At 65.7% G+C, this 48,258-nt stretch carries 37 protein-coding genes (1 of these 37 only partly in view); 17 read left to right on the plus strand and 20 right to left on the minus strand.

Annotated elements, in window-relative coordinates:
- Positions 1–296, plus strand: partial view of an OprD family porin gene (locus tag IB255_RS27235; protein WP_081517015.1) — the 3' portion only. It extends 1,045 nt beyond the left edge of the window; the window shows 296 of its 1,341 coding nt (coding positions 1,046–1,341); its start codon lies off the left edge, out of view; the stop codon is at positions 294–296.
- 52 nt (positions 297–348) lie between these two features.
- Here IB255_RS27235 and IB255_RS27240 read toward each other — a convergent pair whose 3' ends face one another.
- Positions 349–1,119, minus strand: a complete 771-nt coding sequence (locus IB255_RS27240) for an alpha/beta fold hydrolase (protein WP_081517016.1) — start codon at positions 1,117–1,119, stop codon at positions 349–351.
- Between the two features lie 351 nt (positions 1,120–1,470).
- Between IB255_RS27240 and IB255_RS27245 the strand changes: the two genes are divergently transcribed.
- Positions 1,471–2,118 carry an alpha/beta hydrolase gene (locus IB255_RS27245; RefSeq protein ID WP_081517017.1) on the plus strand — a complete coding sequence of 216 codons (648 nt, stop codon included), beginning with the start codon at positions 1,471–1,473 and terminating at the stop codon, positions 2,116–2,118.
- A gap of 1 nt (position 2,119) precedes the next feature.
- On the opposite strand, the gene IB255_RS27250 is transcribed toward IB255_RS27245, so the two are convergent.
- The 11 genes from IB255_RS27250 to IB255_RS27300 all read right to left on the minus strand — a co-directional run bounded on the left by IB255_RS27250 (position 2,120) and on the right by IB255_RS27300 (position 14,554).
- Complete coding sequence (locus IB255_RS27250; RefSeq protein WP_081517018.1) at positions 2,120–2,404, minus strand: gamma-butyrobetaine hydroxylase-like domain-containing protein; 285 nt, start codon at positions 2,402–2,404, stop codon at positions 2,120–2,122.
- On the minus strand, positions 2,401–3,384 hold the full coding sequence (locus tag IB255_RS27255) for a HEAT repeat domain-containing protein (protein ID WP_081517019.1): 984 nt from the start codon (positions 3,382–3,384) through the stop codon (positions 2,401–2,403). Before IB255_RS27255 ends, IB255_RS27250 begins: the two co-directional genes overlap by 4 nt.
- The gene (locus IB255_RS27260) at positions 3,381–4,229 is read right to left on the minus strand and encodes an ABC transporter ATP-binding protein (RefSeq protein ID WP_081517020.1); all 849 of its coding nucleotides are present in this window, start codon (positions 4,227–4,229) and stop codon (positions 3,381–3,383) included. Before IB255_RS27260 ends, IB255_RS27255 begins: the two co-directional genes overlap by 4 nt.
- The gene (locus tag IB255_RS27265; protein WP_081517021.1) at positions 4,226–5,014 is read right to left on the minus strand and encodes an ABC transporter permease; all 789 of its coding nucleotides are present in this window, start codon (positions 5,012–5,014) and stop codon (positions 4,226–4,228) included. Before IB255_RS27265 ends, IB255_RS27260 begins: the two co-directional genes overlap by 4 nt.
- 50 nt (positions 5,015–5,064) lie before the next feature.
- Positions 5,065–6,471, minus strand: coding sequence for an ABC transporter substrate-binding protein (locus IB255_RS27270; RefSeq protein ID WP_081517022.1), 1,407 nt, complete (start codon positions 6,469–6,471; stop codon positions 5,065–5,067).
- A 259-nt stretch (positions 6,472–6,730) separates the two neighbouring features.
- Complete coding sequence (locus tag IB255_RS27275; protein WP_081517023.1) at positions 6,731–6,976, minus strand: ferredoxin family protein; 246 nt, start codon at positions 6,974–6,976, stop codon at positions 6,731–6,733.
- A gap of 263 nt (positions 6,977–7,239) precedes the next feature.
- Positions 7,240–8,991 carry a fumarate reductase/succinate dehydrogenase flavoprotein subunit gene (locus tag IB255_RS27280; protein ID WP_081517024.1) on the minus strand — a complete coding sequence of 584 codons (1,752 nt, stop codon included), beginning with the start codon at positions 8,989–8,991 and terminating at the stop codon, positions 7,240–7,242.
- Complete coding sequence (locus IB255_RS27285) at positions 8,988–9,737, minus strand: GntR family transcriptional regulator (RefSeq protein WP_081517025.1); 750 nt, start codon at positions 9,735–9,737, stop codon at positions 8,988–8,990. The genes IB255_RS27280 and IB255_RS27285 overlap by 4 nt, the downstream gene beginning before the upstream one ends.
- Positions 9,738–10,132: 395 nt before the next feature.
- Positions 10,133–11,020 (minus strand): TauD/TfdA dioxygenase family protein, encoded by an 888-nt coding sequence (locus tag IB255_RS27290; RefSeq protein ID WP_081517026.1) that lies wholly within the window; start codon positions 11,018–11,020, stop codon positions 10,133–10,135.
- A 201-nt stretch (positions 11,021–11,221) separates the two neighbouring features.
- Positions 11,222–12,127, minus strand: a complete 906-nt coding sequence (locus IB255_RS27295; protein WP_081517027.1) for a TauD/TfdA dioxygenase family protein — start codon at positions 12,125–12,127, stop codon at positions 11,222–11,224.
- Between the two features lie 57 nt (positions 12,128–12,184).
- Positions 12,185–14,554, minus strand: coding sequence for a TonB-dependent receptor (locus IB255_RS27300; RefSeq protein ID WP_081517028.1), 2,370 nt, complete (start codon positions 14,552–14,554; stop codon positions 12,185–12,187).
- Between the two features lie 311 nt (positions 14,555–14,865).
- On the opposite strand from IB255_RS27300, the gene IB255_RS27305 reads away from it, so the two are divergent.
- From IB255_RS27305 to IB255_RS27315, 3 genes are all read left to right on the plus strand, one after another.
- Complete coding sequence (locus IB255_RS27305; protein WP_081517029.1) at positions 14,866–15,786, plus strand: LysR family transcriptional regulator; 921 nt, start codon at positions 14,866–14,868, stop codon at positions 15,784–15,786.
- Positions 15,787–15,994: 208 nt separating this feature from the next.
- Positions 15,995–16,447, plus strand: a complete 453-nt coding sequence (locus IB255_RS27310) for a DUF4124 domain-containing protein (protein ID WP_081517030.1) — start codon at positions 15,995–15,997, stop codon at positions 16,445–16,447.
- Between the two features lie 86 nt (positions 16,448–16,533).
- Positions 16,534–16,980: a GNAT family N-acetyltransferase gene (locus tag IB255_RS27315; RefSeq protein WP_081517031.1), complete on the plus strand. Its 447-nt coding sequence runs from the start codon at positions 16,534–16,536 to the stop codon at positions 16,978–16,980.
- Between the two features lie 4 nt (positions 16,981–16,984).
- On the opposite strand, the gene IB255_RS27320 is transcribed toward IB255_RS27315, so the two are convergent.
- Entirely contained in the window at positions 16,985–17,653 is a 669-nt protein-coding gene (locus IB255_RS27320; protein ID WP_081517032.1) for a TIGR04211 family SH3 domain-containing protein, read from the minus strand.
- A gap of 309 nt (positions 17,654–17,962) precedes the next feature.
- On the opposite strand from IB255_RS27320, the gene IB255_RS27325 reads away from it, so the two are divergent.
- Positions 17,963–18,298: a co-regulatory protein PtrA N-terminal domain-containing protein gene (locus IB255_RS27325; protein ID WP_081517033.1), complete on the plus strand. Its 336-nt coding sequence runs from the start codon at positions 17,963–17,965 to the stop codon at positions 18,296–18,298.
- 1 nt (position 18,299) lies between these two features.
- Here IB255_RS27325 and IB255_RS27330 read toward each other — a convergent pair whose 3' ends face one another.
- Positions 18,300–19,685 carry a heavy metal sensor histidine kinase gene (locus IB255_RS27330; protein ID WP_192211122.1) on the minus strand — a complete coding sequence of 462 codons (1,386 nt, stop codon included), beginning with the start codon at positions 19,683–19,685 and terminating at the stop codon, positions 18,300–18,302.
- Positions 19,682–20,356, minus strand: a complete 675-nt coding sequence (locus tag IB255_RS27335; protein WP_081517035.1) for a heavy metal response regulator transcription factor — start codon at positions 20,354–20,356, stop codon at positions 19,682–19,684. The genes IB255_RS27330 and IB255_RS27335 overlap by 4 nt, the downstream gene beginning before the upstream one ends.
- A 438-nt stretch (positions 20,357–20,794) precedes the next feature.
- Between IB255_RS27335 and IB255_RS27340 the strand changes: the two genes are divergently transcribed.
- From IB255_RS27340 to IB255_RS27350, 3 genes are all read left to right on the plus strand, one after another.
- Positions 20,795–22,006, plus strand: a complete 1,212-nt coding sequence (locus IB255_RS27340; protein ID WP_192211130.1) for a TolC family protein — start codon at positions 20,795–20,797, stop codon at positions 22,004–22,006.
- A gap of 171 nt (positions 22,007–22,177) precedes the next feature.
- Positions 22,178–23,440 carry an efflux RND transporter periplasmic adaptor subunit gene (locus IB255_RS27345; RefSeq protein WP_225595055.1) on the plus strand — a complete coding sequence of 421 codons (1,263 nt, stop codon included), beginning with the start codon at positions 22,178–22,180 and terminating at the stop codon, positions 23,438–23,440.
- Positions 23,441–23,452: 12 nt separating this feature from the next.
- Complete coding sequence (locus IB255_RS27350) at positions 23,453–26,593, plus strand: CusA/CzcA family heavy metal efflux RND transporter (RefSeq protein ID WP_081517037.1); 3,141 nt, start codon at positions 23,453–23,455, stop codon at positions 26,591–26,593.
- A gap of 781 nt (positions 26,594–27,374) precedes the next feature.
- Here IB255_RS27350 and IB255_RS27355 read toward each other — a convergent pair.
- Entirely contained in the window at positions 27,375–28,712 is a 1,338-nt protein-coding gene (locus tag IB255_RS27355) for an OprD family porin (RefSeq protein ID WP_192211123.1), read from the minus strand.
- Positions 28,713–28,965: 253 nt separating this feature from the next.
- Between IB255_RS27355 and IB255_RS27360 the strand changes: the two genes are divergently transcribed.
- The gene (locus IB255_RS27360; protein ID WP_081517039.1) at positions 28,966–29,310 is read left to right on the plus strand and encodes a cupin domain-containing protein; all 345 of its coding nucleotides are present in this window, start codon (positions 28,966–28,968) and stop codon (positions 29,308–29,310) included.
- A gap of 171 nt (positions 29,311–29,481) precedes the next feature.
- Positions 29,482–29,790, plus strand: a complete 309-nt coding sequence (locus tag IB255_RS27365; RefSeq protein ID WP_081517040.1) for an NIPSNAP family protein — start codon at positions 29,482–29,484, stop codon at positions 29,788–29,790.
- A 180-nt stretch (positions 29,791–29,970) separates the two neighbouring features.
- Here the strand turns inward: IB255_RS27365 and IB255_RS27370 are convergent, their stop codons facing one another.
- Positions 29,971–30,663 carry an MgtC/SapB family protein gene (locus tag IB255_RS27370; RefSeq protein ID WP_081517041.1) on the minus strand — a complete coding sequence of 231 codons (693 nt, stop codon included), beginning with the start codon at positions 30,661–30,663 and terminating at the stop codon, positions 29,971–29,973.
- 313 nt (positions 30,664–30,976) lie between these two features.
- Between IB255_RS27370 and IB255_RS27375 the strand changes: the two genes are divergently transcribed.
- The 5 genes from IB255_RS27375 to IB255_RS27395 all read left to right on the plus strand — a co-directional run bounded on the left by IB255_RS27375 (position 30,977) and on the right by IB255_RS27395 (position 41,385).
- A complete protein-coding gene (locus IB255_RS27375) occupies positions 30,977–31,909 on the plus strand; it encodes a hypothetical protein (protein WP_192211124.1) in 933 nt (310 codons plus the stop codon).
- Positions 31,910–32,705: 796 nt separating this feature from the next.
- Complete coding sequence (locus IB255_RS27380) at positions 32,706–37,721, plus strand: YadA-like family protein (protein WP_192211125.1); 5,016 nt, start codon at positions 32,706–32,708, stop codon at positions 37,719–37,721.
- Between the two features lie 63 nt (positions 37,722–37,784).
- On the plus strand, positions 37,785–38,597 hold the full coding sequence (locus IB255_RS27385; RefSeq protein WP_081517044.1) for an OmpA family protein: 813 nt from the start codon (positions 37,785–37,787) through the stop codon (positions 38,595–38,597).
- 283 nt (positions 38,598–38,880) lie between these two features.
- Positions 38,881–39,588, plus strand: a complete 708-nt coding sequence (locus IB255_RS27390) for a hypothetical protein (RefSeq protein WP_139791505.1) — start codon at positions 38,881–38,883, stop codon at positions 39,586–39,588.
- Positions 39,589–39,918: 330 nt separating this feature from the next.
- Positions 39,919–41,385, plus strand: coding sequence for a methyltransferase regulatory domain-containing protein (locus IB255_RS27395; protein WP_168190481.1), 1,467 nt, complete (start codon positions 39,919–39,921; stop codon positions 41,383–41,385).
- A 57-nt stretch (positions 41,386–41,442) separates the two neighbouring features.
- Here IB255_RS27395 and IB255_RS27400 read toward each other — a convergent pair whose 3' ends face one another.
- From IB255_RS27400 to IB255_RS27410, 3 genes are read right to left on the minus strand one after another with little or no spacing between them, the layout of a single operon-like run.
- Positions 41,443–42,864, minus strand: coding sequence for an efflux transporter outer membrane subunit (locus IB255_RS27400; protein WP_081517077.1), 1,422 nt, complete (start codon positions 42,862–42,864; stop codon positions 41,443–41,445).
- Between the two features lie 5 nt (positions 42,865–42,869).
- Positions 42,870–46,001, minus strand: a complete 3,132-nt coding sequence (locus tag IB255_RS27405) for an efflux RND transporter permease subunit (protein WP_081517047.1) — start codon at positions 45,999–46,001, stop codon at positions 42,870–42,872.
- Positions 46,002–46,027: 26 nt separating this feature from the next.
- Positions 46,028–47,188: a MexC family multidrug efflux RND transporter periplasmic adaptor subunit gene (locus IB255_RS27410; protein WP_192211126.1), complete on the minus strand. Its 1,161-nt coding sequence runs from the start codon at positions 47,186–47,188 to the stop codon at positions 46,028–46,030.
- 196 nt (positions 47,189–47,384) lie between these two features.
- Between IB255_RS27410 and IB255_RS27415 the strand changes: the two genes are divergently transcribed.
- The gene (locus IB255_RS27415) at positions 47,385–47,945 is read left to right on the plus strand and encodes a TetR/AcrR family transcriptional regulator (RefSeq protein ID WP_151186908.1); all 561 of its coding nucleotides are present in this window, start codon (positions 47,385–47,387) and stop codon (positions 47,943–47,945) included.
- The last annotated feature ends 313 nt before the right edge of the window (positions 47,946–48,258 follow it).

Consider the following 48,258-nt stretch of genomic DNA (forward strand, 5'->3'; position numbering starts at 1 on the left):
TGGCGATGGCCACCTACGGCATCCCCGGCCTGAGCTTCATGGCCCGCTACGTCAACGGCCATGGCATCGACGGCAGCAAGATGGCCGCCGACAGCCCGTATCGCGGCTATGGCTATGGTGAGGACGGCAAGCACCACGAGACCAACCTGGAAGCGAAGTACGTGGTGCAGTCCGGGCCGGCGAAGGACCTGTCCTTGCGCCTGCGCGAGGCGATCCATCGTGGCAACGCCGACCAGGCCGAGGGCGACGTCAACGAGTTCCGCCTGATCGTCGACTACCCGCTGTCGATCCTGTAATGGCTGGCACCGGCGCCTCGTTCCGGGGGCGCCGGTGCGGCACCTCGCGGGTCTAACAGGCGAGGTGGGAAATTGCCTGCGCCAGGCCATCCGGGTTGTCGTAGGCGATCATGTGCCCGCTATGGGCAACGATCTCAACCCGGCAGCCGGCCTGGTGATACAGACGGATGTCGTTGAGCGGTGTGTTGTCCGAGAGGATCACGGCCTTCCTGGGGGTACGCAGCATTTTCAGCGCCTCGATCCACGCGCCTGCGTCGTAGTCGGCGAGCGCCGCGCCGGCCCACTGGTAGATGGCCTGGGGTGAGCAGATCTGGAAAGGGCCGAGCCAGGCTTCGTTGTCGCCGTCTTCCCCGAGTCGTTCGAGCAGCTGTGAAAAGCCGATGGCGACAAACTCGCTCTCACTCATGGAGGTGATGGATTCGAGCAGGGCAATGCCATAGTCGCTGAGACCGGGTTGGCAGAGGATCAGCTTGTTGACCTTGTTTGGCAGGGCGGCTGCGAGCTTGAGAGCGATGAAGGCGCCGGCGCTGTGGCCGAACAGGCCGCAGCGGTTGACGCCGGTGCTGAGAATCCAGCTTTCCAGCGTCTGGGCCTGGGCGGTTGTGCCGTAGAGGGTGGCGTCGGGCTTGTCGCTGAAACCGGCGCCGGGCAGGTCCACCAGCCAGGAGCGGCGCCGGCAATAGGCGTCCGATGCGATGACCGCGGGGTAGTCACTGGTCGATGCGCAGCCCAGGCCGTGAATGTAGATCAGGGGTGACGCTCCGTAGCAGACGTCTTGCCAACGCAGCAGGTCCTTCTGCTCGTCAAAGGGGTAGGTATTCATGTCTCACACTCCCATTGGGATTGCAGAACCCGGAGGCTTGCGGAAGACGCACGAGACGGCATGACAGCTTCTTCGTGCGTACCGTCATGGGCATGGCGGTGAGCTGAGGTTAGGGGCGGTGACAGGCCTGCGGGATGGCAGTTCGGGCTAGGTTGAAACCGGTCAAGTTTGGGTCTGCTTTTCTTGTGGGAAGCGTCAGTTTGTTCGTCATTCGTTTGCCACTCCCGATGAAGGGGAGAACGACATCCGATCCGCTGTTGTCCTGGCGGACCCGCGGCGAGGCTTGCCTGCCATGACGCGCAGAAGCACCGGTCCTACAATGCGGGTTCCCTCCCGTCCCAAGGAAATCCCATGCCCGCCGAAGAACAGCGCAGCACACAACTGATCGATGGCCCGGTGGGCAAGCTGCAGTTGCTGATCGACCGGCCGGACTTGCCGGTGCAAGGCCTCGCGCTGATCAGCCATCCGCAGCCGCTGCTCGGCGGCAGCCCGAAACACCGCGTGCCGCTGACCCTTTCGCGCAAGCTCTGTGGCGCCGGCTGGATGACCGTGCGGCCGAGCTTCCGGGGTGTGGATGGCAGCGAGGGCGAGTACGCCGAAGGCATCGGCGAGGCGCAGGACATGCTCGCGGTGATCGCGCACCTGCGTAGCGAGTATCCGGAGCTGCCGCTGGCGCTGGTGGGCTTTTCCTTCGGAGCCTATGTGTTCGCCCGTCTTGCCGGCATGCTCTCAACGCCTGCGGCTGCCATCGTCCTGATGGGTTTGCCGGTGGGCACCGTGCCCGGTGGCCGCGACTACGAAGCACCGGACCTGCCCGCCGATTGCCTGCTGCTGCATGGCGAGGCGGACGAGATGGCGCCGCTGGCGAACCTGCTCGACTGGGCGCGCCCGACGCAGCGCGAGGTGGTGCTCTACGCCGGCGCGGACCACTTCTTCAAGGGTTGCCTGGAGCGCGCGGTGGAGCGTGTGCTGGAGCACCTGTCCCGCGCGATCACCTGAGTTATCTCCGTCCCAGTTCGCGCAGGTAGGACCAGGGGTAGATACCCCGGTCGTGGCCATCGTCGAACACCAGCTGCACGCCATAACCCTGCAGGTTCAGTTCCTGCAGGACGACTCCGGCGCAGACCAGCTCGATGCGCCCCTGAAGGCGCGCCGCCCGGCACTGCGAGCAGGGGCAGGCGCCGCGCAGGCGGGTGAAGGCGATGCACTGCTCGACGCCGTCGTCCCAGCGGATGCGCAATTCCCTGTCGGCGCTGGAGCGGTGCAGTGCGACGGGTGTGTTCACGCTGACTGCCCCAGTTGGGTGAGGGCGATACGCACGGCCTTGCGGACTTCCGGGTCGCCGTCGTTTTCGGCGTTGCGCAGTGCCTCGATGGCGTCGCCGCTGCCGAGTTCGCCCAGGGCCAGCGCCGCCTCCTTGCGCAGGTTGCTGATGCCGTGGCCGAGCACGCTCTTCAGGCCTTCCAGCGCCGGCAGGTAACGCAGCTTGCCGAGCGAGCGGGCGGCGCGCAGGCGTACCTGCCAGAAGTCGTCTTCCAGTGCCTGCACCAGCGCATCACCGGCTTCCGGCAGGGCCAGCTTGCCGAGGGTGCCGGCGGCTTCCTCGCGCACCTGCCAGGCCGGGTCGAGCAGCGCCGCCCGCAAGGCCGGCAGCACGCTGGCGTCGATGGCCAGGCCGAGGGCGCCGGCAGCCGCGCGGCGGACTTCGGCGTCCGGATCGTCGCGGGTCAGGCGTGCCAGGTGCGGCAGCGCGTCGGTGCGCTTGAGCCAGCCGAGGATGCCCACGGCTTCGCGGCGCACGCCGGCGTCGCTGTCGTCCAGCGCTGCCAGGGCCGGTTCGGCGGCCACTTCCAGACGCAGTTCGCGCAGGGCGCGCAAGGCGCTGCGGCGGACGAAGAGGTCGGCATGGGTCGCCCAGGGCAGCAGGCGCACGCCGGCCTCGGCGGTCTTCAGTTCGCTCAGGCTCTGGGCGGCGGCTTCGCGCACTTCATTGTCGCTGTCGGCCAGGGCTTGGCAGAGGGCGTCCACCACCTCGGGTTCTTCCCAGGCTTCCAGCAGGCGCGCGGCCTCGGCGCGGACGCTGGCGGCGGCGTCATGGTTCAGCGCGTGGGCGAGCCAGGGCAGGCCATCGGGTTCTTCCAGGTCGGCCAGTTCGATCAGGGCGATGCGCCGTACGCCGGCGTCGGCGTCCTGCAGGCGTGGCTGGAGGTCGAGGATGTCGGGATTGTCGGTGCTGATGCTGGATGAGGGATTGAAGTCGGTCATATGGCGAATCGCGGTATCCGTTGTGGAGTGGGCAGGCCCAGTGGCGTCAGGCGCGGCAGCTGGCGGCCGTCTTCGTGGCGCAGCAGTTCCAGGCAGTGGCGCTTGAGCCGGGAGAATTCCGGGCTGGTGAGCAAATCGGCGTGGCGCGGGCGCGGGAAGTCGAGGCGGATGTCTTCGAGGATGCGTCCGGGTCGGGGGCTCATCACCAGGATGCGGTCGGCGAGGAACAGCGCCTCGTCGATGTCGTGGGTGATGAACAGCACGCTGGTGCGCAGGCGCGTCCAGATGTCCAGCAGCAGCTCCTGCATCATCATCCGCGTCTGCGCATCGAGGGCGCCGAAGGGTTCGTCCATCAGCAGCAGGCGCGGCTGGTTGATCAGCACGCGGGCGATCTCCACGCGTTGCTGCATGCCGCCGGAGAGCTGCGATGGCCAGCGCTCTGCAAAACCGTTCAGGCCCACCAGCTGGAGCATCTCGTCCGCCTGGCGATGGCGCTCGGCGCGGGGCACGCCGCGCATCTTCAGGCCGAAGGCGACGTTGTCGCGCACCCGCCGCCAGGGCAGCAGGGTGTGGTGCTGGAACACCATGCCGCGCTCGGGCGACGGCCCGGCGACGCTCTGGCCGTCCACTTCCAGCTGGCCGGCGCTGGGCCTCAGGTGCCCGGCCAGGGCGCCGAGCAGGGTGGACTTGCCGCAGCCGGAGGGGCCGAGCACGCAGACGAACTCGCCGGGCTCGATGGAAAAACTCAGCGACTGCACGGCCTCGAAGGCGTCACGGCCGCTGCCCAGGAGGATCGACAGACCGTCGACGCGTACGCGCCCCGGTGCGCTGGCGGGCAGGGTCATGGCTTGCCTCCGGCCTGGCGCTGCCAGGGCGTGACCAGGGCGCCGAGCTGGCGTACCAGCAGGCTGCTGGCCATGCCGAGCACGCCGATCAGCAGCATGCCGACGACAATGTCGGGGTAGTTCTGCAAGGTGTAGGACTCCCAGGTGTAGTAGCCGATGCCCCATTGCCCGGAGATCATCTCGGCGGTCACCAGGCAGAACCACGAGGTGCCCATGCCGATGGCCAGGCCGGTGACGATGCTCGGTGCGGCGCCGGGCAGCACCACTTCGCGCAGCAGCGCCAGGCGCCCGGCGCCGAGGCTGCGGGCGGAGGCGAGCAGGCGCGGGTCGACCGCTTCGACGCCGTGGATGGTGTTGAGCAGGATGGGGAACAGCGCGCCGGTGAAGGTGATGAAGATCATCGACAGCTCGGAGCTGGGGAACATCAGGATCGCCAGCGGAATCCAGGCCACCGCCGGGATCGGCCGCAGCATTTCCAGCGGTGGCAGCAGGCTGTCGCGCGCCCAGCGCCCACGGCCGATGACCAGTCCGAGGAGGATGCCGGCAAAAGCCGCGAGCAGGTAACCGGCGAGCACCCGCAGCAGGCTGCTGCTCAGGTGGCGGCCGAGCTTGCTCGATTGCGCGAGGTTCCAGGCGGCGTCGAGCACGTCGCGCGGGCCGGGCACGTTGGCGAAGGTGACCACGCCGAGGTTGACGTGGCGCGCGCTGAGCACCTGCCAGAGTACGAGGCAGACCAGCAGCGAGGCCAGGCGCAGGCTCCAGCGGGTGAGGGGGGTGGTGTTCATCTGCGGTCTCCACCAGCCCCGGCGCGCGGGCGCCGGGGCTGGTTGTCGATTCAGCGGCTGGCCACGGCTTGCTGGCTGGCGGCGGCGAAGTCGGCGACTTCACCACCGTGCTGACGGGCGAAGGCATCGGCCTGTTCGCGCAGCAGGAAGGCATCCAGTGCGCCGTCCTTGCCACGCACGAACCAGGCCTGCCCGGCGAGCAGCTTGATGCCGCTGTCGCTGGCCTGGGCGTACACCGCGCGGATGTCCTTGCCCTGTTGCTTGAGTTCGGCCAGCTGACCCAACGCCTCCTTGGCGGTCGCGTAGCTACGCACTTTCGGCTCACCGCGCACCCAGATCTGCGCGACCTTGCGGGTATCGCTGATCGGCTGGTCGGTCAGCGCGTCATTGCCCAGCAGCGGCTGTTGCGCGTAGTTCTTCAGCGCGGCGTCGTAGTCGGCACCGGAGGCCTTGAAGGCGGCGCGGAGGTAGCGGTCGTCGACGAACTGGTCGACGTTCAGCCCGCGGTCGGCTTTCTTCAGCAGCTTCAGGGTATCGATGGCGGTGGCTACGGCCTGGCGGTATTCGGGTTTCCAGGTCAGGTCCCGCGTCTGCAGGCCGAGCGGGCCGTGGAACAGGTAGTTCACCTCGGCCGGAATGCCGGCGACCTTCTCGATCAGCTCGCTGTACTTCTCCGGGTCTTGCGCCAGCAACTGGTTGGCTTCGTAGGTGGCGCGCAGGTAAGCCTCGACGATTTCCGGGTACTTCTGCGCGTAGTCGGCTTCCACCAGCGCGCCGTGGAAGGTCGGCGCCTTGGCCTGGGAGCCGTCGTAGATCTTGCGGGCGATGCCACGGCTTTCGAACAGCTCGGCGAAGGGCACGAAGTCGGCGTGGGCGGCGATCTTGTTGGCCTGCAGGGCGGAGCCGGCGACTTCCGGCGGCTGCGCGATGATGGTGACGTCCTTCTCCGGGTCCCAGCCTTGTGCCGCGATGGCGCGCAGCAGCAGGCCGTGGGCGGTGGAGGCGAAGGGCACGGAGATGGTCTGGCCCTTGAGTTCGGCCAGCGACTGCACCTTGGAGGCGGCGGGCACGACAATGCCATTGCCGCTGCCGTCGATGCTGCCCGAGAGCACGCTGATGAACAGGCTGCGCTTGCCGGCGGCCTCGTGGGCGACGCCGTTGAGCGAGCCGGGGAAGTCGGCCATGGCGCCAAAGTCGAGCTTGCCGGCGACCATCTCGTTGGTCAGCGGCGCGCCGCTGGTGAAGTTCTTCCACTGCACGTCGTACTGCGCGTCCTTGTACGCGCCGTCGTGGGGAAGGTATTTGTCGAGCAGGCCGAGTTCGCGGATCAATAGGCCGCCAGCGGCGCAGTTGATGGTGGTGTCCTGGGTGCCGATGGCGACGCGGATCGTTTCCGAATGGGCGGAAAGACTGGCAATGGCGAGCGCAAGGCCGGCCAGGGTGGTGCGCAAGGTCATGGGTGTTCCCCTCGAATCATCAGTGTTGGAATCGTCTCCGCCGCAGGCCTTGCGGTGGGAAACGAGGGGCGGTGCATCAGGCGTCCGGCGGTGGGGCCGGATGGCGTTTCTGGTTATCGGTGTCGTCCTGCGTTCACCTGCAGGAGCCGCGTCGTAGCACCGTAGGGCGGATAACCTGGAACAGGTTATCCGCCGATGGATCCATGGCGGATAACGCTGGCGCGTTATGCGCCCTACGGAGCTGCACGGGACGGCGGTCTCAGCGCAGGAGGTAGGGAATCTCGACCTTCACCGCGCCGGTCGGGCAGTCCTTCTCGCAGGGCATGCAGTACCAGCATTCGTCGAAGGCCATGTAGGCCTTCTGGGTGGCGGGGTTGATCGCCAGCAGGTCCATCGGGCAGACCTCGACGCAGACGGTGCAGCCCTTGTCGGCGATGCACTTGTCCTCGTCCACCGTCACCGGGGCGCTGGAGCGGAAGAAGATTTCCTGGGGTTGGTAGGCCATTGCACGCGGTCCTCATGGTGTTGCTTGCCGGCCGTCGTAGCGGTCGGCTGATTCTGTTCGGTGTTCCTGGGTGGTTCTGGTGCTCGGGGTCTTCCCTCACCCTAACCCTGGCTGCGCGCCCCGCTCCAGAGGGAGAGGGGACTGTCCTGAGCGGTGAAGAAATCGGCGCTCGCCGGCTGACGACATTGTCGCCCTTCGCGCCGAACGACCCCCTCTCCCTCTGGGAGAGGGCTGGGGTGAGGGGCTCCTCGGCGAACGACCCACTATGCCGCCTCGCTCTTCACCCGCAGCTTCTCGTAAGCCTGTTGCTCATCCTCATCCAGCGCGATCACGTACGGCTCGATCGGCTTCTTGAAACTCGTCATCGCGCCGTCTTCGCCCTTCTTCAGGTGCGCATGGCAGAACCACTCGGCATCGTTGCGCAGCGGGTAGTCGACGCGGTGGTGGTACAGGCCCCAGCGGCTCTCGGTACGGAAGAGCGAGGCGCGCGCGGCCATCTCGGCGCAGTCGCGGATCACGCTGACTTCCATGGCGCGCATCAGCTCGTGGGGATTGTTCGCCTTGAGCTGCTCGAGGTCGTGGGCGATTTCGGCGAAGCGCTGCAGGCCGATCTCCATCTTCTTCGTCACCTTGGGCGGCTGCAGGTAGTCGTTGACCATGCGCCGCAGCTTGTACTCGACCTGCGCCGGCGGCAGGCCGTGCTCGCGCTTGAGCGGGGCGAAGACGCGTTCGCGTTCGCGCTCGACCTGGGCGGCATCGACTTCGCTGAACTCGCGCCCGGCCACGTACTGTGCGGCGTTGGCCCCGGCGAACCAGCCGTAGGTGAAGGCCCCGAGCATGTAGTTGTGCGGCACGGCGGCCATGTCTCCGGCCGAATACAGGCCCCTGACGCTGGTCTCGGCCTTCTCGTTGACCCAAACGCCCGAGGCCGAATGGCCGGAGCAGAAACCGATCTCCGAGATGTGCATTTCCACCATCTGCTGGCGGTAGTCAGTACCGCGCCCGGCATGGAATTGGCCACGGCTGGGGCGTTCGTTGCTGTGGAGGATGTCCTCGATGGTCTGGATGGTTTCCTCGGCCAGGTGGTCGAGCTTGAGGAACACCGGACCGTTGCCGCCTTCGAGTTCCTGGTGGAACTCCCACATCATCTGGCCGCTCCAGTAGTCGCACTCGATGAAGCGCTCGCCCTTGCTGTTGGCGGTGTAGCCGCCCAGCGGGCCGGTGACGTAGGCGCAGGCCGGGCCGTTGTAGTCCTTGATCAGCGGGTTGATCTGGAAGCACTCCAGGTTCGAAAGTTCCGCCCCCGCGTGGTAGGCCATGGCATAGCCGTCGCCGGCATTGGTGGGGTTCTCGTAGGTGCCCATCAGGTAGCCGGACGAGGGCAGGCCCAGGCGGCCGGCGGCGCCGCAGGCGAGCACCACGGCCTTGGCGCGGATCACCTGGAACTGTGCAGTGCGGCAGTCGAAGCCGAGCAGGCCGTTGACCGCGCCGTCTGCATCGGTCAGCAGGCGGGTGACCACCAGGCGGTTGGTGATCTCGATGCGTGCACGCTTGAGCTGGCGGTACAGCACCTTCTTGATGTCGTGGCCCTCGGGCATGGGCAGCACGTAGGCACCCATGTGGTGGACCTTCTTCACCGCGTAATCGCCGACTTCGTCCTTCTCGAATTTCACGCCCCAGCGGTCCAGCTGCTGGAGGGTCTCGAAGCTGTGGGTGGCATAGGCGTAGACCGCCGCCTGGTTGACGATGCCGTCGTTGGCGACGGTGATTTCCTTGGTGTACTGCTCGGGCGTGGCGTGGCCGGGAATGATCGCGTTGTTCAGCCCATCCATGCCCATGCTGATGGCGCCGCTGCGCTTGACGTTGGCCTTGTCCACCAGCAGCACGCGCAGCTCGCGGTTGGCTTCCTTGGCCTTGATCGCCGCCATCGGGCCGGCGGTGCCGCCGCCGATCACCACGATGTCGTAGGCGAGTTCCTTGTCCGCGGGTACCTGGGAGAGGTCGAACTGGCTCATTGGTGCTGTCCCTTGTGGCGGTCGATGCGCAGGCGGTACTGGAAGGCATCGCCGCGGTAGTAGAGGTGTTCGTAGTCCAGTGGCGCGCCGTCGGCGGTGTGGGTCAGGCGCTCGATGCGCATCACCGGCGAGCCTTCCTGCACCTCCAGCGCACGGGCCAGTTCGGCGTCGGCGAGGATGGCGTCGATGGCCAGGTCGGCATGGCCCAGGGGCAGGGCGCAGTCGTTCTCGAGGATCAGGAAGATGTCGCGGCTGACCAGGTCGGCCTTCTCCAGGCGCTTGCCGACGTGCTCGGGCAGCCAGGTGATCTCCAGCGACACCAGCTCGCGGTTGACCAGGCGGGCCCGCTTGATCTGCACCACGTTCTCGCCCTCGGCCACCTGCAGGCGGGCGGCGACCTGGGCGTTGGCCGGCACGGTCTTGAAGCTGCGCAGGCGGTTGATCACCTCGTAGCCGCGCTGGGTCATGGATTCGCCCAGGCCCTGCAGCGTGCTGACGTTCTGGAATGCCTTGGGCTTGGCGACGAAGGTGCCCTTGCCGTGGATCTTGAAGATCAGCCCTTCCTTCTGCAGGTCGCCCAGCGCCTGGCGCACGGTGATCCGACTGACTTCGAAGGCCTTGCCCAGCTCGGCCTCGGAGGGCATGCGGCTGAGCGGCGGATAGGTGCCGTCGAGGATGCGCGTACGCAGGACTTCCTTGAGCTGGCTGTAGAGGGGAACGGGGGAGAGGGGGAGTAGTTCGGCCATAGTTCATAACTTGTTATGACGAGTTGCCGAAACTATAAAAGGAATAATTGATTCAGGACAAGAAACGATTTGGCATAAGCATAGAGAGCGTTGTCTCCAGGGCTTTTCGGGGGATTGCGGCGGATATCGCTGGCGCGTATTCACCCTACGGGGCTGGAGGTTCCTACAAAATCAAAGGCCCCTCACCCTCACCCTCTCCCGCAAGCGGGAGAGGGGACTGTCCTGAGCGGTTCTGAAATCGGCGCTCGCCGGGTGACTTCATTTTCGCCAATCGCACCGAACGGCCCCCTCTCCCTTTGGGAGAGGGCTGGGGTGAGGGCAAGTCTCGCCGCGGATACTCCGGTTCGTAGGGCGCATAACGCGCCAGCGTTATCCGCCGCAGGTGGGACGGTGCCTCAGAACGGCCGGCTGCCGGAGAGACTGATGCGCTTCAGACGGCGCTTCTCGCTCGCCGGGAACGCATTGCGGCCATGCAGCACGGCCTGGTTGTCCCACCAGACGATGTCGCCGACCGACCACTTGTGGCTGTAGATCAGCTCGGGCTGCTGCAGGTGTTCGCGCAGTTTCTCCACCAGCGCGGCGCCCTGCTGCGGGTCGGCGCCGGGGATTTCCACTTCGGTGTGCACGGAGAGAAACAGCACGCGCTTGCCGTTCTCCGGGTGGGTGCGCACCAGCGGGTGTTCGGTGCCCTGGATCGGCTCGATGTCCGGGGTGCGGTAGCGCACGAAGGTGCCGTTGTAACCGCCACTCTTCAGGCGGATGAATGGGTTGTAGTTGATCAGGCGCAGCGGGTCGATCTCGGCGCGGGTTGCTTCATCCAGCGTCTCGTAGGCGCGGGCGAGGTTGGTGAACTGGGTTTCGCCGCCGGTCCTGGGCACCTCCAGCGCGTAGAGGAAGGAGCCGGAGGAGGGCACCGGGGTCCACTGGTGGTCGACGTGGGCGGGCAGCGCGAAATTGCCCAGCTCGCCGTCTTCGGTGTTGGCCACCTTGACGATGTCCGGGGCCTTGCCGTCGGCGCCGGAGGACAGCACCGGCACGTCGGCGGGCGGCTGGAACACAGCCCCGAACAGGGTGGCGAAGCGCAGGTACTGCTGGTCGTCGAGCTGCTGGTCCTTGAATATCAGGATGTGGTGCTCGCGGTGGGCCTGCTTGATCGCCAGGATCTGTTCCGGCGTCAGCGGCTCGCGGGCGTCCAGCCCGCGCACTTCGGCGCCCAGCGGGGCGTCGAGGGGGACGATGGCGAAGGGTTCGGGGGTGGATTGCTGGAGGGCGGATTGGGTCATCTTGCAGTGCTCCGTTCAGGCATGGGCGGCCCTCTCCCTAACCCTCTCCCTGAAGGGAGAGGGGACTGGATCGGTGCCAGGCGAAACCACGAGCCAGTCCTGCGCCGAAGTGGCAGGACTGCACGGGAGATACGCTTCAATCGGATACTCCCTCTCCCTTCAGGGAGAGGGCTGGGGAGAGGGTTCGTCGGCAGAGGACCTTCAAATCTTCTTGATCGTCCGGCTGCGCTGTCCGTCGACGCCCACCGGCACATCCCCGTCGAGGGTCACGCGGCGCACGATGCGCGGCTGGGTGCCGTAGTCGTCCACGGCGTAGTGCTGGGTCGCGCGGTTGTCCCAGATGGCCACGTCGCCCGGCTGCCAGCGCCAGCGCACGGTGTTCTCCAGGCGCGTGACATGGCTCTGCAGCACGGCGAACAGGTGCGCCGAGTCATGCTGCGAGAGGCCTTTCAGACGCTTGACGAAGTGCCCCAGCAGCAGTGTTTTCTCCCCGCTGACTGGATGCACGCGCACCACCGGGTGCTCGGTCTCGTAGACGGTGGAGGTGAACACCTTGCGGTACTCCTCCAGGCGCGCCGGGTCGAAGTTCGGGCGGATGCCGGCGTAGTCGTACTCGTTGCTGTGCACCGCCCAGAGCGAATCGGCCAGGGCCTTGAGCTCCGGCGTCAGGTCGTCGTAGGCGCTGGCGGTGTTGGCCCAGACGGTGTCGCCACCGGCCTCGGGCGCCACCACGTTGCGCAGGATCGAGGCCTTGGGATAGGCGTCGACGAAGGTCACATCGGTGTGCCAGGAGTTGGCGCGGCGGCCCTGGGCGCCGTCCAGTTCCAGCAGGTAGTGGGTGCCTTCCTGCACCGGCACGGTGGGGTGGGCCACCGGGTTGCCGAGCAGCTGGGCGAAGGCCTCCTGGCCCTGGTCGTCGAGGTGCGTCTGGCCGCGGAAGAAGATCACCTTGTGCTTCACCAGCGCCGCCTGGATGGCGTCGGTGGTGGCGGCGTCCAGCTCGCCGGACAGCTTCACGCCGCGAATCTCGGCGCCGATGCGGCCGGCAACCGGGTGGATGTCGAGGCTTACTGCGTGCTGCTGGATAGCTTGTGCTGCGTTGCTCATCTCATCGTCCTCTTGCTGTGGCAATAGAGCCGCGCGCCGGGGCGCGGCGGATGGGGATCAGAAGTCGTAGCGAACCGAGGCGCCCAGGGTGCGCGGCTGCCCCACCGAGGCGGTATAGGAGCCGTTGATGCTGGCGAAGGCGGCCAGGTAGTAGTCCTTGTCGAAGGCGTTCTTCAGCCAGACCGAAGCATCCAGTTGGCCGTCGCCGAGGTCCTTGCGCAGGCCGACGGAGAAGTTCGCCAGGCCGTAGCCGTCGATCTTCGAGAGCTCGGAGTTGTCCAGCGTGCCTTCGGCCTCGGAGCGGTAGGAGTAGCTGCCGGTCACGTAGGGGCGGATGCCGTCATCGAGGTTCCAGGCGTATTCGCCGTTGAGGTTGGCGATCCACTTCGAGGCGCCGACCACGCGGTCCCCGGTGAGGTCGCAGGTGGCCGGGGCATTGGGTTGAGTGGAGATTTCCGCCGGGCACGGGGCGTCCTTGAACGACAGGTAGGTGACGTCGTTGTAGGAGCCGTTGAAGTTCAGCGTCAGGCCGCGAACGGGCAGGGCGGTGGCCTCGAACTCCAGGCCGCGCGAGCGCACGCTGCCGGCGTTGGAGAGCACCGAGACCAGCTGGGTCGAGCCCGGCGGCTGGTACAGGGTGGTCGCCTGGTAGCCGTGGATGCCCGTCCAGAAGAGGTTGGTGTTGAGCTGCAGGTGGTTGTCGAACAGGGTCGTCTTGATCCCCAGTTCGGCGTCGTTGGCGCGTTCCGGGCCGACCAGCAGCGAATCCGCGCCCGCCGTCGGGGCGCTGGCCACGGCCAGGTTCACACCACCGGATTTCTCGCCATGGGACAGTGAGGCATAGCCGAGGAAGTCATCGGTGAACTGGTAGCTCAGGCTCAGCAGCGCCGAGGGCGCGAAGCTGTAGAGGCTGAGGTCGCCCGAGTCATACGCGCCCAGCTGGTTGCGCCGTACCACGGCGCCGACGCCAGCTACCGGTGCGCCGCCGACCGGGTCGAAGCGCTCGACTTTGGCGTCCTTCTCCTCGTAGGTGCCGCGCAGGCCGGCGGTGAAATCCAGCTTGTCGGTGAGGTGCCAGGTGCCCTGGGCGAACAGGGCGAAGCTGTCGGTCTCGATCTTGCCGTTGGCTTTCGAGTAGGTGTTGTTCAGCGCATTCAGGTCGGTGCCCAGCAGGTAGCGGTCGGCCAGCGGGCCGTAGCTGGTGAAGGTCTTGTTGCCCAGGTTCTGATTGAACGCATAGGCGCCCAGCACGTAGTCGAAGAAGCCGCCGGTGGGCGAGGCCAGGCGGATTTCCTGGGAGAACTGGCGGTCGTGGACTTCCACGCCGGTGTTGTTGATCGCCGAGACGTCGAGCTGCTCGTCGTTGGCCGGGGTGAAGTGCCAGTAGCGGTAGGCGCTGATGGAGGTCAGCTTGTAGCCGCCATTGAGGTTCCAGTTGGCCTCCACCGAGCTGCCGCCCTGGTGCACGCTGACATGCTGGCGAGCGTTGATGTTGACCTTGTGCCGGTCCGGATCGCGCACCGGCGAGGCACCCACCGAGGCGGCACGCTGCCAGAAACGGTCGGCGGCGCCGTACACCACCATGCTGCCGTTGCTGGAGTCCTCCTCGTTGTAGTCGTTGATCCAGCGCAGGTCGAAATCCTCGTTGGGCTTGAACAGCAGCTGCCCGCGGATGCCCTGGCGCTCGCCGCCATTGAGGGTGTTGTCGTCGTGGATGTTCTTGATGTAGCCGTCATCGCGGGTGCGGTAGGCCGAGACGCGCCCGGCCAGGGTGTCGGTCAGGGCGCCGGAGACGCTGCCCTTGCCCTGGAAGTAGCCGTCCTGGCCACCGGAGACCTCGACGCTGCGCTCGGGGGTGAAGGTCGGCGCGCGGGTGCTGATGTTCAGCACGCCGGCCGTGGTGTTCTTGCCGAACAGCGTGCCCTGTGGGCCGCGCAGCAGCTCAAGCTGCTCGATGTCCAGCAGGTCGAACACCGCCATGCCGGGGCGCCCGAGGTAGACGTTGTCCAGGTAGACCCCGGCGCTGCCTTCCAGCCCGTCGCTGGCCGGGTTGTTGCCGATGCCGCGCACGGCAATGCTCGACTGCCGCGCGTGAATGAAGGCCACGTTCACGCTGGGCAGGATCTGCTGCAGGTCCTGCACCTTGTAGACGCGCTGGGTCTCCAGGGTCTCGCCGCCGACCACGGTGATCGGCGTGGGCACCTTCTGCGAGTCTTCCTCGCGGCGGCGAGCGGTGACGGTGACCTTGCCCAGGGTGGCGTCGGCCTTGGCGGGCGCTGCGCTCACGGGCTTGGCAGTATCACTGGTAGTGCTGCCGTCCTCGGCTTCCTCGGCGAATACCGGCAGGGCACCGCCCAGGGCCAGCAGGAAAATGGCCTGGCGCAGCCGGTGGGGCTTAAAGGGGAAGGGCGAATGTCTCGAAGTCATGCTGTGTCCTTGTCTCTGCACGCTGTTCGCGGGCAAAACGGGGCCGCGCCAGGCAAAAGTGGCGAACGACGTTTTTTCGTTGTGGGTGGGTGCGGCTTTGGCTGTCAGCGACAGCGGGACAGGCACATTCGCGAGGAAAGGAGGTGCAGGGCTGGCATCGGGCGACTCCTGGTCTGAGCTATATTCTTAGTTCATAAAAGAATATATGTTTGCTTTATTCTTCGTTGACGGAATAAGAGCTTGCATTTAAAACCAGCGCATACCCAGCGGCAAATGCCTTTGCCCACTATTTTCAATGCCGGAAATGCATCATGGATCTGCGCCAACTCCGCTACTTCATCGCCCTCAACGAACACCGCAGCTTCGTTCGCGCCGCCGACGCCATGGGCATCACCCAGCCGGCGTTCAGCCGCAGTATCCAGGGCTTGGAGCAGGAGCTGGGCTGCCGTCTGGTGGACCGTGGCAGCAAGGACCTGCGTCCGACCCCCGAAGGCCAGGTGGTGCTGCAGCACGCGCTGAGCCTGGTGCAGGGCGCCAATAACCTGAGCCACGCGGTGGCCCGTCTGAACAAGCTGGACTCCGGCGAGCTGCGCTTCGGCAGCGGGCCGGCGCCGGCGCAGAAGCTGGTGTCCGATGCAGTGTCACGCTTCGTCCAGCGCTACCCGCGCATCCACATCCAGTTCGGCGTGGACAACTGGGAGCGCCTGGCGCGCAGCCTGAGCCGCGAGGAGATCGAGTTCTTCGTCGCCGACATCCGCCATTTCGAAGCCGACCCGAACTTCCAGACCCGCGCGCTGAAGCCGCGCAGTGGGCTGTTCTTCTGCCGCGAGGGGCACCCGCTGCTGGCCAAGGAGAGCCTCTCCACCAACGACATGTTCGCCTATCCGCTGGCGGCCACGCTGATCCCGCCCAGCGCGCGGAAGATGCTCGCCAACCTCAGCGGCAAGATCGACATCAGCACCAACGTGCAGTGCGAAGACATGGCCTCGCTGGTGCGCATCGTCAGCCAGACCGACGCCATCGGCATCGCAGTGGAAGAGGCGCTGAGCGAACCGATGGCGCGTGGCGAACTGGTGCGCCTGCACTTTCGCAACCTGCCGCAGAACGTCGACATCCTCCAGGCGCGCTGCGGGATCGTCACCCGCAGCGGCGACCGCCTCTCGGCGGCGGCGCGGGCGATGATCGAGCTGCTGGCGAACCTGGATGCGGGCGTGGAAAGCGAGGTGGCGTGAGGCAGCGGCAGAGTGCCTGACGCCGGCCCTGCCGGTGGATCGCGGGCGTGGCGCGCTGCCGCGACTTGAGCCAAGACCGTGCCGGAAGGATTTACCGAACCTTTACAGAGCCCCCAAGAACTCGCTCGGACAGTGCATGTCAATCTGATAGCAATCCCAAGGGTCCTGTTTACAGGCATACCAATGGAGTGGTCAGGAGCATTGCATCATGCGCTTCCCATTCGTCGTGGTCCTTCTGGCCGCGCTGGGTTTCAACACCGCGCAAGCCGAGATCTACAAGTGCACTGTCGAAGGTCGAACGACTTTTTCCCAACATCCCTGCTCCGCCGATGCAATCCTCGTCAAACCCGCTATTTCTCCCCAGCCGACCGACGAAGAGCTCACGCAGCAGGAGGCCGCCAACCAGTCTGTTCGCGTCGCAGCAATGGGGCGCTGGAAATTCCACAAGGTGACGTTCCTGCGCAAGAGACTCAGCAGCCTCGATGGCCGCATTGCCGCATTATTAAAGGAGCGGGGCGCGCGCCTGGATAATCTGCAGCAGGATGCGCTGGCTGAAATTGACGTCGTGAATCTGCAATACAGCGTGGACCTGCAGCGCTTGATGGAGGAGCGAGCGGACGTCAAATCACGCCTGGAAGGTATGCTGAGTGCGCCGAGATGAGATTCGGTCGATTCTGCCAGTTGCCACCGGGACCTGACGGATGCGATGGTCAGGTCGTACTGCTTGTTCCTGCCATGGAAACTGCAATGAGCCTCTCGCTCCGCCCCGCCCGCATCACCGATGTCCCCTTCGTCCAGCGTGGCGAAGAGGCCTATATCCGCCAGTGGGAGCCTGCCCATGAGGAGCGCTGGCGAGAAGACTTCGACCGCCACCTGGCGCGCTGGCTGGAGCACTTCGAGCGGCTGACCATCGCCGAGTTCGATGGCGAGAGCGTCGGCTACAGCCTCTGGTTGCCCGAAGCGGGCAGCGCGGAGCTCTGCACCCTGGGCGTCAGCGAGGCTTGGCGGGGAAAGGGCGTCGGTGCAGCGCTGTTGCAACGTTACATCGCCGATGCCCGGCAGGAGGGCTACCTGCGGCTGAAGCTCAGCGTGCGCCCCGACAACCCGGCGCGGCGTCTGTACGAACGCGCCGGATTCGAACCGCAGGGCAGCGACGCCCTGGGTTACCGGCAATACGAATTGCGCATCGACTGAAGCGTCAGACCCACTCGGTGCTACGTTTGCGGCGCACGCGCAGCATGGTCGGCAGGATCAGCCCGGCGAGCAGGCCGGCGCCGGCGATGCTGCCGCCATAAGCCATGTAGCGCATCAGCACCTGCTTGTTCTCGTCGCCCAGTTGCGCCTGGGTATCGCGCAGCTGCGAGCGCGCCTGGTTCAGCTCGGCGTCCAGCGCGCTGCGCGCGGCCTGCAGCTCATCGATGAGCTTCTTGCGCGCGTCCAGGGTTTCCTGCATGCCCTGCACACGGTTCTTCCAGGAGTCGTCGATGGTCTGCAACTGGGTGGTCAGCTCGGTGACCTTCTGTTCCAGCGAGGGCAGGCGTTCTGCCTGACCGGGCTTCTCCTGCAGGTCCTTGCTGGCGATCCACACGGTGCTGCCGCTGTCGCTGCGCACCTGGCTGTAGTCGCCGGAGGTGCTGACCAGCTGGACCTTCTGCCCGGAGGTCAGGGTGCCGACGATGCGGTAGCCGTCGGTGGGGCCGCTGCGCACGTAGGTACTCAGACTGTCGTTCACCCAGCGCGCGTTGCTGGCGGGCTCCTCGGCCTGGGCCGGAGCGCCGGCGGCCAGCAGGCTGGCGAACAGGCAGGCACCGAGGGCGCGGGTCTGGAGGGGAGAAACTCGTGCGGGGAAGCGACGCGATAGGGACATGGGCAATCTTCACATGACTTGGAACGAAACCCGCCTTGCGGGAGCGAAAACGTCGGCCGGGCAACTTATTGAGAACTGACCGGGTGGCCAATGGCCAGGAAATCCACCCGGGGGGCCGACAGCACACAGACAGTTGTCGGACGCCGAGAGTTCACCGTTGGGAAAATGCACGGATGAGTGGTGGGAAATTGCCTGCTTTGCCGCAGTGGCTCGTGCGCCGGATAACCGAATCGTCATCCTTGCCTCAGCTTCCCGTTAGCGGCGGCCTCTTAAGGTGGAGCCACTTTCAACCACCACGAGGTGACTGCCATGAAACTCTCCCGCATCTTCCTGACCGCCGCCCTGCTGGGCGCTTCCTCCCTGGCCCTGGCTGACGGTGGCGGCGACATCACCTTCGCGCGCATGGAGCAGGCCCGCCAGCAGGTCATGCAGGCCCGCCAGGGTGCACCTTCACCGACGCAGATCGCCGAGGCCAAGCAGTACACCTACGGGATGAACCTGGACATCGCCGAAGTCGTGGCGGTGACGCCGATGAGCAGCGACTGCGGCGTGGTGCCGGTGCAGCTGCGCTACAAGGACTCCTTCGGTGACGAACAGGCCATCGAGTACCGCACCGAGCGCGTTGCCTGCCGCGCCACCCGCTGACTCAGTCAGGTGAAGCGGGGAATCTCAGGAGGAAGCGCGTCGGCCCTTCCTCCGAGCTCTGCGCGCTGGCCGAGCCCAGGTGCAGCTCCATGATCGAGCGCACGATGGCCAGCCCCAGGCCGGTGCCGCCCTGTGCCCGCGAACGGCCCTTGTCGACCCGATAGAAGCGCTCGAACAGGTGCGGCAGGTGTTCGGCGGCTATGCCCGCGCCGGGGTTCTGCACCTGCAGCGTCACGGCTTCGCCATCGTCCCGCACCTGCACGCTGATGCGCTCGCCCCCGGGCGTGTGGCGGATGGCGTTGGACAGCAGGTTGGACATGGCGCGCTGGATCATCAGCCGGTCACCCACCACCCGCCCGTGACCTTCGATGACGATGGAGAGCGACTTCTCCTCGGCACTGAAATCGAACAGCTCGGCGACCTTCGCTGCTTCTTCCTCCAGCTGCACTGGCTCCTGCGGCAGCAGCGCGCGCGGATGACTGACCTGGGCGAGGAACAACATGTCGCTGACGATCCGCCCGACCCGTTCCAGTTCCTCGGTACTCGCCGCCAGCACCGCCTCGTACTCTTCCTTTTCCCGTGGCCGCGACAGCGTCACCTGAGCCTTGCCCAGCAGGTTGCCGATGGGTGAGCGCAGCTCGTGGGCGATATCGTCGGAGAACTGCGTGAGCTGCTGCACGCCGCCATCCAATCGGTGCAGCATCAGGTTCAGTGCCCGCGCCGCCTTGCCCAGCTCCCGTGGCAGGTCCTGCAGCGGAATGCGGTGGCTGAGGTCCTGGGTGGTGACCAGCGAGGCCACCTGGCCGAACTGGCGCAACGGTAGCAGGCCGCGCTTGGCCACCAGGCGCGCACCAAGGGCGATCAGCAGCAGCAACGGCGGCACCGCCAGCCAGGCCGAACGCAGGAAGGCGCCAAGCAGGGCGTCGTCGTCGCGCCGATCCAGGGTCAGGAACACCCGCAGGCTGTTGCCGTCGCGCAGACGGACAAGGCTGCGTTCGGTGAGCAGGCGGCGACCGTCCGCCGTGGTCCAGCCAAAGGCGCGGCCGTTGCCGGCGAACTCGTCGAGTTTCGGCAGGTCGGTAGTCGGCCCGCTGCTGAATTGCGCCGGCCGTCCGCGTTGCTCATCGAGCAGCGCGGCGCTGAGGTTGTCGTGGCCCATCAACTGGTCCTGCAGGGCATGGCCGCGCAGGGGCAGGGCGGCGAGGCCGGGGTCGGCCTCCAGCGCGTGGCGCAGTTGTCCGAGCTTGTCCTCCAGCTCGCGGTGGGCGCGCTGGTCCAGCTGATGGTCGAGGGCGAGGTAGGCGAGGGTGAGCAGCAGGACCATCAGCACCGACCCCAGCACGCCGACCCACAGGCCGATGCGCAGCGACAGGCTGGCCGCCTTCATGCGCGGGACTCCAGCACGTAGCCGACCCCGCGCAGGGTGTGGATCAGCTTGTCGGCAAAGGGATCGTCGACCTTCGCGCGCAGGCGGCGGATGGTGACTTCCACCACGTTGGTGTCGCAGTCGAAGTTCATGTCCCAGACCAGCGAGATGATCTGCGTGCGCGAGAGCACTTCGCCGCTGCGGCTCATCAGCAGGTGCAGCAGGGCGAACTCCTTGCTGGTCAGGTCGATGCGCTGGCTGTCGCGGTAGGCGCGATGGCGGCCGGGGTCCAGCTCCAGCCCGCCGATCTGCAGCACTTGCGGCTGGTCGATGCGTTCGCTGCGGCGCATCAGCGAGCGTACGCGGGCCAGCAGTTCGGGGAATTCGAAGGGCTTGAGCAGGTAGTCGTCGGCGCCCAGGTCGAAGCCTTTCACCCGCTCGGTGAGACGGCCGCGGGCGGTGAGCATCATCACGCGGATGTCGCTGTGCTGGCGCAGGCTGGCGAGCACATCCCAACCGTCCATCTGCGGCAGGTTCACATCGAGGATGACCAGGTCGTAGGCGCACTGCCGGGCCAGGTGCAGGCCGTCGACGCCGTTGTCGGCGCGGTCGACGACATAGCCGCTTTCGCTCAGTCCCTGTTGCAGATAATCGGCCGTCTTGTGGTCGTCCTCGATGAGCAGGATTTTCATGGATAGTTACCCGGTAATTACGTGAAGAGTGGTGCCGCAGGTGCAGGGAAGTTCATGCCGCCAACGAGAAAGGCGCGCAGTCTAGAAGCTGTAGCGACTTCAGGGTCAACCGTGGTGATGTCGCACTTCTGGCTGGGGGCGGAGTACTGAAAGTTCTGTAGGTCGCTGGTCTGTAAGGGATTTCAGAAGGGCTTCAGTTTGTCCGGAGTGCCGCGAATTGTTTCCTGAAGTTACCTGGAAGAGGCGCGGGGCCTTTTTAAATACATACAACGGGAAGTCGGCAGATGGCCAATTACATGTTTGTAATTATCCAGTCACCTTGTCGCTAGAGAGGCACTTCTAGATTCGCCGGTGGAAATGACGGGATGCCGTCGAAGTTGACTCCACCGTGCGAGGTTCGCCGTGTTTTCAAGACGTACTGGATTTGCCGTGCCGGCAATGCTGCTGGCGTTGCTGCTCTGGCAGTTGCCAAGCGGGGCGCAGGCCCGCGAGATCGGCATCGAGGATGCCCTGCAGGCCGCCGCCAGCGGCAACCCCGAGCTGGCCGCCAGCGGCCGGGAAATCGGCATCGCCCAGGGATTGCGCGAACAGGCCGGCCTGCTGCGCAACCCGACGCTGTCCTGGGACCAGGAAGGCACGGATTCGCGCAATCGCACCACCACGATCGGTATCAGCCAGCCGCTGGAGCTGGGCGGCAAGCGCGGCGCGCGGGTGGAGCTGGCCGAGCGCGGCCAGGATGTTGCCGCACTGAGCCTGCAGGCGCGGCGCAACCAGCTGCGTGGCGAAGTGATCGCGGCTTTCTACACGTCCTTGCGTGCCCAGGAGCGGGAGCGCCTGGCACAGCAGTCGGTGGAACTGGCGCAGCGTGGTGTGACTGCGGCTGAGGGGCGCGTGCGTGCTGGCAAGGCTCCACCGCTGGAGGCCAACCGCGCGCAGGTGCAACTCGCCGAAGTACGCCTGGAACAGTCCCGCGCCCGCCGCGAACGAGCCGACGCCAACCAGGCACTGGCCGCGCTGATGGGCTTGGCACTGCCGGATTTCAGCGGCGTGCGCAGCGACAGCGTCGAACCCTTGCCCGGCCTGCCCAGCAGCAATCAGCTGCTCGACCGCCTGGGCGACAGCGCGGAGATGCGTCTGGCACAGTCCCGCATCGATCAGGGCGAGGCCGCTGTGCGGCTGGCGAAGACCCAGCGCATTCCCGACCTCGACGTCAGCGTCGGCACCCAGGAGGCCATCGACGCCGGCAACCGCGACCGCATCGCGGTGATCGGCTTCAGCCTGCCGCTGCCGCTGTTCGACCGCAACCAGGGCAACATCCTCGCCGAATCCCGCCGCGCCGATCAGGCCCGTGACCTGCGCAACGCCACCGAACTGCGCCTGCGCCAGGAAACCCAGCAGGCGCTGCAGCAGTGGAGCACCGCCCAGGGCGAGGTGAATGCCTTCCGCCAGACCATCCTGCCCAGCGCCCAGACCGCCGTGGAGAGCGCCACGCGCGGCTTCGAGATGGGCAAGTTCGGCTTCCTCGAAGTGCTCGACGCCCAGCGCACCCTGATCACCGCCCGCGACCAGTACCTGCGTGCGCTGGCCCAGGTCAGCGATGCCTGGGGACGGATCGAAAGGGTCTACGGCGATGTCGGCGCGGCCCGCTAAGCGCCGCTGCGCCTGGTTCGGTCTGCTGCTCGTGAGCCTGACACCGTCTGCCGCCGCGCCGACCGTGAGCCTGCCCGTGCACTGGTGCGTCCACGACCTCTTCAGCACCCTCCATCACCCTGCGGTGCCTGCGCTACGGCGCGGCGCCGGCGGAAATTTCCCGGAGCTTCCATGATCAAGAAAACCCCTCTCGCCGCCGCCGTTCTGCTGGCCTCCGCGCTGGGCGTCAGCGCCTACGCCTGGATGGGCAGCGAACAGGCCGGTGGCAGCCACCTCGACGACGCGACCCATGCTGACGGCGAGCACCACGGCAACGCCGCGCCGACGCGCCATGCCGAAGCGCCAAGCCATGCTGATGCTGAACATCACGCTGCGCCACCGGTCAACGCCTCCAGCGAAGCCGAGGAGGAGGGCCTGCACCTGAGCCCCGCACAGATCGAGGCCGCCGGTATCCAGCTCGCCACGGCAGGGCCGAAGGCGCTGGACGAGGCGTTCAGCCTGCCCGGCGAGATCGGCTTCGACCAGGACCGCACCGCCCACGTCGTGCCGCGCACGCCCGGCGTAGTGGAATCGGTGGCGGTGGACCTCGGGCAGAGCGTGAAGAAGGGCCAACTGCTGGCGGTGATCGCCAGCCAGCAGGTCTCCGAATTGCGCAGCGAGCTGGCCGCCGCCCAGCGCCGGGCGAGCCTGGCGAGCAAGACCTTCGAGCGCGAACGGGAGTTGTGGCAGGAGAAGATTTCCGCCGAGCAGGACTACCTGCAGGCCCGCCAGGACCTGGAAGAGGCGCGCATCGCGCTGGCCAACGCACAGCAGAAAACCAATGCGCTGAGCGGCGTGTCGGTCAGTGCCGGGGGCAATCGCTATGAGCTGCGCGCGCCATTCGACGGCGTGGTGGTGGAGAAGCACCTGGTGCCCGGCGAGGTGGTCAGCGAGACCACGGCGGCTTTCACGCTGTCCGACCTGTCGCGGGTCTGGGCCAGCTTCAGCGTGGCGCCGCAGGACCTGGCGCGGGTGCAGGTGGGCAAGCCGGCGCGGGTGGAGGCGGCGGACCTCGGCATGCAGGTCGACGGCCGCGTCAGCTATGTCGGCAACCTGCTCGGTGAGCAGACCCGCAGCGCGGTGGCCCGCGTCACCCTGGCCAACCCTGATGGCGCCTGGCGCCCTGGCCTGTTCGTCAATGTGCGGGTGAGCAGCAATGCGCGTCAGGTGCCGGTCGCGGTGCCGGAGCAGGCGATCCAGGAGGTGGAAGGCAAGCCCAGCGTGTTCGTGCGCAGTGCCGAGGGCTTCGACACGCGGCCGGTCGATCTCGGCGTTCGCAGCGCAGGTCTCGTCGAGGTGCTGGCCGGGCTTGTCGCCGGCGACCAGGTGGCGACCGAAGGCAGCTTCATTCTCAAGTCGGAGCTGGGCAAGAGCTCGGCGTCCCACGCGCACTGACGGGGCGAGAACATGTTCGAACGCATCATTCGTTTCGCCATCGAGCAGCGCTATCTCGTGCTGCTCGCCGTCCTCGGCATGGCCGGCCTGGGTATCGCCAGCTACCAGAAGCTGCCCATCGACGCGGTGCCCGACATCACCAACGTGCAGGTGCAGGTCAACACCTCGGCGCCGGGCTTCACCCCGCTGGAGACCGAGCAGCGCGTCACCTACCCGGTGGAGACCGCCATGGCGGGCCTGCCGGGCCTGCAGCAGACGCGCTCGATCTCGCGCTCGGGGTTGTCGCAGGTGACGGTGATCTTCAAGGACGGCACCGACCTGTTCTTCGCCCGCCAGTTGGTCAACGAACGCCTGCAGCAGGCGCGCGAGCAACTGCCCGAGGGCGTCGAGTCGGCCATGGGGCCGATCTCCACCGGCCTCGGGGAAATCTTCCTGTGGACCATCGAGGCCGAGCCGGGCGCGCGCAAGGAGGACGGCAGCGAGTACACGCCGACCGACCTGCGGGTGATCCAGGACTGGGTGATCAAGCCGCAGCTGCGCAACGTGCCGGGCGTCGCCGAGGTGAACACCATCGGCGGCTTCGCCAAGCAGTTCCAGGTTGCCCCCGACACCCGCCGGCTGGCGGCCTACCGGTTGACCCTGGCGGATGTGATCGCCGCGCTGGAGCGCAACAACGCCAACGTCGGCGCCGGCTACATCGAGCGCAACGGCGAGCAGTTGCTGGTGCGCGCACCGGGGCAGGTGGGCAGCCTGGAAGACATCGCCAATATCGTGGTGGCCAATGTCGACGGCACGCCCATACGCCTGCGCAACATTGCCGAGGTCGATCTCGGCCGCGAGCTGCGGACCGGCGCCGCCACCGAGGATGGCCGCGAAGTGGTGCTCGGCACGGTGTTCATGCTGATCGGCGAGAACAGCCGCACCGTCGCCAAGGCCTCCGCGGCGAAGCTGGAGGAGATCAACCGCACGCTGCCGGCCGGGGTCAAGGCGGTGACGGTCTACGACCGCACGCAACTGGTCGACAAGGCCATCGCCACGGTCAAGCGCAACCTTACCGAGGGCGCGATCCTGGTGATTGCCGTGCTCTTCCTGTTCCTCGGCAACATCCGTGCGGCGCTGATCACCGCCATGGTGATCCCGCTGGCCATGTTGTTCACCTTCACCGGCATGTTCAGCAACCGCATCAGCGCCAACTTGATGAGTCTCGGCGCGCTGGACTTCGGCATCATCGTCGACGGCGCCGTGGTGATAGTCGAGAACGCCATCCGCCGCCTGGCCCACGCGCAGCAGCACCACGGCCGCATGCTGACCCGCAGCGAGCGCCTGCATGAGGTCTTCGCCGCCTCGAAGGAGGCGCGCCGCGCGCTGATCTACGGCCAGTTGATCATCATGGTGGTGTACCTGCCGATCTTCGCCCTCACCGGTGTCGAGGGGAAAATGTTCCACCCCATGGCCTTCACCGTGGTGCTGGCGCTGCTGGGCGCGATGATCCTCTCGGTGACCTTTGTGCCGGCGGCCATCGCGCTGTTCATCACCGGCAAGGTCAAGGAAGAGGAGAACCTGCTGATGCGCGGTGCGCGCCGCGCCTACGAACCGGTGTTGGACTGGGTGATGGCGCGTCGTGCGCTGGTGTTCGCCGTGGCCGCCGTGCTGGTGGTGCTCTCGGGCGTGATTGCCAGGGGCATGGGCAGCGAGTTCGTGCCCAGCCTGGGCGAGGGCGACTTCGCCCTGCAATCGCTGCGCACGCCAGGCACCAGCCTGTCGCAATCGGTGGCCATGCAGGAAAAGCTCGAGCGCCAGGTGCTCGACAAGGTGCCCGAGGTGCAGCGCATGTTCAGCCGCACCGGCACCGCGGAGATCGCCTCCGACCCGATGCCGCCGAACATCTCCGACGCCTACGTGATGCTCAAGCCCAAGGACCAGTGGCCCGACCCGAAGAAGAGCCGCGCGCAGCTGGAGGCGGAGATCCAGGAAGCCGCCAACGGTGTGCCGGGCAGCGCCTACGAGCTGTCGCAGCCGATCCAGCTGCGTTTCAACGAACTGATCTCCGGTGTGCGCAGCGATGTGGCGGTGAAGGTCTTCGGCGATGACATGACGGTGCTGAACCAGACCGCCGAGCAGATCGCCGGCGTGCTGCGCCAGGTGCAGGGTTCGTCCGAGGTGAAGGTCGAGCAGACCAGCGGCCTGCCGGTGCTTACTGTCAACATCGACCGCCAGCGTGCGGCGCGCTATGGGCTGAATGTCGGCGACATCCAGGACAACGTCGCCGTGGCCATCGGTGGCCGCGAGGCGGGCACGCTGTTCGACGGCGACCGCCGCTTCGACCTGATCGTGCGCCTGCCGGAAAACCTGCGCAGCGATATCGACGCGCTGTCGCGCATGCTCATCCCGGTGCCGGCCCCGGCCAACGCCACGGACTCGCGCATCGGCTTCATCACCCTGGGCGAAGTGGCGCGCCTGGAACTGGTGCAGGGGCCGAACCAGGTCAGCCGCGAGAACGGCAAGCGCCTCGTCGTGGTCAGCGCAAACGTGCGCGGGCGGGACATCGGTTCGTTCGTCTCCGAGGCCAGCGCCAGCATCGGGCAGCAGGTGAAGCTGCAGGCCGGTTACTGGACCACCTGGGGCGGCCAGTTCGAGCAGCTGCAGTCGGCGGCGCAGCGCCTGCAGATCGTGGTGCCGGTGGCGCTGCTGCTGGTGTTCACCCTGTTGCTGATGATGTTCAACAACGTCCGTGACGGGCTGGTGGTGTTCACCGGGATTCCCTTCGCTCTTACTGGCGGCGTAGTCGCGCTGTGGCTGCGTGACATTCCTCTATCGATCTCCGCCGGCGTGGGCTTCATCGCGCTGTCGGGGGTGGCGGTGCTCAACGGTCTGGTGATGATCTCCTTCATCCGCAGCCTGCGGGAGGAAGGGCGCGGCCTCGACGCGGCGATCCGCGAGGGTGCTCTGACGCGTTTGCGTCCGGTGCTGATGACGGCGCTGGTGGCGTCCCTGGGCTTCGTGCCCATGGCCCTGGCGACTGGCACTGGCGCGGAAGTGCAGCGGCCGCTGGCGACGGTGGTGATCGGCGGCATCCTGTCCTCGACCACGCTGACGCTGCTGGTGCTGCCGGCGTTGTATCGGTGGATGCATCGGCGGGATGAGGAGGGGTAGGGCGCCTGACGTCTTGCTCGCTCTCTGGACGCGGGCCATGCACGCGATCGCGTCCATGGGACGCTCCTTGCAGGTCAGTATGCAGGGCGGATAACCCGGAACGGGTTATCCGCCGATGCCACGACGGCGGATAACGCTGGCGCGTTATGCGCACTACGGTCCTGCCTTGTGTGACGCAGAGATGCTCTGCGTAGGACCGAGGGGGACGCCTAGTCCTTGCTCGCAAACCGCCCAACGCCGACGATTCCTTGTAGGGGCAACTGTCTTTCCCTGGTAGTCCCGTGTTTGTGCTTTCCCCCTCACCCCAGCCCTCTCCCTCAGGGAGAGGGAGAAAATCGTGCCGGCTGACGCTGTGGTTTCATCCGGCACCGAACGGTCCCCTCTCCCCTTGGGAGAGGGTTAGGGTGAGGGCCGATCCGAGCACAGATCTATCCGGTAGGAGCGGTCCATGCCCGCGATCGCGCGCATGGCGCGCTTCTGCAGGTCAGCTCCGTCGTCATGGGTAACTTGGGAGCCAACAGATAGGTGCCGTGCAAACCACAGGCATGAGCCGCCCCCACAGGGAAGTTTCTTCAAGGCAAAAAAAGGCGCCCATTCGGGCGCCGAGAGTTCCTCTCCCCCCAAAGGGCACGTGGAGCGCCAGGGAGAGGAGCAGTGCTGCGGGGAAATCATCACCAGTAGCCTTGGGGGGCGGTGATGGCTTCCGTTATACGCAGGCGCGCCTAACGGGAGGCTGAGGCGCAGCTGACAATTCCGTCATCCTCCCGTCAGGCGCAGGCCGTCACAGAATCGCCAGCGGGTATTCGACGATCAGTCGCATTTCGTCCAGGTCCGACTCGAAGGCGGTGGCGCGGGTTGTCGCCTGGCGTACGCGCAGGGACAGGTCCTTGAGCTGGCCTTCCTGGAACACGTACTTGGCCTCGATGTCGCGCTCCCAGCGCTTCTGATCGGTGAGCGGGTCGCCGTTGTCATCCGTGCGCATGTACACGGCGTTGGCGTTGGAGTAATCGGCGTCGGTGCCGCGGGCATAGCGGGTCATGAAGCTCAGGCCCGGTACGCCGTAGGTGGCCATGTCGAGGTCGTAGCGGACCATCCACGAGCGCTCCTTCGGCGAGTTGAAGTCGCTGTACTGGATGGAGTTGTCCAGGTAGATCGAGTCGGCCTGGCGCAGGTAGTCGAAGTCGTTGTTGCCGTTGTTGCGCTGGTGGCTGACGGCGATGCGGTGGGCGCCGAAGTGCACGCCGGCGCTGGCGCTCCAGATGTTGGTGTTGAACTCGCCGAGCAGCTCGCGGCCTTCGTCCTGCGATTTGTAGTAGTTGAAGCCGCCGAACAGCTCCACGGCCTCGCTGAGCGGGAAGTTCAGCGCAGTGCCGAAGTAGTACTGGTTCCAGGCGTCATTCAGGCGGCTGCTGTAGAGGCTGACGCTGGCGTTGTCGTTGATGGCGTAGTCGCCGCCGCCGTAGGCGAGCCAGGCCGAATCCACCGGGCCGGCGTAGAAGGTGGCGAAACCGTCGTCCATCTGCCGCGACTGCGGCTGGCTCATGCCGTGCAGGCGGCCGCCTTGCAGCGTCAGGCCTTCGAGGCTGGTGTTCTGCAGGGTAAAACCACGGAAGGATTCGGGCAGCAGGCGCGAATCGCCGTAGTGCACCACGGGAGTTTCCGGGAACACGTCGCCGGCCTTCAGCACGGTGTCCCACAGGCGCACCTTGGCCGCGCCGCCGGCCTTGGCGTAGTCGCTCTCGGTGCGCCCGTCGTTGTCGGTGGGCAGCACGTCCACCGAGCTGCCGGCGCCGTTGCGCCCGTCACCGGTGTCGAGCTGGAAGCCGACCATGGCGAAGGCGTCGACGCCCACGCCGACCGTGCCCTGGGTGAAGCCGGATTCGAACTTGCCGATGATCCCCTGGGCCCAGACTTCCGAGTAGCCGTTGCCGCGCGGCGGCACTGACTGGCCGTGGCGGGCGTCGCGGTTGAAGTAGAGGTTGCGGTTGAGGATTTCCAGGCTGGCGCCTTCGAGGAAGCCTTCGGCTTTCTCTTTGCTTTCGGCCTCGGCGAAGACGGTCGGCGAAGCGACTCCCAGTGCCAGCAGCGAAGCCGCCAGCGGGAATTTGCGTCGGTACATGATTTGCTCCCAAGGGCAGGAATGGTCGGTGACCGCCTGCTGTTGTTGTTTTTGCCCAGGCGTGGCGAGGGCCACGGGCATCGTGTGGGAGCGCGGATAACGGCGAGATGAGCGGCGGATGACAAATCTGTCAGGGGGCGGGTCAGCGGAGGGCGGGCAGCGCTGGCAGACATACCGATGTCGAATCCAGGCAACTCCTGGCGGCGGATCGTGGCTAGGGTGGCGGACCTTCACCGCAACGACTGGAGCTGTCATGTCCGATTTCATCACCGTACTGCGCGACACCTGCCCGACGCCCGTGCTGGACGCCACCAAGTGGAAGCGCATCGGCGGCGACCCGCACACCGTCAACCTCAATGCCTACCTGTCGGCGGACGGCAGCAAGATCATGGGCACCTGGATCTGCACCCCCGGCAAGTTCGAGGTGAACTACGAGAAGTGGGAGTACTGCCATTTCCTCGACGGCTACTGCGTCATCACCCCCGAGGGCGAGCAGCCGGTGCACCTGCGTGCCGGCGACGTGTTCGTCATCGAGCCGGGCATGAAGGGCACCTGGGAAGTGGTGGAGACGGTGCGCAAGTACTTCGTCTTCGCCTGACGCCGGGCCTTCGGGGCGCGGACAAGGTCCCGCCACGAGCGCAGCACGGAGCAGCCCGGCGGTGTGCGACACGGGTCCTGCGGAGCGCTCCCGCAAGGTTGAATCCCTGTATCGATGCAGGGGTTTGCCCGCTAAAGTGGCCGTCCCTTTCACCGGAAGAGAATTGGCGAGATGGTCACCTGTTACCTGCGCTATGTGCTGGACCCCTACAAGCTCAAGGAATTCGAACACTACGGCCGGTTGTGGATGCCGCTGGTGGAGCGCTTCGGCGGTCAGCACCACGGTTACTTCCTGCCCTCCGAGGGTGCCAGCAACATTGCCCTGGCGATGTTCACCTTCCCCAGCCTGGCCGACTACGAACGCTACCGGCAGCAGTCCATGGACGATCCCGAGTGCCAGGCAGCGTTCCGCTACGCGGAAGAAACCCGTTGCATTCTCAGCTACGAGCGGAGCTTTTTCCGCCCGGTGTTCGGCGGCTGAGCAGCCGCTGCGCCATGGCTGTCCGTCATGCGCCGACCCCGCCGGCAGGCATCCCGCAGAAGCGGAGCAGGTGCGTGATCGCGCTCGTAGGGCGTTTCTGCTGAGGGCTTGGGTGCTTCGGCCTTCGCACGAACACGGAAAAAAGGGAGCCCATGGGCTCCCTTTTTTATCGTGCGATGCCTACTGCGGCCCGTCGCTGACCGACCAGCTGGCTGCCGAAACGTAGGGGGCCAGGGCCAGTTCGCCGACCAGCGACTCCAGCAGGCTGTCCTTGTCGCTCGGGGCCAGCACCAGGGCGGCCACTTCCACGTCCCCGCCGGTCTTGCGCGCGTGGCTTTCCAGGCTCTGCAGGGCCAGGCCGTTGGCGCTCAGACGGCGCAACAGGGTGGAGCGCACCAGCGCTTCCTGGTGGGCTTCGGTGACGGCCTGGACCGTGTAGTAGCGCTCGCTGCTCGGCTCTATAGGGGCGTGACGCTGGATCCAGCGGGTCACTGAGGGCAGGGTGAGGTTGCACAGCACGATCAGCAGGGTGGCGACCAGCGCCGCCGCGAGGAATCCGGCGCCTGCCAGCACACCCACCGCGCCGGTGCACCAGACGGTGGCGGCGGTGCTCAGGCCGCGCACGCTGAGGCCGTCGCGCATGATCACGCCGGCGCCGAGGAAGCCGATGCCGGTGACCACCTGGGCTGACATGCGCACCACCTGGTCTTCCGCGTTCATGAGGAAGGGCAAGGTGGCGAAGGTGGCTGCGCCGAGCGCGACCAGACCGTGGGTGGCGACGCCGGTGAAGCGCTGGCGCCATTGGCGCTCCATGCCTATCAGGGCGCCAAAGCAGAGCGCCGCGAAGAGGTCGAGGACGATTTCGAAGGACATGCCTTTGTTACTCCGCGCCGGCCTTGCGCCAGCGCCCGTGGAAAGGGGCATCGTGCCCCCGGTGAGGATGAAGGTGTGGCCAGTCTACCGGGCCGGAGAGTACGGCGGGCTGATATGTCGCAATCCAGTCGCCGGACCGCCTGGACTCGCCGTGGGTGCCGCGCTCCTGGGCAGTTGGATGGGAAGTTTCCCATGCCTTTCTCAGTCTGCGAGCGTCCGCATGACCAGGGGCGCACTCTAGAATTGCGCTCTTGCCGGCAGTTGCTCGTCAGCAGAATCCGACACCCGTTCAATTTGGCGCAAAGGCGTTTACATGAAGTTCAAGGAAGTCATTGCCTCTCTGTTCATTGGCACCATGCTGGTGGGTTGTGACCAGTCGGGCAAGACAACTGCCGACCCCGCCAACTGGCTCAGCGTTCCGACGTTGCCGATCATCCAGGATGCGATCCTGCCCCTGGCGCCGACCTTCGGTGGGCAGCGCGATGGCGTGCTGAGTCAGCAGATCTGCGCGCTGGCTACCGGAAAGGCCACACAGGGCCAGATCAACGAACAGCTCAGAAAACTGAACATCGAGCCCACCCGTTTGCCGTTGACCAGCAACGATGCGGTGGCTTTGCTGGTCAACGGCAATGTGGCGGCGCAGACCATCGCTTGCGCCGCGTATCAGGCCACCGAAGTATTGCGCCCGATCGATATGCGCGACGTCATCAAGCCGGCGAGCCAGGCGAGTGATCTGCAAGAGCAAGGCACGACGGTCGCCGAGGTTGGCAAGGAAAAGGGCAGAGAGAAAGAAGCGAGCAAGGCCACGGCTCCAGCGAAAGATGTCGATGCCGGCCGCGTTGCCCAGCTACTGCCGCTGCGAATTGCCCAGGCACGAGCCAACGCGGACATCTTTGCCCTGATTGCGGAACAGTTGCAGCGCACACCAGGCCTCAGTATTCAGGAGTATCGCGACAAGGCTCGGGATCTGTTCATCCGCCTGGCACCGATTTATCTGGAGCGAATCGCGCAGCAGATGCCGCCGAGCAACGCCGGCTACCAGGTCCAGCAACTGGATGCCCGGCGCTTCGTCTTCAGCAACAACGTCGGCGCGCGATTCGATTATTCCGTCGAGAATGGACTGTTGCTCAGTCAGAACGGAGTGATCTGGTATGGCAATGGACATTTACTGGGTTCTGTCTATCGGTTGAAAGCGGCTTACTTCCCAGCAGGTGTCAGTAAGCTGTTGGCAGCGAAGCAGCCGTGAAGAGGAGGGCTGTAGATGGCGTTTCGGCTTTCCCGAACGGAGTGTTAGCTCCCTGTCCTGCATCATGAAAATCCCGGCTACTGCCGGGATTTTGCTTTCTGGAGTCAGCACCAGAGCATCTGCCGGGAAGCCATTGTCGAAGCGGGCTGCGCACCATTTGTCCAAATGGGCGCATGCCTGAAGGCGCTCGACCAGGGCCTCGGTAAATTCCTACGACCCAATCAGTATTGGGTTCATATTCCAATTTCCCCCATCTCTCTAGCATGCCTTCCATCAGGATTATCTGGCGATAATTCATGTGATTAAAGGCAGAACCTAAAGTGATTTCTAGAAGTTTGAGCGAGCAGGCGTGCAGCCTTTCCATGGCCGCCAGCTGCAATTGGCGCGTCCGCCTCGCTCTTCGCCACGCTGGACTCCTCGCTGTAGGGCGCTCCTGCCTCGGCCAAATCGAAGTCGCCGTTAATTATCCATGCACCTCTTCTGTATCCGGACTTTCCGGCTCGCCCGCGGCGGATCTGGCCGTTGGGGCGAGTGCTGTCGCCGGCCCGGATGAGTTCGCCCCACGTCCTGTAAATCGCTGCATCCCAACGCAAGTTCCGCCAGGGGTGTCGGTGCGTTTTTCCTGAATCGAAATGGCGTTGCGGATCACCCGCCGGGAAGTTGCCGCTTCGGCGATCAGGCAATTTCCGGGGCGAGTGACTCCCGAGCATCGCGTCGTGCGTAGCCGCTACCTGCCGAACCAGCAGGCATCCGTAACGCCGAGCGCCATCGCGGTTTTGCTTCTTCTGGAGTAATGATGAACAAGGTGTATCGTCTGGTTTGGAATGCCGCCCTCAATGCCTGGGTGGTCGCTTGTGAATTCGCCACGGCCAAGGGCAAGGGCAAGCGTGGCTCGCGGCGCCAGAAAGCCCGTGGAGCAGGCCTGGCGGCGACTTCGCTGGCGTTGGCCATCGGGGCCTCGCAGGTCGCTTGGGCCGAAGAAGCGCAAAGCGTGAATTTCGCTGATGCCTCGAAGTCCATCAGCAGTTCTGCATCCGCTTCCCGTGATCCGGAGTCGTCCGCAGCCCTGGCATATTCCACGGCCCTGGGCGCCTTCAGGGCTGTAGCGGAGACTCCTGCTGCCGCGATAGGCAGCACCAGCTACGCGCTTGCTCCGGCGTCGGCCGCAGAAGCCACCAGCCCGAAAGCCGGATCGCTGGGTGCGGCTCTGATGAACTCCGCGGGCAGCACGGAGGCGCATTACGCCAGTGTCAACGACGGCAATGTCCAGGGCGCGAACTACACCAACGACGGCGCGAGCGGGACCAATTCGATGGCCGTCGGCGTCAGCGCGAAAGCTTCCGGTGCGCGAGCCACGGCGCTGGGCTACAGCACCAGCGCTGGCGCCATCGACAGCCTGGCACTTGGGTCGGGTTCGAAGACCACCGCGATTCGCAGCATGGCAATCGGCACCAATGCATCGGCGGCCGGAGTAGGGGCCATTGCCCAGGGTGATGGCGCCAGCGCGACTCCCAACGACTCCATTGCCATGGGCACGAATGCCCAGACGCTCGCCAATGACGCGAGTATCGCCATCGGCAAGGACTCGGTATCCCAATCCATCCTCGGCCCCGGTTCGGTGGCAGTCGGCAACGAAGCCCAGGCACTGACCAGCGGCAGCGTTGCCATCGGTTATCAGGCGCTGGCCGATGAGGTCAATCCGCCCAGCGCGTTTACCGGCAACGTCGCTATCGGCCGCATGGCCCATGCGACCAACAGCCTGACGGACCCCAGCGAGGCTTCGACGGCCGTCGGTAACGAATCCTTCGCCGACAAGGGTGGCGTAGCGATCGGTGAGCGCACCAATGCCGCGGGCAAACTCAGCACCGCTCTGGGTAACTCTGCCTCCGCGACCATGGATAATGCCGTGGCAGTGGGCCCGAAGGCCAAGGCAACGGCTATCGATGCGGTGGCCATTGGTAACGGCGCCTCGGCGCAACACGCGCGCTCGGTGGCCCTGGGCGTCAGCTCCACCACCAGTGCGACGGTTGCCACGAAGAACATCCAGATCGGCGACACCACCTATGATTTCGCCGGTGTGGCACCGACCAGCACCGTCAGCATCGGCAACGTTGGCAACGAACGTACGCTGACGAACGTTGCGGCGGGGCGAATCAGCCGGACCAGCACGGACGCCATCAACGGCTCCCAGCTCTTTGCGGTCACCGAGTCGATCGATGACGTGATCGCCACGCCGATCACCTTCGCCGGCAACACCGGCAGCACGGCCAAGCAACTGGGCGACACCCTGACTGTGCAAGGTGCAGCCACCACGGCTGGCACGTACAGTGGCGCAAACCTGAAGACCGAGGTCGATGCCAATGGGCAGCTCAATCTGCTGCTGGCCGACAACCCGGCCTTCACCAGCCTGACAGCCGGCGGAACGACGACGCTGGATGGGGCGGGCCTGACCATTGCCAATGGTCCTAGCGTGACCACTGCCGGGATCGATGCCGGCGGCGAGCAGATCAGGAACCTTGCCCAGGGCGTCGACGGTACCGACGCGGTCAACGTCGACCAGTTGAACGACACGATCAACCGCTCCGCCAAAACGCACTACTACAGTGTCAATGACAACGGCGAGCAAGGTGGCAACTACGACAACGACGGCGCCACTGGTGTCAACGCACTGGCAGCTGGCGTGGGCGCCAAGGCCGCGCAGGAAGGCGCAGTTGCCCTGGGCTCGGGTTCGGTAACCGATGCTGCCGTAGCCACCACTGGCACCACCGTTGCCGGCACGGATTACACCTTTGCCGGAACCGCGCCGACCAGCACGGTCAGCGTGGGCAGTGTTGGCAATGAGCGCACCATCACCAACGTTGCGGCGGGCCGCCTGAGCGAAACCAGCACGGATGCGGTCAACGGTTCTCAGCTGTTCGCCACCAACTCCGCCATCGACAACCTCGATGCGGGTTCGGTGAAGTACGACGTCAACCCAGACGGCTCCATCAACTACAACACCATCGCCCTGGGTGGTGATACCTACAACACGACCACCAGGACCGGCGGCACGCGAATCAAGAATCTCGCTGCGGGTGTGGACGGTGGCGATGCGGTCAACGTCGACCAGCTGAACGATACCGTCGACGGCGCGAAGACCCATTACTACAGCGTCAATGACAACGGTGTACTGGGCGACAACTACAACAACGACGGCGCCACCGGTGTGAACGCACTGGCCGCTGGCGTGGGCGCCAAAGCCGCACAGGACGGCGCAGTTGCGCTGGGCTCGGGTTCGGTAACCGACGCTGCCGTAGCCACCACTGGCACCACCGTTGCCGGCACGGATTACAACTTCGCCGGAACCGCGCCGACCAGCACGGTCAGCGTGGGCAGTGTTGGCAATGAGCGCACCATCACCAACGTTGCGGCTGGCCGCCTGAGCGAAACCAGCACCGATGCGGTCAACGGTTCTCAGCTGTTCGCCACCAACTCCGCCATCGACAACCTCGATGCGGGTTCGGTGAAGTACGACGTCAACCCCGACGGCAGCATCAACTACAACAGCGTGACCCTGGGGGGGGACATCTACAACAGCACCACCAGGACCGGTGGGACACGCATCACCAACGTCGCTCGCGGCGTGGGTGACAGCGATGCGGTGAACATGTCTCAGCTCAATGAGACCAACACCCAGGTTACCCAGAACACCACGGACATCGGTGGTCTGGACGGCCGTGTCACCAACATCTACGAGACGGGCACCAAGTACTTCCACGCCAACTCTACCGGTACGGATTCCGTGGCTTCCGGCCAGGATTCCGTGGCCATAGGCATGGGCGCCGTGTCCAGTCACGACGGTAGTGTGGCGCTGGGGGCGGGTTCCGTTGCGGACGGCAGTACGCTGGAGCACGAGGCTTATCTGGCGGGTGGAACTGCCAAGGGTGAGGTGAACATCGGTGATCGTCGCATCACCGGCGTGGCGGCTGGCGCAGAGGATACCGATGCGGTCAACGTAGCCCAGTTGAAGCTCGCGGCGAGCGAAGCATCGGCCGGTGCAGTCAAGTACGACGTCAATCCCGACGGCAGCATCAACTACGACAGCGTGACCCTGGGGGGCGACACCTACAACAGCACCACCAGGACTGGTGGGACACGCATCACCAACGTCGCTCGCGGCGTGGACGACAGCGACGCGGTCAACATGTCTCAGCTCAATGAGACCAACGCCCAGGTTACCCAGAACACCACGGACATCGGTGGTCTGGACGGCCGCGTCACCAACATCTACGAGACAGGCACCAAGTACTTCCACGCCAATTCCACCGGCACAGATTCCGTGGCTTCCGGGCAGGACTCCGTGGCCATTGGCATGGGCGCCGTTTCCAGCCATGACAGCAGCGTGGCATTGGGCGCGGGTTCGATCACGGACGAGGCTGTCGCCACCACCGGTACGACAATCCGAGGCACAAGTTACAGCTTCGCCGGCACCGCGCCGACCAGCACGGTCAGCGTGGGCAGTGTCGGCAATGAGCGCACCATCACCAACGTTGCTGCTGGCCGTCTGAGTGAAACCAGCACCGATGCCGTCAACGGTTCGCAACTGTTTGCGACCAACCAGGCCATCGAGAATATCGACGGCAGCCTCGGCACGCTGGACAAGGGCGCGGTCAAGTATGTGATCAACGAGGACGGCAGCGTCGACTACAACGCCGTTGCCCTGGGTGGTACGACTTACAACAAGTCCGGACGCTCCGGCGGTACGCGCATTACCAACCTCGCTGCGGGGGTCGACGGCGGCGACGCGGTCAACGTCGACCAGCTGAATATCGCGATGTCCAATGCCGAGACGCACTACTACAGCGTCAACGACGGTGGCGAGCAGGGTGGCAACTACGCCAATGATGGCGCGCAGGGCAAGAACTCGGTGGCAGCGGGTGTCAATGCCAGTGCTACCTCCGATGGTGGGGTGGCCCTGGGCAGCGATTCGGTGGCAGCTCGGGAAGCGGGCGCGACCGGGTATGTTCCTGATGGCGCTACCGATGAGCAGACGCAGGCGATTGCCGCGACCACCAGCAACAGGGGCGCAGTCAGCGTCGGTGACGCAAGCTCCGGTATCTATCGCCAGGTGACTGGCGTTGCTGCCGGCAGCGAGGACAGCGACGCAGTCAACGTGGCCCAGCTCAAGGGGGTGGTGAACAGTACCAACGCTGATATCACCAACATCGCCAACGGCAAGGACGGCATGTTCCAGGTGAACAACACCAGTAACCTGCCCAAGCCGAAAGTCACCGGAAAGGACGCCGTGGCTGGTGGTGCTGGCGCCGAGGCTTCCGGGGCCAACTCCGCAGCCATCGGTACCCGCGCCAAGGCGACCGCCAGCAACTCGGTCGCGCTGGGTAATGACTCGATCGCCGATCGCTCCAACTCGGTCTCGGTGGGCAGCGCCGGTTCGGAACGGCAGATCACCAACCTGGCCGCCGGCACCGCCGACACGGATGCAGTCAACCTGGCTCAGCTCAACAAGGCTACCGGGGACATCAACAACAACATCAACAACGTCTATAGCGACCTCAAGCATGACTTGAAGAAGCAGGACGACACCTTGAGTGCTGGTATCGCGGGAGCGCTTGCGGCCGCGACGCTGCCACAGCCGTATGTGCCGGGTGCAAGCATGGCGTCGGTGGGTATGGGCAACTACCGCGGGCAGAACGCCCTGGCAATTGGTGTTTCGCGCATCTCCGACAACGGCAAATGGGTAACCAAACTTTCAGGCAACACGGACTCCCAGGGCGAGTTCGGCGTGTCGGTTGGCGTTGGTTACCAGTGGTGATCCCTTCCTGAGGTCGAGGCCCGGCTCAGCCGGGCCATTCGCGGTTTTTTCGAGGTTTATCAGATGTTCGAGCAATTCAAACTGGGCGGCCTGAAGCTGGCCCTCGCGGCATCCGCGCTGACTGCGCTGGCTGCCTGCGGAACCGTCAGCGACGTCGACTCGGCAGGGCATACGCAGCAGCCGGTGTTCCCGGCGATGAACGATGCCAGCCTTCCCGAAGGCAGTTACGTCAACCTGGAAAACCTGGGCAAGATGCGTCCGGGCATGACCAAGCATCAGGTCCAGGACCTGCTGGGCCACCCTCAGTTCTCTGAGGGCATGTTCGGCGTGCGTGAGTGGGACTACATCTTCAAGTTCCGTCAGGCCGAAGGCCAACCTGACAAGGTCTGCCAGTACAAGGTGCTCTACGACAAGGACCACATTGCGCAGTCCTTCTACTTCCTCCCGGCAGATTGCCAGCAGGCGGCCCCGGCGCCGGTGCCGGCACCCTCGCCGGCGCCTCAACCCAGGGCGCGGACACTCAATCTGGAGGCAGATGCCTCGTTTGCCTTCGGTAGCGCAGTGCTGCGTCCGGAAGGCAAGGCGAAGCTGGATGAGCTGGCCGAAGGCCTGAAGAGCGCCGAAGTCACTTCAGTGGAAATCGTCGGCTACACCGACCGCATCGGTAGCGTGCAGAACAATATCCGTCTGTCCCAGGTGCGGGCCAATGCGGTGCGCTCCTACCTGATGCAACACGGTATCTCCGGAGCGCTGATCAGCGCCGAGGGGAGAGGGCCTGCTCAACCGCTGGTCAATTGTCCGGGAGCATCGACACCCGAGGTCATTGCCTGCCTGGCGCCTAACCGTCGCACGAGCGTGGCGGTTCAGGCGAACTGAGGCTGAGGCGCAGCAGCGGCCAGCTGTTGCGCCTTCCTTGCTTCTGGCACCCCTCTCTTTTTCTCTTCTCCAGCTCCTGCCTGCCATGATCCTTCGATACTGCGTCCTTGCTCTTGCCTTGAGCTCCCTGGCCTTGTCTGGCTGCGGGGAGCCGCACCCTGTTCAACCCTCGGGAAGCGCTGCCGTTCATCGCAACTGGTTGAGTCTGCCCGCCTTGCCGTTGGTGCAGGGTGCCGTGCTCGCGCTGGCGCCTCGGCTGGACAATGGCCTTACGGTGGAGTTGATGAACCAGATCTGCGGCCTGGCGCGCGGCGACCTGTCACAGGATCAGGTCAACCAGTTCCTGGCCGATCGAAGGCTGGACGCCGCGCCAGGGCAGGATCGCAACCCGGCTCTGGTGCCGCTGAAAAACGGTGACCGGGCGGGGCAGGCCACCCTTTGTGCCGCCTACCTGGCGGGCACCGTGTTCAGTACGGCCGATCTGCAGCCATTTCTGGAGGCGAGCGCAGGCACTACCCGCGCTGCCGATGGGAAAGTCGACCGGCCGGAGGCGACGGCGAGCCAGGACAGCGTGACGATGCTGCTGTCAGTACGGCTCGCCGTTGCCCGCGCCAATGCCGATGTCTTTGCATTGATCGCCAGCGAAATGCAGCGGCGACCCGGGCTGACGCCTCTGGAAGTTCGCGAGCAGGTGCAGCAGCTTTTCAGCCGCCTGGCGCCAACCTATCTGGCACGTATCCGTGCCCGCTTTCAGGCGCCTGGAACAGTGCTTCAACAGATTCGCCTGGACAAGGAGACGCTTGTTTTCAGCTCCTCCGATGGCGCCGATTTCGTGCTGGAAAAGGGGCAGCTCCGGCTTCGCCAGGACGGCGTGATGATCTATGGAGACGGTCGCCTGCATGGCCTGATTCGAGCATTGCAGGTGGCTTATTTCGACGCTCAGGCGGCGGCGTTGCTGACACCCTCTGACATGGCTGTGCCGGACAATTGATCGCCTGGAGCCCCGCCACGGTATAAACCGGATGACGCAACGGCTCTGCGCGTTTGCGGGCGGACGAATCAGAAGCCTCAGTACGGAAAGCCTGGGTGTGGACGAATGTCCTGTCAGAAATATCCTTAATCGACTTTGGGCGGCGGCTTCGCGGCGAGCAGAGCGGCAGAATGCGCGGCAGTCTTGTCGATGCGCTCGGCAAGCTTGTATTCCGACTCAATAGGCCATTCTTCCGTGTCCGTATCCGCCGCATCGCAGCCGTCTTCCTACGCCAGTTCCCTGCAGCCATCTTCGAATTGCCATCCGCATACCGCTCCCGAGCACCTGGCCGTGCTGGCCTGGCTGTTCGGCCTGGAGCCGCCGAGCGTGGGAACCGCACGGGTACTGGAGCTGGGCTGCGGGAGTGGCGCCAACCTGCTGCCTTTTGCGACCCGAAATCGCCGCGCAAAGGTGCTGGGAATCGACCGATCGGATGACGCCGTCGAGTCGGGCCTGCAAGCGGTGCGGCAGCTGGGCCTCAACAACGTGCGGCTACACGCTGCCGACTTGGGTGAGATCACCGGGGAGCTGGGCCAGTTCGACTACATCATCTGCCACGACCACTACAGCCATCTGTCTTCCCAGGATCGTCGCGCTGTAGCGCGTATCTGCAAGGAAAACCTCGCCGCCAACGGGATCGCCTACGTCAACTTCAATACCTATCCGGGGTGGAAATCCCGTGAAATGGTGCGCGATGCCATGCTGTTGCGCCTGAGTGGCCGCGTACCGGGTGTGCAGGAACTGGCCGAGGCGCAGGGCATGTACGACTTCCTGAAGCGCTGGGCGCATCTGGGGGGGAATGCGCTCAAAGGTGCGGTGGAGGAGTGCGAGTCGCTGCGCGGAGATCCTGCGCGTTTGTCCACCTTCCTCGAGCCGAGCAATACTCCGTTTTACCTGACTGACTTTGTACAGCGCTTCGAGCAGCACGGCCTGGCCTATCTGGCCGATACCCGCGCCGCCGGGATGTTCATCAACCATTTTCCCGAGGGCGTTCAGCAGGCGCTGCTCAGCGAGTGCGGGAACAGTCAGGTCGCCCTTGAGCAGTACTTCGACATCCTGACCAATCGCAGTTCCCGCCAGACACTGCTGGTCCACGCGGAGCAGGCGGGCGCAATTCGCTACCGGTTGGCCCCCGAGCGGTTGGCGAAGCTGCACGTCACGGCGCGCTTCGAGTGCGAAGGGGCGGTTCAGCTGGACGACAGCGAACAGTCTTTCCGGGTGGCTGACGGCCGTCGCGTCGGCCTGCGTGGCGCAGCGATGAAAGTCGCTGCATACCGCCTCAACGAGGTTTGGCCTCGGACGCAGAATCTGCCGGCTCTACTGGCGTACGTCGAGCAACAGCTGGGGAGTCTGCCGCCCAACGCCGACGCGCAGTTGTTGGATCTGTTCGAGCACATTGTGGTGTCCGACTTTGGGCGTTTCCGGCTCTCAGCCGTGGTCGGCGGGCCGGGGGCGGCAGGGATGCCACGGGTCGACCCGGAAGTCATTGCCTACGCACAGCTGTCGGGCTGTATCGAAGGAAGCGTCACGTTCAACCCCTGGCACGAATCGGTCACGCTGGATGCATTCTCGGCGTTGCTGCTGCCGCTGCTGGACGGATGTCATACCCAGGATGAATTGCTAGAGGTCATTGCTGACGCCGTTGCAGAGGGGCGTCTCGGGTTCCTGCGCGACGATCGGCCGATCACCGATCGGGCAGAGCTGGGCAGGGTCGGTGTTCTGCATCTGCATCGGGTGCTGGAGTCGCTGCTGGCCTGACGGGCAACCCATGGACCCGAGTGGCCAGGTCCATGGGCTGCTACAGCTGCAGGCCGATCAGCGGTGGGCAGCGAGTTCGTCCTTGCCCCAGCCGCCGCCGAGGGCGCGGAACAGGTCCACCAGGGCGATCTGCCGTTGGGTGCTGGTCTCGATGTAGGCCGACTCGTTGACGAAGTTGCTGCGCTGCGCGTCGAGGTAGCGCAGGTGGCTGTCGACGCCGCCTTCGTAACGCGCCTTGGCCAGTTTCAGGGTTTCGTTGGTGGTGTTGGCCAGAGCCCGCCGTGCGGCTTCCTCGCGGCGCAGGGTGTCGGTCGCTGCGAGGGCGTCGGCGACTTCGCGGAACGCCGTCTGGATGGTGCCTTCATAGGCGGCCACGGCGGAGTCCTTGCGCACCTTGGCCAGGTCGAGGTTGGCGCTGTTGCGGCCGGCATCGAAGATCGGCAGCGACAGGGTTGGCACGAAGCCCCACGAGCGCGAGCCGCCGTCGAACAGCCCGGACATCTCCGCGCTGGAGGTGCCGAAGCTGCCGGTCAGGCTGATGCGCGGGAAGAACGCCGCGCGGGCCGCGCCGATGTCGGCGTTGCGCGCCTTGAGCACATGCTCGGCGGCGAGGATGTCCGGGCGCCGCTCGATCAGCTCCGACGGAGTGCCGGGCGCGATGTCCTGGATCAGCATGGGCTTGTCCTGCGGCACCTGCGGGATACGCTTGGCCGCGTCGGATGTGCCGAGCAGCAGCACCAGGGCATTGAGCGCCTGCTGCTTCTGCCGCGCATTGCTTTCCAGCTCGGCGCGGGACTGTTCGACCAGCCCGAGCGCTTCCTGATAGTCCAGCGCCGTGGCCGCGCCTGCGGTGCGCCGCTGGCTGATCAGGCTCAGTGAATCCTCGCGGCTTGCCAGGGTCTGCTCGGTCAGCTGCAGGCGGCGCTGGGCGCCGTCGTAGGTGAGATAGGCCTGGCTGACCTCGGCGATCAGCGCGATGCGCGCACTGCGGGCGGCTTCCTCGGTGGAGAGGTACTGCTCCAGCGCGGAGTCGGTCAGGCTCTTCACCCGGCCGAACAGGTCCAGCTCGTATTCGGGTAGCGCCAGGCCGACCTGGTAGCTGCTGCTCACCGCCGAGCTACCGCTGTTGGACAGGTCAGCCGGCAGCCGCTGGCGGTTGCCGTTGGCGGCGCCGTTCAGGCCGGGCACGCGGTCGGCGCGCTGGATGCGGTACTGCGCGCGAGCCTGTTCGATGTCCAGAAGGGTCTGGCGCAGCGAGCGGTTGTTGTCCAGGGCGACGTTCACCAGTTCGCGCAGTTCGCTGTCGACGATGAAGCTCTGCCAGTCGAGGTTGCTGGCCGCGGCACCGGGCTGGGCGGCGGGGCCGCTCCAGCTCTGTGCCACCGGTGCTTCGGGGCGCTCGTAGGTGGGCGCCATGGAGCATCCGGCCAGGACCATCGCCAGCAGCAGGCTGCTGACGGTAAAGGCAGGTTTGCGCAGGGTGGTCATTGCGCGGCCTCCGTGGGTTGATGCGCAGGTTTGGGTTGGCGACGCAGTAGCGACAGCATCCAGACGAAGCAGATGGGCACGAAGATCACTCCCAGCAGCGTGGCGCTGAGCATCCCGCCGATCACCCCGGTGCCGATGGCGCGCTGGCTGGCGGCGCCGGCTCCGCTGGCGACCACCAGCGGCACCACGCCGAGGATGAAGGCCATGGAAGTCATGATGATCGGGCGGAAGCGCAGGCGCGCGGCCTGGATCGCGGCGTCGCGCAGGCTGTGGCCCTGTTCCCAGAGTTCCTTGGCGAATTCGACGATGAGGATCGCGTTCTTCGCCGCAAGACCAATGATGGTGATCAGGCCGACCTTGAAGTACACGTCGTTGGGCAGCCCGGTGACCGTCACCGCCAGCACCGCGCCGAGGGCGCCGATGGGCACGATGAGCATCACCGATAGCGGGATCGCCCAGCTCTCGTAGAGCGCCACCAGCAGCAGGAACACCACCAGGATCGCCAGGGCGAACAGTTGGGTGGCCTGGCCGCTGGCGACCTTCTCCTGGTAGGAGAGGCCGGTCCACTCGTAGCCGATGCCGGCCGGCAGCTCACTGACCAGACGCTGCATTTCCGCCATGGCTTCGCCGGTGCTCACGCCCGGGGCGGCGTCGCCGGAGATGCGGATCGACGGGTAGCCGTTATAGCGCGCCAGCTGCACCGGGCCTTCTTCCCAGCGGGTGCTGGCGAAGGCGGACAGCGGCACCAGCTCGCCGGCGCTGTTGGGCACGTAGAGCTTGAGCACGGCTTCCGGGGTCATCCGGTCGCCTTGTTCGGCCTGCACCACCACGCGCTGCTGGCGACCCGCGTTGGCGAAGTCGTTGATTACCGAGGAGCCGAACGCGGTGGACAGCGCGCTGCTGATGGACTCGAAGCTGACGCCCAGGGTGCGTGCCTTCTCGCGGTCGATCTCCAGGCGCAGCTGGGGAGCTTCGGCGAGGCCTTCCATCATGGCGTAGAGGATCTTCGGGTTGCCGTTGGCCTCGCCGAGCAATTGGTCGCGGGCCGCCAGCAGCGCTTCGCGGCCGAGGCCGGCGCGGTCCTGCAGGCGCAGCGAGAAGCCGCCGGAGTTGCCCAGACCGTCGATCGGCGGCGGGGTCACGGCCATGATCGCGCCGTCGCTGATGCCGGCGAAGCGTTCGTTGATCGCCGCGGTTTCCGCCTCGGCGGACTGCGATTTGTCACGCACGGACCAGTCCTTCAAGGTCGGGAAGGCCAGCGCGGCGTTCTCGCCCATGCCGGAGAAACTGAAGCCCATCACCAGGAAGGACGAGGCCACGGCCTCGCGGGACTTGAGGAACTGCTCCAGCTCCTGGCCGGTGACGTCGGCGCGCGCACGGGTGGCGCCCGGCGGCAGCTGGATGTCGACGATCATGTAGCCCTGGTCTTCCACCGGCACGAAGGATTCCGGCAGGCGCAGGTAGCTGTAGCCGAGCAGGGCGACGATGCCGGCGTAGATCAGCATGTAGCGCCCGGCACGTTTCACCAGCGCGGTGTTGAGCAGCGTGTAGCGCTCGGTCAGCCGGTTGAAGCCACGGTTGAAGGCGCCGAAGAAGCCGCGCTTCTCGTGGTGACCTTCGGGGATCGGCTTGAGCAGGGTCGCGCACAGCGCCGGGGTGAAGGTCAGGGCGAGGAAGCCGGAGAACAGGATCGACACCGCCAGCGACAGGGAGAACTGCTGGTAGATCACGCCTACGGAGCCAGCCATGAATGCCAGCGGCATGAACACCGCCGACAGCACCAGGGTGATGCCGATGATCGCGCCGGAGACCTGGCCCATCGCCTTGACCGTGGCGGCGGCCGGGGAGAGGCCTTCCTCGGCCATGATCCGCTCGACGTTCTCTACCACCACGATGGCGTCGTCCACCAGGATGCCGATGGCCAGCACCATGCCGAACATGGTCATCATGTTCACCGAGAAGCCCAGCAGGTACATCATCGTCAGCGTGCCGAGCAGGCACACCGGCACCACGATGGCCGGGATCAGGGTGTAGCGCACGTTCTGCAGGAACAGGAACATCACCAGGAACACCAGCACCATGGCTTCGATCAGGGTGTGGATCACCTTCTCGATGGCCACGTCGACGAAGCGCGAGGTGTCGTAGGGCACCGAGTACTCGACGTCGTCGGGGAAGTTCACCGACAGCTCGGCCAGGCGTTCCTTCACCAGCGCGGCGGTCTGCAGCGCGTTGGCGCCGGGGGAGAGCTGGATGGCGCCGGCCACGGTGGGCTTGCCGTCCAGGCGCGCGGTGAAGTTGTAGCTCTCGCTGCCCACTTCCAGGCGCGCTACGTCGGCCAGCTTGACGGTGGAACCGTCCGGATTGGCGCGCAGGACGATGCGCCCGAACTCCGCCGGGTCGTCCAGGGTGCCTTTCACGGCGAGAGTGGCGGTCAGCTCCTGCTCGGTGCTGCCGGGGGAGGCGCCGAAGCTGCCGGCTGGTACCTGCACGTTCTGCCCGCGAATGGCGTTGCCCACGTCATCGATGGACAGCCCGTAGCCGACCAGCTTCTGCGGGTCGATCCACACGCGCATGGCGGCTTCGGAGGAGAAGAACTGCAGCTTGCCGACGCCTTGTACGCGGCGCAGCTCGTTGTTGATGTTGCGCGCGGCGTAGTCGCCCAGGGCGGTGGTATCGGTGCGCGCGGAGCCTTCCTTGTAGTTGAGCGCGTAGATCAGCAGGAAACCGGCGCTGGTCTGCTCGACCTCCAGCCCCTGGGTGAGCACGGCCTGGGGCATGCGCGCCTCGGCCTTCTTCAGGCGGTTCTGCACGTCCACCTGGGCCAGCTCCGGGTTGGTGCCGGGCTGGAAGGTGACCACCACTTCGGCCATGCCGTTGGAGTTGCTGGTGGACTCGAAGTAGAGCAGACCCTTGGCGCCGTTGAGCTCCTCCTCGATCACGCTGGTGACCGAGTCCACCAGTACCTGCGCGGAGGCGCCGGGGTAGGTGGCGGTGACGGTGATCTGCGGCGGCGCCACGCTGGGGTACTGGGCCACCGGCAGCAGCGGGATGGCCAGCAGGCCGGCCAGGGAAATGAACAGCGCCACCACCCACGCGAAGTTGGGGCGCTTGATGAAGAACAGTGACATGGGAATTCCTCGCGGCGATCCTCGCCTTACTGACGCGACGCCTGCTGTTGCTGCTGTTGCTTCTGGGCTTGACGGGCTTCGACCTTGGCGCCCGGCTGCAGGCCGGTGAGGCCGCCGACGATGACCTGGTCGCCGCTGGCCAGGCCCTGGCTGATCTGCCAGCGCGAGCCTTGCATGGCGCCGGTCTGCACCTGGCGGGTCTCGACGCGGCTGCCTTCGCCGATCACCAGCACATGGGCGGTGCCATCGGTGGCGCGCTGCACGGCGCGTTGCGGCACCAGGATGGCCTTGGCGTCGGTGCCTTGCGGGGCGGTGACGCGCACGTACATGCCCGGCAGCAGCAGGCCGTCGGCGTTGTCGAACTTGCCGCGCAGCGAAACCTGGCCGGTGCCACGGTCCACCGAGATATCGGTGAACAGCAGTTCGCCCTGGCGCTCGTACTGGGTGCCTTCGACGCGCAGGCTCAGGGCCTGGCTCTGGCCGGCGGGGAGGTTGCCGCTCTTGAGCGCTTCACGCAGGCGCAGGGCATCGGCCACCGGCTGGGTGAAGTCGGCGTAGATCGGGTCCAGCTGCTGGATGCGCGCCATCAGCGTGGCATCGCCTTGGCCGACCAGAGCACCTTCGGTCACCAGCGCACGACCGATGCGCCCGGAAATCGGCGCCTTGACCGAGGCATAGCCCAGGTTCAGCCGTGCGGTTTCCAGGTCGGCCTGGGCCGAGCGCACCGAGGCCTGGGCGCTGCGCAGGTCGGCGGTGGCGGTGTCGAAGTCCTGCTGGCTGACCGCTTCGATCTTCACCAGTGGCTCGTAGCGCTTCACCCGTGCCTGGGCTTCCTGCTGCGCGGCCTGGGCCCGCGCCAATTCTCCTTCGGCGCGGGACACCGCGGCTTTCAACGGCGCCGGGTCGATCTGGAACAGCAGGTCACCGGCCTTCACGTCGGCGCCTTCCTCGAAGCGCTTCTGCACCACGATGCCCGCCACCCGCGCGCGCACTTCGGCGACGCGCATCGGCTCGATACGACCCGGCAACTCCGAGGTCAGGGTGAGAGGCTCGGTCGCTACCGCCACCACATCCACCGGGCGCGCCGCCTCGACAGCTGCCGGCGGCTCGCCGGATTGTCCGCAACCCGCCAGTGCCAGCGCTGTCACCAGCGCACTGATTGTCCCTACTGCACGCAACCTGCCCATGTTTCACCCGGGGTCTGTCTTTCTAAGAGGTTGCGTATGATCTTTCCGAAGCTAAAATGAGTCAATATTGACTCATGTGAAACAAGTGTGAGCAAAAGTGTCATTTCCTTTGGTAGGTTGGGACTTTTTCTGCACAATGCTCCCCATCCCACCTTTCCCTTGACCCTCTGACCGGTCACCGACCCGAGGCCCGCTGATGTCCCTGACTGCCCATGATGAACGACTCCTCAAGGCGCTTGCCGCCGCCATCGTCGACCGCCCGCGGGCGACGCTGAAGGAGCTCGCAGAGTCGGCAGGGGTGAGCAAGGCGACGCTGCACCGCTTCTGCGGCACGCGCGACAATCTGGTGGAGATGCTCATGAGTTACGGCGAGCGCGTGCTCAATCAGGTCGTCAGCAATTGCGAGCTGGAGAGCGCCGAGCCCCTGACGGCGTTGCGCAAGTTGATCCAGGAGCACCTGACGCACCGCGAGGTGCTGGTCTTCCTGATGTTCCAGTACAGCCCCGACAGCCTTGACCCGTGCATGGACGGTCGCTGGCAGTCCTACAGTGATGCGCTGGATGCCTTCTTCCTCCGCGGCCAGCAATCCGGCGTGCTGCGCATCGACGTCACCGCGGCGGTGTTCACCGAACTCTTCCTCTCGATGATCTACGGCATGGTCGATGCGGAGCGGCGCGGACGTGCGGCCAGCTCCAGTTCGGCGACTGTGCTGGAGCAGCTGTTCCTGAACGGCGCAGCGGCGCCTGCCAAGGCCTGACGCACTTCGATGCGGGATTAGCGGGTGGCTGGGCGGGGCGGAGACTTCTCTGAACCGTTCGACGAACAGGCTGGACGGGGGAATTCTGGCTTGGGCATGATCCGCGACCGGTCATACGGACTTCTCGGACGGGGCTGACTGACAAGGCCGCAGCCTAACTGGTGGGATCGACGCTCTCCCCGGAACGGACGCCCGCCATGCTCATCGATGCCGCCCACCGCTTCTTCGACCACAGCCGTCATACCTTCAGCGTCAGGGACGTCGATGCGCCTCTGGATGTCCTGGCCTTCAGCGGCGATGAAGCCCTCAGCCA

Source organism: Pseudomonas sp. PDM22 (assembly GCF_014851965.1).
Lineage (GTDB): Bacteria > Pseudomonadota > Gammaproteobacteria > Pseudomonadales > Pseudomonadaceae > Pseudomonas.

What these genes read in the sequence shown, in the direction of transcription:
- IB255_RS27240 (WP_081517016.1), bottom strand. Translation starts at nt 1,119, where the DNA reads ATGAATACCTACCCCTTTGACGAGCAGAAGGACCTGCTGCGTTGGCAA.
- IB255_RS27245 (WP_081517017.1), top strand. Translation starts at nt 1,471, where the DNA reads ATGCCCGCCGAAGAACAGCGCAGCACACAACTGATCGATGGCCCGGTG.
- IB255_RS27255 (WP_081517019.1), bottom strand. Translation starts at nt 3,384, where the DNA reads ATGACCGACTTCAATCCCTCATCCAGCATCAGCACCGACAATCCCGAC.
- IB255_RS27260 (WP_081517020.1), bottom strand. Translation starts at nt 4,229, where the DNA reads ATGACCCTGCCCGCCAGCGCACCGGGGCGCGTACGCGTCGACGGTCTG.
- IB255_RS27265 (WP_081517021.1), bottom strand. Translation starts at nt 5,014, where the DNA reads ATGAACACCACCCCCCTCACCCGCTGGAGCCTGCGCCTGGCCTCGCTG.
- IB255_RS27270 (WP_081517022.1), bottom strand. Translation starts at nt 6,471, where the DNA reads ATGACCTTGCGCACCACCCTGGCCGGCCTTGCGCTCGCCATTGCCAGT.
- IB255_RS27275 (WP_081517023.1), bottom strand. Translation starts at nt 6,976, where the DNA reads ATGGCCTACCAACCCCAGGAAATCTTCTTCCGCTCCAGCGCCCCGGTG.
- IB255_RS27280 (WP_081517024.1), bottom strand. Translation starts at nt 8,991, where the DNA reads ATGAGCCAGTTCGACCTCTCCCAGGTACCCGCGGACAAGGAACTCGCC.
- IB255_RS27285 (WP_081517025.1), bottom strand. Translation starts at nt 9,737, where the DNA reads ATGGCCGAACTACTCCCCCTCTCCCCCGTTCCCCTCTACAGCCAGCTC.
- IB255_RS27290 (WP_081517026.1), bottom strand. Translation starts at nt 11,020, where the DNA reads ATGACCCAATCCGCCCTCCAGCAATCCACCCCCGAACCCTTCGCCATC.
- IB255_RS27295 (WP_081517027.1), bottom strand. Translation starts at nt 12,127, where the DNA reads ATGAGCAACGCAGCACAAGCTATCCAGCAGCACGCAGTAAGCCTCGAC.
- IB255_RS27300 (WP_081517028.1), bottom strand. Translation starts at nt 14,554, where the DNA reads ATGACTTCGAGACATTCGCCCTTCCCCTTTAAGCCCCACCGGCTGCGC.
- IB255_RS27305 (WP_081517029.1), top strand. Translation starts at nt 14,866, where the DNA reads ATGGATCTGCGCCAACTCCGCTACTTCATCGCCCTCAACGAACACCGC.
- IB255_RS27310 (WP_081517030.1), top strand. Translation starts at nt 15,995, where the DNA reads ATGCGCTTCCCATTCGTCGTGGTCCTTCTGGCCGCGCTGGGTTTCAAC.
- IB255_RS27315 (WP_081517031.1), top strand. Translation starts at nt 16,534, where the DNA reads ATGAGCCTCTCGCTCCGCCCCGCCCGCATCACCGATGTCCCCTTCGTC.
- IB255_RS27320 (WP_081517032.1), bottom strand. Translation starts at nt 17,653, where the DNA reads ATGTCCCTATCGCGTCGCTTCCCCGCACGAGTTTCTCCCCTCCAGACC.
- IB255_RS27325 (WP_081517033.1), top strand. Translation starts at nt 17,963, where the DNA reads ATGAAACTCTCCCGCATCTTCCTGACCGCCGCCCTGCTGGGCGCTTCC.
- IB255_RS27330 (WP_192211122.1), bottom strand. Translation starts at nt 19,685, where the DNA reads ATGAAGGCGGCCAGCCTGTCGCTGCGCATCGGCCTGTGGGTCGGCGTG.
- IB255_RS27335 (WP_081517035.1), bottom strand. Translation starts at nt 20,356, where the DNA reads ATGAAAATCCTGCTCATCGAGGACGACCACAAGACGGCCGATTATCTG.
- IB255_RS27340 (WP_192211130.1), top strand. Translation starts at nt 20,795, where the DNA reads ATGCTGCTGGCGTTGCTGCTCTGGCAGTTGCCAAGCGGGGCGCAGGCC.
- IB255_RS27345 (WP_225595055.1), top strand. Translation starts at nt 22,178, where the DNA reads ATGATCAAGAAAACCCCTCTCGCCGCCGCCGTTCTGCTGGCCTCCGCG.
- IB255_RS27350 (WP_081517037.1), top strand. Translation starts at nt 23,453, where the DNA reads ATGTTCGAACGCATCATTCGTTTCGCCATCGAGCAGCGCTATCTCGTG.
- IB255_RS27355 (WP_192211123.1), bottom strand. Translation starts at nt 28,712, where the DNA reads ATGTACCGACGCAAATTCCCGCTGGCGGCTTCGCTGCTGGCACTGGGA.
- IB255_RS27360 (WP_081517039.1), top strand. Translation starts at nt 28,966, where the DNA reads ATGTCCGATTTCATCACCGTACTGCGCGACACCTGCCCGACGCCCGTG.
- IB255_RS27365 (WP_081517040.1), top strand. Translation starts at nt 29,482, where the DNA reads ATGGTCACCTGTTACCTGCGCTATGTGCTGGACCCCTACAAGCTCAAG.
- IB255_RS27370 (WP_081517041.1), bottom strand. Translation starts at nt 30,663, where the DNA reads ATGTCCTTCGAAATCGTCCTCGACCTCTTCGCGGCGCTCTGCTTTGGC.
- IB255_RS27375 (WP_192211124.1), top strand. Translation starts at nt 30,977, where the DNA reads ATGAAGTTCAAGGAAGTCATTGCCTCTCTGTTCATTGGCACCATGCTG.
- IB255_RS27380 (WP_192211125.1), top strand. Translation starts at nt 32,706, where the DNA reads ATGAACAAGGTGTATCGTCTGGTTTGGAATGCCGCCCTCAATGCCTGG.
- IB255_RS27385 (WP_081517044.1), top strand. Translation starts at nt 37,785, where the DNA reads ATGTTCGAGCAATTCAAACTGGGCGGCCTGAAGCTGGCCCTCGCGGCA.
- IB255_RS27390 (WP_139791505.1), top strand. Translation starts at nt 38,881, where the DNA reads ATGAACCAGATCTGCGGCCTGGCGCGCGGCGACCTGTCACAGGATCAG.
- IB255_RS27405 (WP_081517047.1), bottom strand. Translation starts at nt 46,001, where the DNA reads ATGTCACTGTTCTTCATCAAGCGCCCCAACTTCGCGTGGGTGGTGGCG.
- IB255_RS27410 (WP_192211126.1), bottom strand. Translation starts at nt 47,188, where the DNA reads ATGGGCAGGTTGCGTGCAGTAGGGACAATCAGTGCGCTGGTGACAGCG.
- IB255_RS27415 (WP_151186908.1), top strand. Translation starts at nt 47,385, where the DNA reads ATGTCCCTGACTGCCCATGATGAACGACTCCTCAAGGCGCTTGCCGCC.